The sequence below is a fragment of the Citrobacter sp. Ct235 genome (assembly GCF_030332305.1).
Lineage (GTDB): Bacteria > Pseudomonadota > Gammaproteobacteria > Enterobacterales > Enterobacteriaceae > Citrobacter_A > Citrobacter_A telavivensis.
This window is the reverse complement of sequence record NZ_JAOWIC010000034.1, coordinates 173,015-230,685: the sequence shown is the minus strand read 5'-3', so window position 1 is coordinate 230,685 and position 57,671 is coordinate 173,015. Positions and strand designations below refer to the sequence as shown.

Here is a 57,671-nt window from a genome sequence, read left to right as displayed (position 1 = left end):
GCCTGCTGCTGAATATTCTCAGTGATATCAGCTATACGCTGGTCGATCCGCGTATTGATTTTGAGGGACGTTAATGGCCCATTTAAGCCCCGTCAATCAGGCCCGCAGGGCGCGTTTTCGCCATAATCGTCGCGGCTTCTGGTCGCTGTGGATTTTTCTTGTCCTGTTTGGTCTGAGCCTGTGTTCTGAGCTGATTGCTAACGACAAACCGTTACTGGTGCGCTACGACGGAAGCTGGTATTTCCCGCTGGTCAAAAACTACAGTGAGAGCGATTTTGGCGGCCCTCTGGCAACGAGGGCGGATTACCAGGACCCGTGGTTAAAGCAACAACTGGAAAAGCGCGGTTGGGTTCTCTGGGCACCGGTGCGCTTTGGGGCGAACAGCATCAACTTTGCGACCGACACCCCCTTTCCCTCGCCCCCTTCGGCGCAAAACTGGCTGGGTACCGATGCCAACGGCGGCGACGTGCTGGCGCGCGTGCTTTACGGTACGCGTATTTCCATTCTTTTCGGCCTGATGCTTACCCTGTGTTCAAGCGTCATGGGCGTGCTGGCCGGGGCGTTGCAGGGCTATTACGGGGGTAAAGTGGATCTCTGGGGCCAGCGGTTCATTGAAGTCTGGTCGGGTATGCCGACGCTGTTCCTGATCATTTTGCTCTCCAGCGTCGTGCAACCCAACTTCTGGTGGCTGCTGGCGATTACGGTGCTGTTTGGCTGGATGAGTCTGGTGGGCGTGGTGCGCGCAGAGTTCTTACGCACGCGTAATTTTGACTATATCCGGGCCGCCCAGGCGCTCGGCGTTAGCGACCGCAGTATCATCTTTCGCCACATGCTACCCAACGCGATGGTTGCCACCCTGACCTTCTTACCGTTCATTTTATGCAGTTCCATTACGACCCTGACGTCGCTGGACTTCCTCGGCTTTGGTTTGCCGTTAGGCTCTCCTTCGCTGGGCGAGTTGCTCCTGCAAGGTAAAAATAACCTGCAAGCGCCGTGGCTGGGCATCACCGCCTTCCTGTCCGTGGCCATTTTACTCTCGCTGCTGATCTTTATCGGCGAGGCCGTCCGTGACGCATTCGATCCCAACAAGGCGGTGTAATATGACGCAACCTTTGCTCGCCATTGACAATCTGACGCTGGGATTTCGTAAGCACGAGACGGTCCGCACGGTGGTTAACGCGATTTCGTTGCGCGTGGAGGCTGGCGAAACGCTGGCGCTGGTGGGAGAATCCGGCTCCGGCAAGAGCGTTACCGCGCTGTCGATTCTGCGCCTGTTGCCTACCCCGCCCGCAGTGTATCTCGGCGGCGATATCCGTTTTCACGGTGAGTCCTTACTGCACGCCAGTGAGCAGACCCTGCGCGGCGTACGCGGCAACAAGATTGCCATGATTTTCCAGGAGCCGATGGTGTCGCTAAACCCGCTCCACAATCTCGAAAAACAGCTCTATGAAGTGCTTTCCCTGCACCGGGGAATGCGCCGGGAAGCGGCACGCGCGGAGATATTAAGCTGTCTCGACCGGGTCGGCATTCGTCAGGCGGCAACACGACTGGGTGATTACCCGCACCAGCTTTCCGGCGGCGAACGTCAGCGGGTGATGATTGCAATGGCGCTATTAACGCGACCCGAATTGCTCATCGCTGATGAGCCAACCACCGCGCTGGATGTCTCAGTACAGGCGCAGATCCTGCAACTGCTGCGCGAACTCCAGCGCGAGCTGAATATGGGGATGCTGTTCATCACCCATAACCTCAGCATTGTCAGGAAGCTCGCCGACAGCGTGGCGGTGATGCAAAACGGGCAATGCGTTGAGCAAAACCGGGCCGCTTCCCTTCTCCATGCGCCCACCCATCCCTACACGCAGAAGTTGCTCAACAGCGAACCGGCAGGCGATCCGGTACCGTTGCCGGCGGGACTGTCCCCTCTTCTCAGGGTTGAGGATTTGCGCGTCGCGTTCCCCATTCGCAAGGGTATCCTTAAGCGCGTGGTGGCGAACAATGAGGTGGTGAAAGGCATTAGTTTCAGTCTGCAGCCGGGTGAAACGCTGGGGCTGGTGGGGGAGTCAGGTTCGGGGAAAAGTACCACCGGGCTGGCGCTCCTGCGGCTTATTACCTCTCAGGGCAGCATAGAATTTGACGGCCAGCAGTTACAACATCTTAAGCGCCGACAGCTGTTGCCCGTTCGTCATCGCATCCAGGTGGTCTTCCAGGATCCCAACTCCTCGCTGAATCCGCGACTGAGCGTACTGCAAATCATTGAAGAAGGCCTGCGCGTTCACCAGCCAGCGCTCTCAGCCGAACAGCGTGAGCAGCAGGTCGTGGCTGTGATGGCGGAAGTGGGACTGGATGCCGACACCCGTCATCGCTATCCGGCGGAGTTTTCCGGCGGTCAGCGCCAGCGTATCGCAATTGCCAGAGCGCTGATCCTGAAACCGTCATTAATTATTCTTGATGAACCCACGTCGTCTCTCGATCGGACCGTGCAGGCGCAAATTCTCGCGCTGTTGAAATCGTTGCAGCAAAAGCATCGTCTGGCCTATATCTTCATAAGCCACGATCTGCACGTGGTACGCGCGTTATGCCATCAGGTGATTGTGCTAAGACAGGGAGAGGTAATCGAGCAGGGGCAATGCCAGCACGTCTTTAGCGCACCGCAGCAGGCGTATACGCGTCAGCTTCTCACGCTAAGCTGACGCTCAAAACGGATTGTTGTTAGAAAACGGTTCGGCAATGGCCACGCCAAAGTTCTTCAGACGACAGGTCGCGGCAAACTCGTCCTGGCGATTCACAAACAGGCACGGTTCACCTTCACACTCCAGTACTGAACATGGCACTTCAATATCGCTGAGCGCCTGGCTGAGTTTATGCATCACCGGCCAGGCGCTATCGCCATCCGGACTCAGCAGTTTAAGCGCCACCAGACTGTTTTCTACGCTTTGGCCATTTTGCGGAATCGGTTCAACTTTCGAACCTGCGAAACCCGCTGACCAACGATAGTTCTGTGGTAAGCGATGAACGATTGAGAGCTGTAATGTTGTCACTTTCTTTCCCCGGAAGCACAATAATTTCACAATTTATTTACATCCATATTAACACATCATTGACAATCCGTCCTTAAACGGTTGCATAACGTGACGATCCTTATCCCGCGTGGCCAGTATGGTCGGTATGGCCTTTATTAAAATAGATGTTTCCAGTCGGGATGGGAGCGCGGGCTATATGTACCCGTTTCTGCGATCTAACTCAACCTTTTTAACTACAATGATGTGACTTTTTACATAAATTGATTTTACATAAAATAAACATATATCGGGGAAATGATGGAATTGTCGTTGACATACATCAACAAAGGAAGCCGAACGGCTTCCATGTTGTGTATTTAATCACCGTTTTTTCGGGCGGCTCGCATAGAGATAGAACAAAATTGAACAACTTGCACAGAAAGCAATGGACCAAATCATCGGCCAGGCCGAGTTAAACGTCGCCAGAGAGAGCAATGCGCCGACGAGCGCGCCAATGCCAAAGCGGAAGGTACCCGCCAGCGACGAGGCCGTTCCCGCCATATGGGGGAACTCATCGAGGATCACCGCCATCGCGTTGGAGGAGATCATCGACACGCAGCCGACAAAGACCGCCACACCCAGCACCAGCGCCCAGAAACCGACGCCAAACAGCGCGCTGAGCACCATCCACACCGCCATCGCCAGTTGGATCCACAATCCGGTACGGAACATGTTCAGCGCACCGATCCGCCGCACAAAGCGACTGTTAAAAATCGTCATAATGAACAAAAAGACGATGTTCAGGGCGAAGTAGTAACCAAAATCCTGCGGCGATACATGGTTGATTTCGATATACACGAAAGGCCCGGCGCTAAGGAATGAGAACATCCCGGCAAAGCTAAAGCCACTGGCCAGCATATAGCTCAGCACCCGCTTATGGCGAAACAATGAGGCGAAGTTACCTATCGTCGTGCGAATATGGAACGGCTGGCGCTTTTCAACCGGTAGCGTCTCTTTAATGAGCGTCGCGATCATGACAGAGGCCAGCACCGCTGCGATCGCCAGGATCCAGAAGATGTAGTGCCAGCTCAGCCATACCAGCACCCAGCCGCCGATAATCGGCGCCATCAGCGGCGCAATTGTGGTCACCAGCATGACGAATGACATCATGCGGGAGAACTCTTCTTTCGGGTACATATCGCGCATCAGCGCATTGATCACCACGCTGGCAGCGGCTGCCGCCAGGCCGTGAAAGAATCGCATGACAATCAGTTGATCGATGGTTTGCGCCAGCGCGCAGGCCACAGCAGCCGCGGCGAACACCAGCGTGCCGCCGAGGATCACCGGTTTTCGCCCGAGGCTATCCGCCATTGGACCATACAGCAACTGCCCGACGGCGAAGCCCAGAATATAGGTGCTGAGCGTCATCTGCGCACTGCCCGCCGGCACGCCAAACTGCTCGGAGATCACCGGTAGCGCCGGAAGATACATATCGATCGACAGCGGCATCAGCATAGCCAGCAGACCGAGGATAAAAACAATGGCAAAAGACGAGTGCTGCCGGGTGGTCACAAAAAACTCCTGAATTTGTCAGAGGCAGGTTAAAAACCTGGCCTGTCTGGCTTAGACAACGCTGGCAATTTCCGCGTCAGTCAATGGACGATACTCACCCGGTTCAAGGTCAGCATCGAGGATAATGGCGCCGATCCGCTCGCGGTGCAGCCCGACAACGCGGTTGCCCACGGCGGCAAACATCCGTTTCACCTGATGATAGCGCCCTTCGCTAATGGTCAGACGCACCTGCGTGGGAGTAATAACCTCAAGCACAGCCGGCTTCGTGAGATCTTTCTCATTATGGAGTTGCACGCCCTTCGCAAACTGCTCTGCGGTATCATCGGTTACCGGCGACTCCAGCGTGACCAGATAGGTTTTCTCGCAGTGATGACGTGGCGAAGTGATACGATGCGACCACTGCCCATCGTCGGTCATCAGCACCAGACCGGTGGTGTCGATATCCAGGCGACCCGCAGCGTGTAATTTATGCGCGACCGGCTCATCCAGGAAGTAAAGGATCGTCGGATGATCCGGGTCATCGGTCGAGCACACGTAACCCTGGGGTTTATTAAGCATAAAGTAACGTGGGCCATTTTGCTGAACCAGCGTGTTGCCATCATATTCTACGTCGTGTTCTGGCAACAGTTTGAACGCGGTATTTCGGATGATTTCACCATCCACGGTAACACGGCTACCGCGGATCTCACGCCCGGCAATAGCGCGGCTGACGCCGAGTTGCTGAGCGATAAATTTATCAAGTCGCATGAGTGTGATTTTGCCTGTAACAATACGGGAATCGGGCGCGCTGCCCGAAAAGTGGAGCCGTTATCTGCCCAGTATAGCGGGCTAACAACATCCCTCAAGGGAAAACGATTCGTGGCATACTATACCCGAGTTCGTTACGTATTGTGAGACCATGATTTTTACACTTCGCCCCTACCAGCAAGAAGCCGTGGATGCCACGCTCAACCATTTCCGCCGCCATCAAACGCCAGCGGTGATTGTCCTCCCCACCGGCGCCGGTAAAAGCCTGGTGATTGCCGAACTGGCGCGCGTCGCCAGAGGGCGTGTGCTGGTGCTGGCACATGTGAAAGAGCTGGTGGCGCAAAACCATGCCAAATACTGCGCGCTGGGACTGGAGGCCGATATTTTTGCGGCCGGACTCAAACGCAAAGAGAGCCACGGCAAAGTGGTGTTCGGCAGCGTTCAGTCCGTGGCCCGTAACCTGGACGCCTTCCAGAGCGAATTTTCGCTGCTAATTGTTGATGAGTGCCATCGCATCGGCGATGACGAAGAGAGCCAGTATCAGCAGATCCTTACTCATCTGAGCAATGCTAATCCCCATATTCGCCTGCTGGGGCTGACCGCCACCCCTTTTCGTCTGGGTAAAGGCTGGATCTATCATTTCCACTACCACGGTATGGTGCGCGGCGACGACCAGGCGCTGTTTCGCGACTGCATTTATGAACTGCCGCTGCGTTATATGATTAAGCACGGCTATCTCACACCGCCGGAACGACTTGATATGCCGGTGGTACAGTACGATTTCAGCCGCCTGCAGGCGCAGAGCAATGGTCTGTTTAGCGACGTCGATCTGAACCGGGAGCTGAAAAAGCAGCAGCGCATCACGCCGCACATCATCAGCCAGATTGTTGAATTTGCCCAGACCCGCAAAGGGGTGATGATATTTGCCGCCACCGTCGAACACGCCAGAGAGATAGCCGGATTGCTGCCCAAAGAGGATTCTGCGCTGATTACAGGCGACACCCCCGGCCCTGAACGCGACGCACTGATCGATGCGTTCAAAGCCCAGGGTTTTCGCTATCTGGTCAATGTCTCCGTCTTAACCACCGGCTTTGATGCCCCGCACGTCGATCTTATCGCCATCCTGCGCCCCACCGAGTCGGTCAGTCTGTACCAACAAATTGTGGGTCGCGGTCTGCGCCTCGCGCCGGGAAAGACGGACTGTTTGATTCTCGATTACGCCGGTAATCCACACGACCTCTATTCCCCGGAAGTGGGCAGCCCGAAAGGCAAAAGTGACAACGTGCCGGTACAGGTCTTTTGTCCGGCCTGCGGCTTCGCCAACACCTTCTGGGGCAAAACCACCGCTGACGGTACCCTGATAGAACATTTCGGACGCCGCTGTCAGGGCTGGTTTGAAGATGATGAGGGACACCGTGAGCAGTGCGATTTTCGCTTTCGCTTTAAAAATTGCCCACAGTGTAATGCCGAAAACGACATTGCCGCCCGTCGCTGCCGGGAATGCGATACGATCCTCGTCGATCCGGACGACATGCTGAAAGCGGCGCTGAAGCTGAAAGACGCGCTGGTGCTCCGCTGTAGCGGCATGACGTTGCAGCACGGTCATGACGAGAAAGGCGAATGGCTGAAAATCACCTACTACGACGAAGACGGCGCGGATGTAAGCGAACGCTTTCGCTTACAAACTCCAGCCCAGCGTACAGCGTTTGAACAACTGTTTATCCGCCCGCATACCCGCACGCCAGGCGTGCCGCTACGCTGGATCACGGCGGCGGATATCCTCGCGCAGCAGACGTTGTTACGTCATCCCGACTTTGTGGTGGCGCGAATGAAAGGTCAATACTGGCAAGTACGGGAAAAAGTGTTCGATTACGAGGGACGTTTCCGTCGGGCACATGAATTACGCGGTTAATCGTACTTTTGATTGATGTAATGGGCGTTTGAGTATAGAATCTCGCCCGCTTTTGCATACGCAAAGCAGATCACTTACCTGTTGCTGGGTCGCCTGTAACAGGAATTATTAAAGAGAGATTTAAATGTTTACTATCAACGCTGAAGTACGTAAAGAGCAGGGTAAGGGTGCGAGCCGCCGCCTGCGTGCCGCTAACAAGTTCCCGGCAATCATCTACGGTGGCAAAGAAGCCCCGATTGCTATCGAACTGGACCACGATTCCATCATGAACATGCAAGCTAAAGAAGGTTTTTATAGCGACGTTCTGACTATCGTTGTTGACGGTAAAGAAGTTAAAGTTAAAGCTCAGGCTGTACAGCGTCACGCGTTCAAGCCGAAGCTGACTCACATCGACTTCGTTCGCGCGTAATCGCCAACAAGTTGAAGAAAAACCCCGCTCCGGCGGGGTTTTTTTATGGCGCTTAGTTACCGCCTGAAGTACGACGCTGAAGCTGATCGCGCAGGTTCGGCGGCGTGCCTTTAATGGTCAACGTATCGGTGGCCGGATCCCAGAAGATGCGTTCGCCCAACAGCATCGCGTCAAAGTTAATGGTTAACCCACCACCGCTACCGGCATATTTAGTCAGTTGACGCAGCGTGCTGCGATCGGCCGGGAAGCTCTCTTCCAGTTCATAGCCTTTCTCTGCCGTAAACTCGCTAAAGCTCACTTCACTGACGCCAGAAAGCTCTTTTGACAGCGACTCCAGTTCAATCTCTTCACCGGCCTGGAGTTGCTCGTTGCAGTAGCTGTAAACCTGCTGACGCACGTTCTGACGCTCAGCCTTATCCAGTTGCGCTTCGGCGGTGAAGTCATCAACCGCCTGCAGCAGTCCACGGTTTTGCGCTTTGGCATTGAGACCTTCGCTGGCCCCGAGGAAATCCATAAAGAAGTCCGCCACTTTGCGCCCTACCCGTCCTTTCAGGAAGGTCAGGTAGCGGGTGGATTCCGGATTGGTTTCCCACTCGGTCAGATCGATACGCGCGACAATATCGGCATGGTTGATATCCAGATAGTGCGTTGGGTTGATATCCAGATTCTCATTAACGCGCATGCTGCTTAAGTTGTTCAGCACCGCCACCAGTAAATACTCTACCGCCAGATAGCGATAATGACAGAACAGCACAATGCCGCCGTCAGCGAACGGGTATTTGGCGAGCTCGTCACGCAAGCGTCCGGTTGCCGCGCGGCTAAAGGCGAGAAAATCTTCCTCCCCCTGACGCTGCAAGCGCAGTGCCTGCGCCAGTTCGCTCTCTTCGCTGAACAGGCCATACGCTTTGTTTTTCGCGCTATAGACCCGATGCAGTTCAGCCATCATATCGACAACGGTGTTTGTCGGTTCCAGTAATGAATCGCGCAGGACCAGCTCAAGGTTTTGCTCATCACGCTTGATAAGCTGGTGCAGGGCAATCTGGTTGATATCCAGACTCATGATAAACTCTCCTTAAAGACCGGGCGGTATTCAACCACCACCGGCGAGGCGACGCAACAGAAGATGCAGCGCCATTTTGCCTGTCGCACGGTAACGCGAATTATTGAGGATAAAAAAGCGGAAAAAAAACTGTTGCTACGGTAATATGTTGCCCTTTCATGAATAAACTGATTTCGATTTATGCCACAAATCTCCCGCTATAGTGACGAACACGTTGAACAACTGCTCACCGAGATGCTCAACGTACTGGAAAAACATAAGGCACCGACTGACCTTTCCCTGATGGTGCTGGGAAACATGGTCACCAACCTTATAAATACCAGCATTGCCCCGGCTCAGCGCCAGGCGATTGCGAACTCTTTTGCCCGCGCGTTACAGTCCTCGGTAAACGACGACAAAGCGCACTAAAAGCCGACTTCGGGGAAACGAACGACAAGTTATGGTAACTCACCGTCAGCGCTACCGTGAAAAAGTCTCCCAGATGGTTAGCTGGGGGCACTGGTTTGCACTGTTCAACATTCTGCTGGCCATTGTGCTCGGCAGCCGTTACCTGTTTGTCGCCGACTGGCCGACAACGCTGGCGGGTCGTGTTTACTCGTATCTGAGTATCGTCGGTCATTTCAGCTTTCTGGTGTTTGCCACTTATCTGCTGATTCTGTTCCCGCTGACGTTTATTGTGATGTCCCAGAGGCTGATGCGTTTCCTGTCAGCCATTCTGGCGACGGCCGGAATGACGCTTCTGCTGATCGACAGCGAAGTGTTTACCCGTTTCCACCTGCATCTTAATCCCATCGTCTGGGAACTGGTGATTAACCCCGACCAGAATGAAATGGCGCGTGACTGGCAGCTGATGTTTATCAGCGTGCCGGTTATCCTGCTGATTGAAATGCTGTTTGCGACCTGGAGTTGGCAAAAACTGCGCAGCCTGACGCGTCGTCGCCACTTCGCCAAGCCGCTGGCCGCCTTCTTCTTTGTGTCATTTATTACCTCGCATGTGGTCTATATCTGGGCGGATGCCAATTTCTATCGCCCGATCACCATGCAGCGCGCCAATCTGCCGCTCTCCTATCCGATGACCGCGCGCCGGTTTCTGGAAAAACATGGCCTGCTGGATGCGCAGGAGTATCAGCGCCGTCTGGTTGAGCAGGGAAATCCTGAAGCCGTGTCCGTGCAGTATCCGCTGAGCGAGTTACGTTATCGCGATATGGGCACCGGGCAAAACGTCCTGCTGATCACCGTCGATGGCCTGAACTATTCGCGCTATGAAAAGCAGATGCCTGCCCTCGCCGGATTTGCCGAGCAGAACATTGCCTTCACGCGCCACATGAGTTCCGGCAATACCACCGACAACGGCATTTTTGGCCTGTTCTACGGCGTGTCACCGAGCTACATGGACGGTATTCTGTCCACCCGAACGCCCGCAGCACTGATTTCGGCGTTGAATCAACAAGGATATCAACTGGGGCTGTTCTCCTCAGACGGCTTTACCAGCCCGCTGTACCGCCAGGCATTGCTGTCTGACTTCTCAATGCCCAGCGTACAAACGCAGTCCGACGAGCAGACCGCCAGCCAGTGGATCAACTGGCTGGGCCGTTACGCACAGGAAGATAACCGCTGGTTCTCGTGGGTTTCGTTTAACGGCACTAACGTTGACGACAGCAACCAGGCGACTTTCATCCGCCGTTACGCCCGCGCGGCGGGAGATGTTGATAAACAGATCAACCGCGTGCTCGGCGCGCTGCGTGAATCCGGCAAACTGGATAACACCGTTGTGATTATCACTGCCGGTCGCGGCGTCGCGCTGAACGATGAAGAAAGAAACTTCGCCTGGTCACGCGGCCACCTGCAGGTTCCGCTTATCATTCACTGGCCGGGAACCCCCGCGCAGCGGATCAACAGCCTGACCGATCATACTGATGTCATGACCACGCTAATGCAGCGTCTGCTCCACGTCAGCACGCCTGCCAATGAGTATTCGCAGGGACAGGATCTGTTTAACGCCAATCGTCGCCACTATTGGGTGACGGCGGCCGATCTCAGTACGCTGGCGATCACTACGCCTGAAATGACGCTGGTGCTGAACAACAACGGCAAGTACCAGACTTACGATTTACGCGGCGAGAAGATTAAAGATCAGAAGCCACAGTTGAGTCTGCTGTTGCAGGTGTTGACGGACGAGAAGCGTTTTATCGCTAACTGATTTATTATTAATCAGTTAGCCGGATGTCCCCTTGCATTCGGTGCGGAAAGCGGTAGTATTACCTCCCACGAGTCGGCACGTAGCGCAGCCTGGTAGCGCACCGTCATGGGGTGTCGGGGGTCGGAGGTTCAAATCCTCTCGTGCCGACCAAATTACTCCTTAAGAACCAGCCTTTTATGGCTGGTTTTTTTATGCCTGAAATTTGTACGGGGAATAACTCCGACATAAGCTAACCTGCAACCACCTGAAATTCCGTCGCTATCCTATACCTTCAGTCAGACTGACTGGAGGTTTCCTCTGTGTGAACGATTTGCACAAGCACAGACCCGCAAAGAATACCTGGCCTGTCTGGCCGACGAAGCCGGTCCTTTATCTGGCAATCCCTTCTTAGATCAAAAATATCAATATTTCAGCATGTCAATAACCACTAAAAGATAATGGTTTATCATTCGATTTAACCTTACAATAACTGAACTTTTTCATGTCTTAAGTTTAAGCTGGAGAAAAAATGGAGCTCAGCCGGAGGCAGTTCTTTCGAATCTGCGCGGGTGGTATGGCAGGAACAACTGTTGCATCTCTCGGATTCTTATCATCTTTTTCCGTTCACGCGGAAACACGTCAGTACAAACTCTTAAAAGCCAAAGAGACGCGTAACAACTGTACTTATTGCTCAGTAGGCTGCGGCATGCTGATGTACAGTCTTGGCGATACCGCTAAAAACGTCAAAGAGAGCATCTACCACATTGAAGGTGATCCTGATCATCCGGTCAGTCGCGGCTCTTTGTGTCCGAAAGGTGCTGGCGTGTTGGATTATATTCACAGTGAAACACGCCTGCAGTATCCCGAATATCGCGCCCCAGGTTCTGATAAATGGGAACGTATCAGTTGGGATGATGCCATTAACCGCATCGCGCGGTTAATGAAGGACGATCGCGATGCTAATTTCATCGAGAAAAACGCGCAGGGTGTGACCGTCAATCGCTGGACGACCACCGGCATGCTGTGCTCTTCCGCAGCCAGCAATGAAACCGGTATCCTCGACGGCAAATTTACCCGTAGCCTGGGGATGGTTGCCATCGACTGCCAGGCTCGTCTGTGCCATGGTCCAACCGTTTCTGCGCTGGCACCAACGTTTGGTCGTGGCGCAATGACCAACAACTGGGTGGATATTAAAAACGCCAACGTCGTGCTGATTATGGGCGGCAATGCCGCAGAGGCTCACCCGGTTGGTTTTAAATGGGTGGTTGAAGCACAGACCAAAAATGACGCCACCGTTGTGGTGGTCGACCCACGTTTTAACCGAAGCGCCGCTGTTGCCGATCTCTATGCGCCGATCCGTGCGGGTTCAGACACCGCGTTCCTGCTGGGTGTCATTCGGTATCTGCTGAAACACGAGCGCGTACAGCACGAATACGTCCTCCATTACACCAACGCTGCGCTACTGATCCGCGAAGACTATCAGTTCAATGACGGATTATTCAGCGGCTATGACCCTAAAAAACGGCAATATGATAAATCGAGTTGGTTCTATCAGCTTGATGAACAGGGAAATGCCCTGCGTGATGAAACCCTGAGTCATCCTCGCTGTGTCTGGAATTTACTCAAAACTCACGTCGATCGTTACACCCCGGAAATGGTGAATCGCCTGTGCGGGACATCGCTGGAGGACTTCAACCGCATTTGCGACATTCTCGCCAGCACCTGCGTACCCGACCGCACCGCGACTATCCTGTATGCGCTGGGCTGGACACACCACTCCGCCGGGGCGCAGATCATTCGTGCAGCCGGAATGCTGCAACTGCTGTTGGGCAATATCGGTATGGCTGGCGGTGGCGTCAACGCCCTGCGTGGCCACTCAAATATTCAGGGCTATACTGACCTTGGTCTGCTGTCGACCAACCTCCCCGGATATATGCCGCTACCCTCCGAAAAACAGCCAGACTATCAGACCTATATCTCGCAAATTACTCCACCAGCGTTGGGCGTAAATGAAGTGAACTATTGGCAGAATACGCCGAAGTTCTTTGTCAGCATGATGAAAAGCTTCTGGGGCGATCATGCCACTGCGGAAAATAACTGGGGCTATGACTGGCTGCCTAAATGGGATCGTCTTTATGACGTGATGACGCAAGCCGAGCTGATGCTGGAAGGCAAAATAAACGGCTACATCGTCCAGGGATTCAATCCACTGGCTGCATTTCCCGATAAAAACAAATCGTCCCGCGCGCTTTCGAAGCTGAAGTATATGGTGGTTATCGATCCCCTGGTTACCGAATCCTCTAACTTCTGGCAGCACCACGGCGAAATGAACGAGGTTAAACCGGAAGAGATTCAGACAGAAGTGTTCCGCCTGCCGTCATCCTGTTTTGCAGAGGAGAACGGTTCAATTGCCAACTCTGGACGGTGGTTACAGTGGCACTGGGCAGCGGCTGAGCCGCCGGGTGAAGCGTTGCATGATGGCAAAATTCTCGGCCGTCTGTTTATGCGTTTGCGCGAATTATACCAACAGGAAGGCGGTGCGAATCCCGAACCGCTTATGAACATCAACTGGAACTATAAAGATCCGTATGACCCGCATCCGGAAGAAATTGCCCGCGAAGCCAACGGAATAGCGCTGGCAGACCTCTACGATGACAAAGGGCAATTGATCGCGAAGAAAGATCAGCAATTGAGCAGCTTTGCTCAGCTTCGTAATGACGGGTCGACCAGCAGCTTCTGTTGGGTCTACTGCGGAAGCTGGACCGAGCAAGGTAACCAAATGGCCAATCGCGATAACAGCGATCCGTATGGCCTGGGCTGTACGCCTGGTTGGGCATGGTCCTGGCCGGCAAATCGCCGAATTCTCTACAACCGCGCCTCTGCCGACCCTGCCGGAAAGCCATGGGATGCCGGACGTCCTCTTCTGCATTGGGACGGTAAAAAATGGACCGGAATGGATGTGGCAGACTACGGCCAGGCCGCTCCGGGCAGTAACGTCGGGCCCTTCATCATGAATCCGGAAGGTGTCGCACGTCTGTTCTCTCTCGACAAAATGAACGACGGGCCATTCCCCGAACATTACGAACCCATTGAATCACCTATTGGCACCAACCCGCTTCATCCGGATGTTGTGTCCAGCCCGGTTGCACGCATCTACCCTGGCGATATCGCTAATATGGGCAAAGCCGACATTTTCCCGTACGTCGCGACCACGTATTCGATTACCGAATTATTCCGCCACTGGACGAAGCACGCTCTTCTGAACGCCATCGCCCAACCCGACCAGTTCGTCGAGATTGGCGAAGCGCTGGCGAGCAAAAAGGGGATTACGGCAGGCGACACGGTGAAGGTCATGTCCAAACGTGGTTTTATCAAAGCGAAAGCCGTTGTAACCAAACGCCTGCAAACGCTGACAATTGACGGCAAGCAGGTGGACACAATTGGGATCCCATGCCACTGGGGATTTGAAGGGGCAACACGCAAAGGGTTCCTCGCTAACACGCTGACGCCATCCGTCGGCGACGCCAACTCACAAACACCAGAATACAAAGCATTCCTGGTTAACATCGAGCGAGCGTAGGAGAGGAACTTATGGCTATGCAATCACAAGATATTATCAAACGCTCCGCGACCAACACTCTTACTCCACCGCCGCATGCCCGGGATTTTCGTGCCGAAGTGGCAAAACTCATTGATGTCACGACCTGTATTGGCTGCAAAGGCTGTCAGGTAGCCTGCTCCGAATGGAACGACATCCGCGATGACGTCGGATATTGCAACGGTGTATATGACAACCCGACCGATCTCAGCGCTAAATCCTGGACTGTGATGCGTTTTAGCGAAACCACCCAGAATGACAAGCTGGAATGGTTGATCCGCAAAGATGGCTGTATGCACTGCGCGGATCCGGGCTGTCTTAAAGCCTGTCCGTCTGCAGGCGCAATCATCCAGTACGCCAACGGCATCGTCGATTTCCAGTCTGAGCACTGCATCGGTTGTGGTTACTGTATTGCCGGTTGCCCGTTTAATGTCCCGCGACTGAACCCTGAAGATAATCGTGTCTACAAATGTACGCTCTGTGTGGACAGGATCAGCGTCGGCCAGGAACCCGCCTGTGTGAAAACCTGCCCGACGGGCGCCATCCAGTTTGGCACCAAAAAAGAGATGCTGAACGTAGCGGAAACCCGTGTGGCACAACTTAAAAAACGCGGATACACCAACGCGGGTGTGTACAACCCGCAAGGGGTGGGCGGTACTCATGTGATGTATGTTTTGCACCATGCCGATCGGCCGGAGCTTTACCATAACCTACCGAACGATCCGCATATTGCTACCCCGGTGAATTTATGGAAAGGGATCCTCAAACCGCTCTCTGCTGCCGGATTTATCGCCACCTTTGCTGGGCTGATTTACCACTATGTAGGGATTGGGCCCAACAAAGAGACAGATGATGATGAGGAAAACACCCATGAGTAAAAGCAAAATGATCCTGAGAACGACGTTCATTGATCGTGCCTGTCACTGGACGGTCGTCATCAGCTTCTTTCTGGTCGCGCTTTCCGGTATCGCCCTGTTCTTCCCTACCCTGAAATGGTTGACCGAAACCTTTGGGACACCGCAGATGGGAAGGATATTGCATCCCTTCTTCGGCGTGCTGATCTTCGTCGTACTGATGTTTATGTTCGTCCGTTTTGTCCATCACAATATCCCTGATAAACAGGATCTTCCCTGGATTAAAGGCATTGTCGAGGTACTGAAAGGAAATGAACATAAAGTCGCGGATGTTGGGAAATATAATGCCGGACAGAAAATGATGTTCTGGAGCATCATGAGTCTGATCTTTGTACTACTGGTGACCGGTGTCATTATCTGGCGGCCTTACTTTACTCACTATTTCCCCATCGTCGTCGTTCGCTGGAGTTTATTGATTCATGCAACTGCAGCTATCGTGCTGATCCACGCCATTTTGATTCATATGTATATGGCGTTCTGGGTGAAAGGCTCCATCACCGGCATGATCGAAGGAAAAGTCAGTCGACGGTGGGCAAAGAAACATCATCCTCGCTGGTATCGTGAAGTTGAGGCTGCTGAAAGAGAAGTACAAGAAGAAAGCAAATGACATCCATGAATCTCAGGTTCTCATATCCGACAAAACGATAAAAGTAAGCCCAACCCTGAGCAGAAAAAATGTGATTAACACCGTAGCGTCAGTTATTACTCTGGCGCTATTTTTTTCTCATTTTTTCTCAACGGGATGTGTATCCCTGACAACAGGAAGAGTAATCGCTTGAACGAGCTATTCCGCAAGAGAGACAAGGTGGCGCATACAGCGCCCGAAGCGATCCAATTTTCAGGCTCCCCGCGTGCCACTGTCTGGTTGAAAGGTATTTAAAGGTGAGAGATATACCCTCACCTTTCGTTATTATCATCTCATCCAGTGGAATATCAGAAATGATATTGTTCTGCGCATCGTTGTACTGCTATCACAATTAAAAAATTGACGACCAGTCAAAATTCGAAGAAGCCTCTAATGATTCAGGCCAGTGAGAAAAATACGATGGCGTAACTGGATTTTCCACCCTGTCAAGACTCGGTGTATAAGGTTTAAGATCTATAACCGGACTTCCATTGTTCGCGTCAATCTACAGCGACTCATCTCTTTGATAACACTCTCATTGACAGCGTTCTCTCCCGGCACATATCCGACCCTCAATATGTGCTGCGCATCATCATGGGTGTCGCAGGACGGAGATCGGAGGTTCAAATCCTCTCGTGTTGACCAACATTCCCCTGGAAACCCGCCCTGGTGGGCTGGCTTCTGATTATTCGCACTCATAAGCATTGAATTCGATTCGAGTTAGGGGAAGGAATAATGTTACAATCCCGTTTTTTGCACAGCCGACCTTACTGCTTATGTGGCATCACTTCATTAAGTACACTTCCGTAGGCGTGATCAACACATTGATTCACTGGATAGTTTTTGCTATCTGCATCTACGCTTTTCATACCCATCAGGCACTGGCTAATTTCCTGGGGTTCAGTGTTGCTGTGAGTTTCTCTTTTTATGCCAATGCCCGGTTTACCTTCAAGCAATCGACTACAACACGTCGCTATCTGCTGTATGTCGGGTTTATGGGCCTGCTCAGTATCCTGACGGGCTGGGGGGCAGAAGAGTGCGGTTTCCCGCCGCTGGTGACGCTGGTCGCGTTCTCAGCCATTAGCCTTATCTGTGGATTTGTCTATTCCAGATTCATTGTATTCAAGGACGCACGATGAAAATTTCACTGGTCGTTCCTGTCTTCAACGAAGAAGAAACCATTGGTCTTTTTTACAAGACGGTGCGCGAATACGACGCGCTGAAAGCGCATGACATCGAAATTGTGTTCATCAATGATGGCAGTACCGATGCAACGGAATCCATCATTAACGCTCTCGCCGTTGCCGATCCCCTCGTTGTCGCGCTTTCGTTCACGCGAAATTTTGGCAAGGAGCCGGCGCTGCTTGCCGGGCTCGACAATGCCAGTGGCGACGCCGTTATTCCGATGGATGTCGATCTCCAGGACCCTGTCGAAGTCCTTCCTCACCTGATCAAAAAATGGCAGGAAGGGGCGGACATTGTGCTGGCTAAACGTTCCGATCGCTCTGTCGATAGTCGCCTGAAGCGTAAAAGCGCCGAGTGGTTCTACAAGCTGCACAATAAAATCAGTACACCGCATATTGAAGAAAACGTCGGCGATTTTCGGCTGATGAGTCGTGAAGTGGTGGACAACATTAAACAAATGCCCGAACGAAATCTGTTCATGAAAGGGATTTTATCCTGGGTTGGCGGCAAAACCGACATCGTCCTCTACGCGCGCGCCACTCGCTGTGCCGGGAAGAGCAAATTTAACGGCTGGAAGCTGTGGAACCTCGCACTGGAAGGGATCACCTCTTTTTCCACCTTTCCTCTGCGTATCTGGACCTACATTGGTCTCGCGGTCGCCCTGGTTTCTTTCACCTACGGCGCGGGAATGGTAATAGATACGCTTCTGTGGGGAAATCCCGTGCGTGGCTATTCTTCCCTGATTGTGTCAATCCTGTTTCTGGGAGGCGTTCAGCTTATTGGTATTGGCGTACTGGGTGAGTATATCGGGCGAATCTATGTCGAAACCAAGCAGCGGCCTCGATACATCCTGAAAAAACGTAAAACGATGGGTCATGATTCAGACAAGGATAACTGATGTTAAAGCATGTTAATAAAAGCATTCTTTTAATTGCCTTTTTTGCCGTATTTGTCCTGGAGTGGTTCACCCCTATTCACTCCGATGATTACCGTTATGCCCTGCTCGGCGTCTCATTTGACGCGCACCTGAATCACTACCTGACCTGGAGCGGGCGCGTAGTCGCTGATTATGTCAGCGCGCTGTTACTCGCCACCGAGTCTCGTTGGTTTGTCTCGACCATGACGGGCCTTGTCGTCGTCGCGTTCTGCTATTTCATTGTGAAAACCCCTACGGGCACGCTGAAATGGAAAAAACATGATGCATTGATTTTTACCCTTATTTTTCTGACCTTTTGGGTCGCTAACCCGAATATTGGACAAACGGTTTTCTGGATCGTTGGTAGCGCAAACTACCTGTGGACGAATCTGTTCGTCGCCGCATGGATATGGAACCTGTACCGCATACAACAACAGCGCGAAGCGCGGACGCACGTTGGAATGCTGTTGCTCGGACTGCTGGCAGGCTGCTCCAATGAAAGCGTCGCGCCTTTTGTCGTTGGCCTTGCACTGCTGGCTATTGTGTACGATTACTGGCAAGAGAAACGCATCATTGCGAATAAGATCGCTTACTTTTTATCCGCGCTGGTGGGTGCCAGTATTTTGATTTTCTCGCCAGGCAATTTTATTCGCGCCCAGGGTGCGCATACCGTCTGGTACAATAAATCGATCGTCGAAAGAATCACTATTCATCTGAGTGAGCGCTTCTTTAACCACCTGGCGCTGGTATGGATTTCTTATGTGGTGCTGGTTTTACTGGCGATACTTTTGTTCGCGGCGAAACGACAGGGACATCGCATTAAAAGTGCCAATCTCGGTATGGCCGGATTAATGCTGCTGGTGGGACTGGGGACCTCTTTTATCATGGTGGCCTCCCCGTCGTATCCCGACCGGGTCATGCTGTCGACATTTTTATTCTTCCTGCTGGCCCTCTCTTTCCTCGCGAGGGAAGTCGTTACGGTAGCCGGTCCCAGGGTCATGAATGGCGTCTATGCCGTTACGGGCCTGATGGCTGCGGTATTCATCTGGTCATACTCCTTAATGTATGCCGCTTATACGCGCGTTTATCAGCAAGATTTTGTCCGTGTGAGTATCGTTAAGAGCCAACTCAGTCAGGGGCACAAGGACTTTACCGTGCCTGATTTCCACTTTTTGAAGATGCAAAACAGCGGGGGTCATTTCGGTTTCTTTCACGATCCGCAGGTTTATGGCCGTTATTTTGGCGCAGAGAATGTGGAAAAGGAAAAGGTTAACTTCGATTACTCCGTGTTGGCAAACGGCAAGCAACAAGCGCTCAGCGGCGATACCACAGCCTGGTTCAATAACCGCAGCGATTTCATGCTGGTGAGCAAACGTCCGTTAACCGGCACTGTACAGGTGAAGACCGCATCGTCCGACATATCGCTCTCGCTTGCGCGTTTTAGCGTCGCAAAAATCAACGATGAATACTGGTATTTCAGCGCGATACCCGAGGAAGACGTGACTCACGTCGCGCTACTGCCCTAATCACATCGCCTCTCATGACGATGAGAGGCTCCCCTTCCCCCCTTTTCCCGGCAGGTTTTACTTCTTACCCATGCGTAATCTGGGGTAATATTTCACCCTCTTATCGATGCGGTGAATCTGGACGATTCCTGATCGAATAACAATAATGATTCTAATAAAATATCGGGAGCTAACTATGCCTGAAGCAACGCCTTTTCAGGTGCTGATAGTAGATGACCACCCTCTTATGCGTCGTGGTATCCGTCAGTTACTGGAACTGGATCCGACATTCGAGGTGGTTGCCGAAGCGGGCGATGGCGCAACGGCGATTGATCTGGCAAACCGTCTCGATCTGGATTTGATCCTGCTTGATCTGAATATGAAAGGGCTGAGCGGTCTGGATACGTTGAACGCCCTGCGCCGCGATGGGATCACGGCGCAGATTATCATTCTCACCGTCTCGGATGCGGCCAGTGACATCTACGCACTGATTGACGCTGGTGCAGACGGCTATCTGTTAAAAGACAGCGATCCGGAAGTCCTGCTGGACGCTATTCGCACGGGTGCCAACGGCGGTCAGGTTTTCAGTGAACGCGTCAGTGATTATCTGCGCGAGCGCGAAATGTTTGGTGAGGAGGACGATCCGTTCAGCATACTGACCGAGCGTGAGCTGGATGTCCTGCACGAACTGGCACAGGGACTGTCCAACAAGCAGATTGCCTCGGTCCTCAACATCTCCGAACAAACCCTGAAGGTGCATATCCGCAACCTGCTGCGCAAGCTCAACGTACGCTCGCGCGTTGCCGCCACCATTCTGTTTTTACAAACCCGCGGGCTACAGTAATTCAACAACACGCGGCCGGAGCGTTCAGTCCGGCCACGTGGTTACTCACTTTTTGGTGATAAGTGCTGCATTGCCTGCGCAATACTGCGCTCAATCACCGCACGACGCGTATCGTTCGCTGGCAGCATCTTCAGCATCATTTCCCAGGCCGCCACCGCGTCGCCAAAACGTTCCTGCTCGTAGGCATTGAAGGCGTACATGCTCAGGACCCGCACATTGGCGTGATCGCGACGGACCAGCTCTCGCAACAACTCCCCTCCCCGACGGTTATCATCAGGATCGGAAGAGCGGGTTAGCGCTTCAGCATAGCCCAGCGCCGCATCGCTGTTCTTCGGATCGAGTCGATAGGCGTTAGCATATGCCTCGGTAGCGGTACTGGCATTGCCGAGCACCATGCCGATCCGCCCCAGCATGATCCAGCCTTCCACGTTCGTCGCATCACTTTGCAGACGGGTACGCAGCCCCAGCGCCAGACGCGTCATCTCTTCCTCATCCAGCGGCTGCGCTTTTGGATCCAGCGCGCGCTCCAGCAGGGCCGGGCTTTGTGCCGTCGCCAGCTGCCAGATTGCCACCTGCTTATAGCTCCCGGTCTGGTAATAACTGACTGCACTTACGATGACGGCAATCACAATACCCGGCAGATAAACCGCCAGCCCGGCGCGTTTGCCCTGCGCTAACGTCATCTCGTCCGGGAACACCTCCTGTTTCAGGCGTACCCGTCGACGCGAGCGGGCAACGATAATCCAGCCACCGGCACCAATTGCCGCTACCGGGAGCACCCACAGCAGAATAGTCAGCGGTGTCAGCGGCGGATCATAGGTGACGAAGTTGCCATAGCGCGCCACCATGTAGTCGACTATCTCTTTCTGACTTTTCCCTTCCTGCATCAGTTCATACACTTTCTGCCGCAGGTCGGTCGCAATCATTGAATTGGAATCCGCGATGCTGTTGTTCTGGCATTTCGGACAGCGCAGCTGTTCGGTTAACTGGCGGAACTGTTGCTCCTGGGCTTCATCCTTAAACTGCATTACATCAATGGTGGCCAGCGCGTTGGCAGAAAGCAGCAGCATCAGCACACTCAGCAGAATTCTCATTGCGCGGCCTCCTTGCTGTATTTCTCCCACAGCGGCTTGATTTCACTCTCCCAGACGCGGGCGTTCAGATCCCCGGCATGGCGATAGCGAATAATGCCTTTACCGTCGATCAGAAACGTTTCCGGCGCGCCATAGACCCCCAGATCCAGGCCCAGCATGCCGTCGCCGTCAAACAGGCTCAGCGCGTAGGGATTACCCAGCTCTTTCAGCCAGACGATGGCTTTCTGGCGGTCGTCCTTATAGTTCAGTCCCACCACGCGAATCCCCTGTGCCGACAACTGGTTCAGATACTGATGCTCAGCGCGACAGGTCGGGCACCACGTCGCCCAGACGTTAAGTAAAACCGGTTTGCCCTGGGTCAGCACGTCCGCCTCATAATGCTTACCGGGGTTTTCCAGAGACTCGAGTCGAAAGGTCGGCACCGGTTTACCAATCAGTGCCGATTCCAGATTCGTCGGCGTGTCGCCTTCTGCGTTGCGCGCCAGTTGCCACAGCAACGCCGCAGCAATCACGAGGAAAATCACAAAGGGAATCAAAAGTACGTTGCGCTTCATACCGCCTCCGACGCCGATTTTTGCGGTTGTACGCGTTTGCGATAACGTGGGTCAAACAGACACAACAGCCCACCCAGCGCCATCAATATTCCACCCGCCCAGATCCAGCGAATAAACGGTTTGTAATACAGACGAACGGCCCACGCGCCGTTATCCAGTTCTTCGCCGAGCGCCGCGTACAGATCGCGGGTGATCCCGCCGTCAATCGCCGCTTCCGTCATCATCGAACTGGTGCTGTTATAGAACCGTTTTTCGGCGTGCAGCGTCGCTTCTGCTTTGCCATCACGGGTCACGCCGATAATTGCCACGCCACCGCGATAGTTGGGGCCAGTGACCTCTTTCACGTCGCGGAAGGTGAAGCGATATTCATGAATATCGACGCTATCGCCCGCTTTCATGCGAACATCGCGCTCAACGCTGTAGTTCTGGCTGAAGGCGATCCCGACAATGGTCACCGCCAGGCCGACGTGCCCGGCCACCATCCCCCAGTAGCTAAGCGTCATTTTCGTGCCACGCGATATACGCTGCGCAAGCTCCGCCATCGCCAGCACAAACACCCAGCAGGCCATTGCCAGCCCGACAACCGTCATGGCGACAATCTTGTTCTCAAACAGCCACGGCAGCAGCAGAGAGAGCCCAAAAGTGCTGACCAGCGCGATGACCAGCAACCGTTGCAATTTACGCGGTCGATCGCGTCCCCAGCGGACCAGCGGGCCAATGCCCAGCAGCAGGGCAAACGGCGCCATCAGCCAGGTAAACATGGTATTAAAGAACGGTTCGCCGATGGAAATACTCCCCAGCCCGAGCTGCTTATGCACCAGTGGGAGCAGTGTTCCCAGCAGCACCACCAGCATGGCGGCAATCAGCAGCACGTTGTTACCAAGCAGCAACGATTCGCGTGACCAGAGGGCGTTATTCACCCTGGAGCGGACCTTATGCCCTCGCGTGGCAAACAGCAGCAGCGAGCCGCCGATCACCAGCACCATGAAGGCCAAAATGAACATCCCGCGGGACGGGTCGGAAGCAAACGCATGCACCGATACCAGCACGCCCGAGCGTACAAGGAACGTCCCCAACAGACAGAGCGAAAACGCGCAGATGGAGAGCAGCAGCGTCCACGCTTTGAAACTACCGCGCTGTTCAGTGACCGCCAGCGAGTGCATCAGCGCGGTGCCCACCAGCCACGGCATAAACGAGGCGTTTTCCACCGGGTCCCAGAACCACCAGCCGCCCCAGCCGAGTTCGTAGTAAGCCCATGCCGAGCCCAGCACGATCCCTAGCGTCAGAAAAACCCACGCGGCCAGCGTCCACGGACGCGAAAAACGGGCAAAGGTGCTGTCCAGACGACCGCTCATCAGCGCCGCGATAGCGAACGCGAAGGCGACTGAGAAACCAACATAGCCCATATACAGCAGCGGCGGATGGAAGATCAGTCCCGGATCCTGCAACAATGGATTCAGATCGCGCCCTTCAATCGGGAAATCCGGCAGCGTGCGGGCAAAGGGGTTGGAGGTAAACAGAATGAATAACAGGAAACCGACGCTGACCATCCCCATCACCGCGAGCACGCGGGCGACGATATCCAGCGGCATCCGCTGAGAAAACAGCGCGACGGCAAACGTCCAGCCGCTCATCAGCAACACCCAGAGCAGCAGCGAGCCTTCATGCGCGCCCCAGGTGGCCGCGACGCGATACCAGACGGGCAGTTGCGTGTTGGAGTTACTGGCGACATAGAGCACGGTAAAATCATTCACCACAAAGGCGTTGATCAGCACCATAAAGGCCCCCATCACCAGGATGAACAGCAGCCAGGCGAAGGGTCTTGCCGATGCCATCATCCGCGCGTCGCCGCGTGCCACGCCCCATAGCGGATAGACTGAGAGTAACAACGCAACGCCGAGAGCCAGGCATAACAGCGCATTGCCAATTTCAGGCATCATGATGTCTTATCCTTATTGACGCTTGCCGGGCGACGATGGTTTTCCTGCATCGCTTTTTCGACTTCCGGCGGCGTGTAATTCTCATCATGCTTGGCGAGAACTTCTTTCGCGAGGATGTGATTTTTCTCGCCGAGTTCCCCCTGCACCACCACGCCCTGCCCTTCACGGAACAGGTCCGGCAGGATGCCTTCGTAGGTGACATCCACCACGCCTTCGGCGTCATAGATGCTGAAATTCACCTTCAGCGAGTTCGGATCGCGCTTCACGCTGCCGGGCATAACCATGCCGCCCACCCGCAGCCGCTGGCCCACTTCCGGCATCTGCTGCGTCTCGCGTTTACCGTAGATAATCTCACCTGGCGTATAGAACAGGTCGATGTTGGCGCGCAGCGCGTAAAGCACCAGCGTAATCGTCAGCGCTAATCCGACGAGTACGCCGCAGGCAATCCATAAACGGTTCTTACGTCGAATATTCACGCCGCCTCCCGTTCTGTCTGCGCCGCACGCAGGCGGGCTTCACGCGCCCGTTGTCGGGAAACATCACGCAAGATGGCGCGATGCTGCGTCACGGTATGAATAACCAGTACCGCCAGCGGGATGATGCTCAGCACCACGGCCAGCCAGACGTAAAAGGCGTAACCGCCCATCGCAAAAAATTCACTCCAGGATGCAAATGCAGTGGTCATTGGCGGCCCCTTTTTAAAATCAGTTCACTCACCCACGGGCGACGTTTTTCCATCATCAGAATCAGGTTACGCATGCGCATCAGCGACAGCGTGATGAACAGCAGCAGGTAGCCGATAATCGCCAACCGCAGCGGCGTACGCATAGCCGGGTCAATGCTTTGCTGCATGCGGGTCGAGCCCTGATGCAGCGTGTTCCACCACTCCACCGAATAGTGAATGATCGGCAGGTTCACCACGCCAATCAGCACCAGGATCCCTGCTGCGCGCCCTGCCATTTTACGGTCGTCAAAGGCATGCCACAGGGCAATAGCGCCAACGTAGAGAAACAGCAGCACCAGTTCCGAAGTCAGCCGCGCATCCCATACCCACCAGGTGCCCCACATCGGTTTGCCCCAGGCAGAGCCGGTAACCAGCGCAATAAACGTAAACACCGCACCAATCGGCGCCATCGCGGCCAGCGCCAGGTTCGCCATTTTCATCTGCCAGACCAGGCCGATAAACGCCGCCACCGCCATCGAGGCATAAATCCCCATTGACCAGATTGCTGCCGGGACATGCAGATAAATAATGCGGTAGCTCTGCCCCTGCTGGTAATCCGCGGGTGCAAAACCGAATCCCCAGATCCAACCCGTAGCCAGAACCAGTACGCTGGCGACGGCCAGCCACGGCACGAAATAGCCACAAAGCTGATACAGCCGTGGGGGCATAGCCAGTTGATGAAGTGTTTTCCACATAATTCCGTCACCAGACTCAAACGAATGAAGTTACCGTCATGCCGGATGGCGGCTAACGCCTTATCCGGCCTACATACTGCATACTCTGTCCCTGTAGGCCTGATAAGCGCTGTGCCATCAGGCAACAGGTGGAGAGCGGCTGACGCCTTATCCGGCCTACATACTGCACACTCTGTCCCTGTAGGCCTGATAAGCGCTGTGCCATCAGGCAACAGGTGGAGAGCGGCTGACGCCTTATCCGGCCTACATACTGCATACTCTGTCCCTGTAGGCCTGATAAGCGCAGCGCCATCAGGCAACGCATTACTGCAAACTAATGCGTAACGCTGCCGCCGTCGCAAAAGGACTCAACGTCGCGCTACCCGCCAGTAACGCGCCTAAAATCGCCATGTATCCATCCACAGGAAGATGCATGGATGCCGCATCCATCGCGGCGGTAGCAAAAATCAACAACGGGATAGTCAACGGCAGCACCAGTACGCTCAGCAACACGCCGCCGCGCTTTAGCCCAACCGTTAAGCCCACCCCGGGTGCGCCGAGAAAGCTCAGCGTCGGCGTCCCCAGCAGCAAGGTCAGCGCCATAATTTTCCAGCCGTAGATGTCCATCCCCAGCAGCAGCGCCACCAGCGGAGAGAGGATCAACAGCGGCAAACCGGTGACCATCCAGTGGGCCATAACTTTTGCCAGCACCACCATCGGTAACGGGATCGGCAGCAGCATCAGTTGCTCAAGACTGCCGTCCTGCAGGTCATCGCGAAACAGTCGCTCCAGCGCCAGCAGCGAAGCCAGCAGCGCAGCGACCCAGATAATGCCCGGCGCAATGCGCGCCAGCAGCTGCGGTTCCGGGCCAATACTCAGCGGGAACAGCGTAATGACAATCAGAAAGAACCACAGCGGATTGGCAATTTCCGCGCTATGGCGAAAAGCCACGCGCAGTTCGAGACGAAAGATACGCCACATCATTGCCCGCCCCTCTCGTGAGTCAGCGCAATCCGGCGAATGCGGTCCGTGGCGACGTTCAACGGCTGGTGGGTGGTGAGGATGACAATCCCCCCCTCTTCGGTATGCTGCGCCATCCGCTGCGTCAGGCGTTCTACGCCGTTCACATCAATGGCGGTAAAGGGTTCGTCGAGGATCCAGAGCGTGGCGCGAGTCAGCCAGAGACGCGCTAACGCCACCCGGCGCTGCTGTCCGGCAGAGAGCTGATTGACAGGGATATCTTCGTATCCGGCGAGGCCAGCCTGCGCCAGCGCCGCGAGACATTTTGCGCTGTCACCGTCCTGGTGGAAAAAACGCAGGTTCTCCAACGCCGTCAGCCGGGTTTTGATCCCCGGCTGATGTCCAATCCACAACAAATTTTGATGGTAGCTGTCCCGTACACGATGCAGCGGTTGTGCTTGCCAGCATACCTCCCCGGCATCAGGGCGAGAGAGTCCCGTCAGCAATCGCAACAGGGTGGTTTTCCCCGCGCCATTGCCGCCGGTAACTTGTATCCACTCCCCTGCGTTGACCTGGAACGACAAATCGCTAAACAGGACTCGTTCATCCCGCTCGCAGAGGAGCTTTCTGGCTTCAAGCATACTACCCACTCATTACCACCCCGTCAGAAGCCCGGTTTGACGTCGCGCATATCGGGAAGCTTATGCGCAATCCCTTTATGGCAATCAATACAGGTTTGCCCGTCTTTCACCGCCTGATCGTGCATTTTCGCGGCGACACTCTTCTGGGCCGTTAAGTCCATGAATTCAAAGTTGTGACAGTTACGACACTCCTGAGAATTGTTATCTTTCATTCTTCGCCATTCATTCTGCGCCATCGTCAGACGATGCGCTTCGAACTTCTGCGGTGTATCGATAAGCCCCAACGCTTTGGCATATAACTCTTTGCTGGCTTTGATCTTACGGATCATTTTCGGCACAAACTCGTGCGGTACGTGGCAGTCAGGACAGGTCGCGCGTACACCGCTACGGTTGTTGTAGTGCACGGTTTCCATGTATTCCTGATACACCGTGTTGCGCATTTCGTGGCAGCTAATGCAGAACTCTTCGGTGTTGGCTTTTTCCATCCCGGTGTTAAATCCCCCCCAGAAAATAATCCCGCCGACGAACCCGATTAACAGCAGCGTACCCAGCGCCAGGCGACTGGGGCGACGCCACCATTGCCAGAGGCGCTTAATCCGGCCTGGTTTACGGTTAGAATTTTCCATAATGACCTCTTATTTCCCGTAACCTTTCGAAGGGGTAAAGGTGTTACCCACAATCGGCGGGGCGTCAGTCTGCGGCACATGGCACTGCAAACAGAAATAACGACGCGGCGCCACTTCGGCCAGCACTTTGCCGTCGCTGTCCATAAAGTGAGTTGGACTAATACGCGGCGCGCCGGTGGTACGATAGCTTTCGACACCGTGGCATTGCAGACAGCGGTTGGTATTCGTGGTCACCTGGTAACCATCGACGCTATGGGGAATCATCGGCGGCTGATTCACGTAGTTCAGCGGCATACGCTCCTGCTCTTTGTGCATGCGAATCGCCCCTTCCTGTGTCCCTGACACTTCCGGAGACTGGCTAAGATCCACTCCGTTTGCCGCCCAAACCGCACCGCTCACCACCAGGGCCAGCAGGGCTGTCCATTGACACAGCGCTTTCTTCAGGTCATGGCTTTTCATGATTTCGCTCCCGAACTCCATCGTGTAGTTATTGTAAATACGTCCTCAGAACAGACATCCACGCAGCGACCGCAGGCCATGCAATCGCGACTGGTGACCTGCACCGGGCTTTGCTCATCCAGCACCGGGGCACGTAACACATGCGGTTCCGGGCAAACATGAAAACAGTCCATACAGCGGTTACATTTCTGTCGGTCTTTTGCCGCAACGGTTAACACGCCCTGGCTACCCAGCACGCCATACAGTGCGCCTAAAGGACAAAGATGCCCGCACCAGCCGTGTTCAACGACCAGCAAATCAAATAAAAACAGAGCGATAATCAGCAGTGCGCCGCTACCGAATCCCATCACCAGGCTACGCCCCAGCAGTGAAACAGGGTTAATCCATTCCCACAGTAGCGTCCCGGTCAGCGCTGAACCCACCAGCACAATAACCAGAAGTACGTACCGTATATGACGTGGAATGGTTGCGGACTGATTCAGGTCAAACCTTCTACGTAGCCAGGCCGCAAAATCGGTAATCGGGTTCAGCGGGCAGACCCAACTGCAAAACAATCGCTTTCCTGCCAGGGCATACAGCGCCGTAATAATCGCCGCGCCCGTGAGTCCCACCGCGGCGGGCAGATGACCACTCGCCAGGCTTTGCAGGGTAATCAACGGATCCGTCAGCGGGATCGTATCCAGCAGCAAGCTACTGGTGTAGTTCCCGTGCAGGATCCATACGCCAAACCACGGACCGCTCAGAAACATTCCCAGCACAATAAACTGACTGAGACGGCGGAAGATCAGCCAGCGGTGACTCCGCCACATGCCTTTTTTCGCCTGCGCTTCGCGCCCGGCGTCACGCTTACGATTTGCCATCGTTCCCCTCCAGCCAGCCGAAGCGGTAATGGTGACCCAACTCCCCTTTCGCCAGCGTCAGCGGCAACACTTTTATCGCCGGCTGTTCAAGCACGCAGACTTTTTCACATTTACCGCAACCCGTGCAGGCATCGCTGTGAACGGTGGGGATAAATCGCGCATGTTTGCCAGTTCGCATGTTGCGATCCAGTTCCAGCGTGATGGCCTCATCGATTTTTGGGCACTCGCGGTAGCAGACGTCACAGCGTAAGCCCTGGAAGTTCAGGCAGTTTTCCTGATCCAACAGAACCGCCAGCCCCATCCGCGAATCATCAATGGAGGCAATCTCCCGGTCCAGCGCCCCGCTGGGGCACACTTTGGCGCACGGAATGTCTTCGCACATTTCGCACGGGATATCGCGGGCAACAAAATACGGCGTACCGGCCGACAAGCCCGACGCGAGCGTCGCCAGTTTTAAGGTGTCATACGGACATGCCTGAACGCACTGCCCGCAGCGCACACAGGCGCTGGCAAAGGCGTTCTCGTTCACGGCACCAGGCGGGCGCAACCGCACGCCCGTAGCTCGTGCGGTTTGCTGCTGTAACCCCAGCACCACGCCAACGGCAGCCAGTCCACCCGCTGTGCGTACAACATCGCGCAGAAAGCGGCGGCGGCCGTTTTGGGGTTTCGCTGACCGGGACATGGCGTGTTACACCTTCGCCAGTTTCACAGCGCACTTCTTGAAATCCGTCTCTTTAGAGAGCGGATCTGTCGCATCCAGCGTCAGGTTATTCACCAGCTGTGCGGCATCGAAGAACGCCATGTATACCAGCCCCTGCGGCGGACGGTTACGTCCACGGGTTTCAACAATGGAAACCACCTCGCCACGACGTGAAACCACTTTGACTTTATCGCCACGGCGCAGGTCCCGTTTTTTCGCATCCAGCGGATGAATAAACAGAACCCCTTCCGGGAAGGCGCGGTGCAGTTCAGGTACGCGGCGCGTCATACTGCCGGTATGCCAGTGCTCCAGTACACGTCCCGTGGAAAGCCACAGGTCGTACTCTGCATCCGGGACTTCAGCGGCAGGTTCAAACGGCAGCGCGAAAATCACCGCTTTACCGTCTGGCTTACCGTAGAACTTGTAGCCTTCGCCCGCTTTGACGTACGGATCGTTACCTTCGCTGTAGCGCCACTGCGTCTCTTTCCCGTCAACGACTGGCCAGCGCAGACCGCGCGCCTTGTGGTAGTCATCGAACGGTGCGAGATCGTGACCGTGTCCGCGACCAAACCAGGCGTACTCTTCAAACAATCCTTTTTGCAGGTAGAAGCCCAGATCGCGGGATTCATCGTTCAACTGATCCTCTTTCAGTTCCGTCAGCGGGAACTTGCTCACCGCAGGCGTGGCAAACAGTACGTCATACAGCGTTTTACCGCGCAGTTCCGGTTTCTGTGCCAGCAGCTCTTCAGGCCAGACCTCTTCCGTTTTGAAACGACGTGAGAACTGAACCAGTTGCCACAGGTCAGATTTTGATTCACCCGGTGCTTTAATCTGCTGGCGCCAGAACTGGGTACGGCGCTCGGCGTTACCGTAAGCCCCTTCCTTCTCCACCCACATCGCGGTTGGCAGGATCAGATCCGCTGCCAGCGCGCTGACGGTCGGGTACGGATCGGAGACAATGATAAAGTTGCGCGGATCGCGCCAGCCCGGCAGACGATCTTCATTGATGTTCGGACCCGCCTGCATATTGTTGGTACACATCGTCCAGTAGACGTTCAGCTTGCCGTCTTTCAGTGCCCGGTCCTGGGCAACCGCGTGAAGACCGATTTTCGCCGGAATAGTCCCAGCCGGGATATTCCAGTGTTTTTCGCAGATCTCACGGTGTTTTTCGTTGGTGACCACCATGTCCGCTGGCAGACGGTGAGCAAAGGTGCCCACTTCACGCGCAGTACCACAGGCAGAAGGCTGTCCGGTCAAAGAGAACGGCCCACAGCCCGGTTGCGCAATTTTGCCGGTCAGCAGGTGGATGTTGTAGATCAGGTTGTTGGCCCACACGCCGCGCGTATGCTGGTTGAAGCCCATTGTCCAGTAGGAGATGACCTTCTTGTTCGGGTCGGCATACAGCTTCGCCAGTTGTTCCAGTTGATCTTTTGGCACGCTGGTCATTTCAGCGGTTTTTTCCAGCGTGTACTCGGCAACAAACGCTTTGTAATCTTCAAAGCTCATCGGCTCGGAGGCGTCAGAACCTGGGTTTTTCGCTGCTTTTTCCAGCGGATGGGTCGGACGCAGGCCATAGCCGATATCCGTTGCCCCTTTGCGGACGTTAACGTGCTTGCTGAAGAAGTCCTGGTTAATCGCGTTATTCTGAATGATGTAGTTGGCGATGTAGTTGAGGATCACCAGGTCAGACTGCGGCGTAAAGACCATCCCGTTGTCCGCCAGCTCAAAGCTACGGTGCTGGAAAGTGGACAGCACGGAAACGTTAACATTCGGATCGGAGAGACGACGGTTGGTGATGCGCGACCAGAGGATCGGGTGCATTTCCGCCATATTGGCACCCCACAGGACAAACGCATCGGTATGCTCGATATCGTCGTAGCAGCCCATCGGTTCGTCCATACCAAAGGTTCGCATGAAGCCGACTACCGCTGATGCCATGCAGTGACGTGCGTTTGGGTCGAGGTTGTTCGAGCGGAAACCGGCTTTAAACAGTTTGGAGGCGGCATAACCTTCCCAGATGGTCCACTGGCCGGAACCAAACATGCCGACAGACTCCGGGCCTTTCTCTTTCAGTGAGGTTTTGAATTTCTCTTCCATCACGTCGAAAGCCTGCTCCCAACCGATCGGCGTAAATTCGCCGTCTTTGCTGTACTTACCGTCTTTCATACGCAGCAGCGGCTGCGTTAAACGGTCCTCTCCGTACATAATTTTGGGCAGGAAATAGCCCTTGATGCAGTTCAGACCACGGTTAACCGGGGCTTCCGGGTCGCCCTGACAGGCGACAATACGCCCCTGTTGCGTCCCGACCAGTACGCCACAGCCTGTGCCACAAAAACGGCACGGGGCTTTATCCCACTTGATGGCTTCCTGTTGACCGACAACTGCACGGGCAACGCCCGGCACGCTTAGCCCGGCAGCCGCCGCAGCGGCCGCAACGGCGTTAGCTTTCATAAAGCTACGACGACTGAGTTTCATGGTGTTTCCTCACCTTGTTCTTCCTGCTGGTGATAAACCAGCGACACCGCCAGTACGCCCGCAACGTTGCGTACCGACTCAATTGTTTGCATCAGCGTTTCGCTGTGTTCTGCTTCAACCACGGCAATCATCTGACCGCTTTGCGGGTCGCTTACCGCCACTTCGCAGCCCGGCAATGCGTTTAACTGCGTGCTGATATCCTGTACATGTTCGCCTTTGGCCTGAACAATCAGGCTGCAGACCTGCCAGTTAATGTGCATGGTTATACTCCGCGGTAATGGCTGACACCGGGCAACTGGCGACACACGCGCCGCATCCGTTACAGTTCTGGTTATTGAGTTGTGGTTGATAAATGCCGGACAGCGTTGGGCGAAACATAATCGCCTGCGGCTCACAACTATCCTGACAGCGGCGGCACTCTACGGACTGATACGCCAGACACGCTTGCCCAATGGTAAAAATCAGATCCCATGCCCTGGTGTGGCGCGGAGAAAAGAGAGATTCGGGGCAAGCCTGCGCGCAGGCGTAGCAGAAGGTGCATTCGCTTTGTTGGAAATTAACGTTTGGATAGCCACCCGGCCCACGCTGCAAAACATCGTGTTCACAAGCCTGAATACAGGCGTCGCAACGGGTACACTGGGACAGAAACTGAGAGGCTTCCATGCTCCACGGCGGACGGATCCCACGGTTAGCATTACGCCAACTGCCAGTCAGTATGCCTCGACGGGATAAATCAACCATGGCATCGCCCTTCCATAAACGACGCTCCCCCGGCTGGGTGAACGACAATAAAAACCGCGTTACTACTAAGTCATTATTATGATCGGTAAGATAGTAAAGGATGTGTTCCAGGTGCATACCCCAATTGGGGTAAAACCAGTGGTTGGATCAAAAGAGTGTTAATGAAGCTTGTCAGAATGTGCTTCTCCGCACATATCAAAGGGTTATGTAATTATTTATATATCGAAATAACTATCAGGATAATTGCCCGATCTAAACGGTCATTAACAGAATAAATAACCAGACTAAAGACATGTACTCAGTTAATGCACTTAAAAAATACGTAAAGACAGATCAATAACTCTGGTGAATATGCTAACCTGCCGTGAAATCGTTCATAAGATAAAAAAGGAAAACCTGTGAACTCTAAAATGAAGACAATGGTCCCTGCCGTTTTGTTCGCTGCCTTCGCCAGCACCTCTGCATGGGCGGCATCCGCTGAGACTAACCCGCAACCGCTGGAAAAAATCGCCCCTTATCCGCAGGCGGAAAAAGGGATGAAGCGCCAGGTTATCCAGTTACCCCATCAGGAAGATGAATCTACTCTGAAAGTGGAACTGATGATCGGCCAGACGCTGGAGGTCGACTGCAACCAGCATCGTCTGGGCGGCGCACTGGAAAGCAAAACGCTGGAAGGTTGGGGTTATGACTACTACGTCTTCGACAAAGTCACCTCTCCGGTATCGACCATGATGGCCTGCCCGGACGGCAAAAAAGAGCAGAAGTTTGTCACCGCGTATCTGGGTGATAACGGGATGCTGCGTTACAACAGCAAGTTGCCGATCGTGGTGTATACCCCGGCAAATATCGATGTGAAATTCCGCATCTGGAAAGCGGAAGATAACGTGCAGAACGCGGTAACGCGATAAATAGCTAATGATGCCGGATAGCGACGTACCGCCTTATCCGGCCTACAGGAACGTGATGTAGGCCGGAAAAGCGCAGCGCCATCCGGCAATCGGGTTACAGTGCGATATCCGCGACGGCTTTACGCTCCGGCTGAGCCTGAGGTTTCAGTTGCGGTGTGGGCAGCGAGTCTGCCACCTGCTGCTTGTCATATTTCAGACCCAGCACCTCACTGGTATATTGCAGTTCCTGCTGCGTCGCCTCAACGTTGCCGTTCAGTTTTGTACCGTAAGACGGAATAATCGTTTTCAGCTTCGCCTGCCATTGCGGCGTGCTCACTTTATCTTTGAAGACCGTTTCCATCAGGTGGAGCATGATCGGTGCCGCAGTGGATGCGCCCGGTGACGCTCCCAGCAGCGCGGCAACGGTTCCTTCTTTGTCGCTCACCACTTCCGTTCCCAGACGCAGTACGCCCCCTTTGTCTTCATCACGCTTGATGATCTGTACGCGCTGACCCGCCTGCCACAAACGCCAGTCCGCTTTCTTCGCCTGCGGATAGTACGCTTTCAGCGCGTCAAAGCGGTCGTCATCACTCAGCATCACCTGGCTAATCAGGTATTTCACCAGATCGAAGTTATCCAGTCCCACATTGACCATCGGCATGAAGTTCGAAGGCGTGGTTGAACTCAGCAGATCCCACAGTGAACCGTTTTTCAGGAATTTAGTGGAGAAGGTAGCGAACGGCCCAAACAGCACCACGCGTTTACCGTCCAGAATACGGGTATCGATATGCGGAACCGACATCGGCGGCGCGCCCACGGAAGCCTGACCGTACACTTTCGCCAGATGACGATTCACAACGTCCGGGTTTTCCGCGACCAGGAACTGACCGCCGACCGGGAAGCCAGCATACTCTTTGGCTTCAGGAATACCGGTCTCCTGCAGCAGTTTCAGCGCTGCGCCGCCTGCGCCGATAAAGACGAATTTGGCTTTGATGTTATGTTCCGCTTCGCCGTTTTTCAGATCGGCGACGGTCACCGTCCAGCTGTTATCGTCGTTACGTTTAAAACCGCGGACTTCGGTGCTTAACTCCAGCGTAAAGTTGGGCTTTTTCTGTAACGAGGCTATCAACTGGCGCGTGATTTCGCCGTAGTTCACATCCGTTCCCATTTCAGTTCGCGTGGCGGCGACCTTCTGTTTCGGATCGCGCCCTTCCATCACCAGCGGCGCCCACTCTTTGATTTGCGCGTGGTCTTCAGAGTAGCGCATGCCGCGGAACAGCGTGCTCTGTTGCAGCGCCGCATAACGGGCGCGCAGGAAGTTAACGTTCTCATCCCCCCAGACGAAGCTCATGTGCGGAACGGTGGTGATGAAGGCGCGAGGGTCGTGCAACACGCCGCTGTTGACCTGATGCGCCCAGAACTGGCGGGAAATCTGGAAGGCTTCGTTAATTTCAACTGCCTTTTCGGTGCTGATACTCCCGTCGGCTTTCTTTGGTGTGTAGTTCAACTCCATCAGCGCGGAGTGCCCTGTACCGGCGTTGTTCCAGCCGTTTGAACTCTCTTGCGCGACACCGTCCAGGCGCTCCACCATGGTCATCGACCAGCCGGGTTCCAGTTCCTGTAAATACGTTCCCAATGTAGCGCTCATGATGCCGCCGCCGATCAACAGTACGTCCGTCTCCTGCTCTTCCGTCGCTTTCGCTTTTGCCGCCATCGAGACAGCATTCAGCCCTACGGCCATCGAGAAGAGCATGGCAGTCACTTTTTTCATATTGTTAATGCCTTACTTTTAGTATCGTTTTTTTGCTTTTTGCAGGTGAAAATCGAGCGGCATCAACGTTAACATTTCAGTAAAAATATTTAAATATTGTTTATAAATTATATTTAAATTTTATAAAAGTTAAAAATACGTTGAATCTTTATAGGGTTATTCGCAATATTTTCTGGAAACAGACGCTCCAGAAAGGTACTATGCGGCGCTTTATTATTCACCGCACGGACGCCTGCTGGTCTGCTGTTATCAGGCCCCTTCCGACCTGAGAGTAAATATGTCTGTAACCCCTTCGTCTCCTGCTCTGGCTGAGGAACACACCGTCAGTGGCGTCCTTCGCGCCCCACGTCTGCTGATACGCGAAACGCTGGCGGGAGTCATTACCGCGCTGGCGCTGATCCCTGAAGTGATTTCCTTTTCGGTGATTGCTGGCGTTGACCCGAAAGTCAGTCTGATCGCCTCGGTGGTCCTCTGTCTTGCCATGTCTTTCATGGGCGGTCGTCCCGCGATGGTCTCAGCGGCCGCCGGTTCCGTTGCGCTGGTGATTGGTCCGATGGTGCATCAGCATGGCGTACAGTACATCCTGCCGGCGGTGGTGCTGGCCGGACTCATTCAGATTCTGTTTGGCGTCACCGGGATGGCGCGGCTGATGCGTTTTATTCCCACCGCCGTCATGACCGGTTTTGTGAACGCCCTCGGTATTCTGATTTTCTTCGCCCAGGTTCCCCATTTCTGGAGCACAAGCCCACTCATCTGGGGGCTATTTACCTTAACGCTGCTGATTGTGCTGTGGGTGCCGCGGGTGATTAAAAGCATTCCTGCGCCACTGATTGCCATTGTCTTGCTGACGCTGTTTACCGCAACCACCGGGCAATTGCTGCCAACCGTCGGCGATGAAGGTTCAATGCGTGGTGGCCTACCGGCACTGACGCAACTGTTGGTACCGCTGAATCTGCACACGCTGGCGATTATCTGGCCCTGCGCACTGAGTATCGCCTTCGTAGGCCTGATGGAGTCGCTGTTGACGGCGAAACTGGTTGATGACCTGACGGTCACGCCGTCAAATAAAAATCGTGAAAGCGCGGGTCTGGGATTGGCCAACATTCTGGCGGGTTTTTACGGCGGCATTGCCGGCTGCGCGATGATCGGGCAGACCATCGTTAACGTGGAGATGGGGAAAGGCCGCAGCCGCGTGTCGACAATCGCCGCCGGGCTGGTTTTACTGCTGCTGGTGACCGCGCTGAGCGACGTGATGGCCAAAATCCCGATGTCGGTTCTGGCCGGGATCATGGTGATTGTGGCGGTGAAAACGTTCAGTTGGCACAGCATCCAGCCCACTACCCTGACGACACTGCCCGTGGTGGAAACGCTGGTGATGGTCATTACCGTTGGCGCAACGGTCTCCACCGGCAACCTGGCGATTGGCGTGGTTGCCGGAGTGGTGGCTATGGGATTACTGCCCCGCGTCGTAACGCGTAAACGACGCGCTACATCAGAAACAGCGTCGCCAGCCCAAGAAAAATAAAGAACCCGCCGGTATCGGTAATCGCGGTGATCATTACGCTCGAACCGACCGCCGGGTCGCGCCCGAGCTTCACCATCGTCATCGGGATGATCACCCCCATTAGCGCCGCCATTAACAGGTTCAGCATCATTGCCAGGGTCATCACCCCGCCGAGCGCCATGTCGTCGTACAGCCACCAGGTGATCCCACCCATGATCCCGCCCCAGACAAGGCCATTCACCAACGCCACGCCCATCTCGCGCAGAATAAGAAACGTCAGGTTACCCGGCTGAATGTTTTGTAACGCCAGCGCCCGGACAATCATGGTGATGGTCTGATTACCGGTATTCCCGCCGATCCCGGCGACAATGGGCATCAGCGACGCCAGCGCCACCAGCTGCGAAATGGTGTGCTCAAAGCCATCAATCACGCGCGAGGCGATGAACGCGGTACACAAGTTGATAGCCAGCCACGCCCAGCGCGTTTTCACCGCTTTAGGCACGGGCGCAAAAACGTCCTCTTCCGCGCTCAACCCGCCCATCCGACGCAGATCGGTGTCCGTTTCTTCATACACCACGTCGACTATCTCGTCGATCGTCAGGCGCCCCATCAGTTTGCCGGAAGGATCAACCACCGCGGCGCTGACCAGGTTGTCACGTTCGAAGGTACGCGCCGCGTTTTCCGCTTTGTCTTCCGGGGCGAAGGTCAGCGGATCGTCATCCATCACCTCGCTGACTTTGCGCTGCACGTCGTTGAGCAAAATACAGGTCAGGGTAAGCTCCCCGACCAGCGTTTTGTCGCGGCGGGTGACAAACAGTTTATCGGTGTTTTCCGGCATCTTGCCCAGACGACGCAGATAGCGCTGTACGACTTCCAGCGTCACGTCCGGGCGAACGGTAATGACCTCGAACTCCATAATCGCACCGACGCGATTCTTTTCGTAATGCATGACCTGGCGCACGCGGGCCCGTTCTTCGGGTGGCAGCGTCGCCAGTAACCGGCCAGTGAGGTTACGCGGCAGGTGTTGAACCAGGTAAATCTGTTCGTCGATGTCGAGGTATTGCAGCGCCTCGAGCAACTCCCGGTCGGTCATTTCGTCGATCAGGTCGTCCCAGACGTTTTCTGAGGCTTCGAGCAGCACGTAGCCGCGCTTTTCGCTTGCGATCAGCCGCCAGAGGGCGTGACGCTCTTCCGACGGGAGCGCTTCCAGAGTATCCGCGAGATCGGGCGGCGGAAGATGGTCGACCAGCGCGCCTACCTCAGCAATATCGTCGGATAACGTTCCGACATCATATTGCTCAGCCAGGGTGAGCTTGCCTAACAGGGTGGAAACGATGGCTTTGTCGGTGGTGAGCAGCCAGATCAGCCGCGCACGCTCTTCATCGCGCAGCCTTGCGCTGTTTTTGTGTTTTGCGAACATTAATCATAAATCCATGATATGAGATGCCATTAAGCATGGCGCGAGGTTATGTAAATAACAATAAACGGGGGCGTCAGATGGATAAAAAAAGAACCGATGTCCCGAAAAGCGTTGCGCCATCGGGACAATGGTCAGATAGCTCAGGCCGTGCGCGCGACCGCATCGCGTGATGCAGCGTCACGCTCATCACCCACCAGTTCACTCACCTGTCCGTTGCGCATTTCCAGCAGACGGTCGGCGTGAATAAAATAGTGGTCGTCGTGGCTGATGGCAAAAATGGTTTTCCCCATCTCCTGCATCAACGGCAGCAGCACCTGGTAAAACTCGCGGCGGAAGTGCGGATCCTGATCGGCCGCCCACTCGTCGAGCAGAATAATGTCGCGATCTTCCGCCAGCGCCAGCAGCAGCGCCACGCGCTTTTTCTGCCCCTTCGACAGTTTCAGATTCAGGATCCGGCCATCGCTCAGTTCCAGCTTGTGCGCCATTTTCAGGTGCTCAAGCCACTTTTCAACCAGTGCAGGATCGGCCGGTTTACCTTCCGGTCCCAGCAGTTGGTCAAACAGCCAGACGTCGGTAAACACCGCCGAAAAGAGCTTACGATAATCTTCCGGCTTTTCGGCACTGACAGGCTTACCGTCCAGCAGAATCTCCCCGGACTGTGGCTGATATAGCCCCGTCAGCAGCATCGCCAGCGTCGATTTACCGCTGCCGTTGCCGCCGATTAAAAACAGCAATTCACCGCGGTTAATCGTCAGATTCACCGGACCTACGGAGAACGCGTTGTCCTGATAGTGGAACATGACGTTACGCAGTTCGAGGGTTTTCCATCCCGGGAAGGCCTGCGGGCGCGGGAACTCAGCCTTAAATGGCGCCAGCGCGAATTTGTTCAGCTTGTTGAAAGCGACCTGCGCCGTCAGCAGCGTGGGTAATGCCCCCACCGCCGACAGCAGCGGTGTACGCAGGAACAGCAGCGTCAACGAGTAGGTTGCCGCGACGTTGGTATCCGCCCAGCCGAGGCTATTTGCCATCCAGAACACCAGGCCAATCGCGCCGAGCATCATGATATTCGACCAGTTTACGGCACTGAGGTGGAAGGTATCGGCGCGAATAATATGGTGGCGATACGCTTTGGCATCCGGAATATAGAGGTGGGTGAAGATATGCTCCGCGCGCTCACGGTTGAGCGTCAGCTCTTTGCGCCCTTCCAGCACCGTCTGATAATCGTTATACAGCTTATCCTCGGTTTCGCGCAGCGTCGCCATATGCCGATAAACCCGCGATACCAGCATAAAACCGCCCCAGATGGTAATGATCATCCAGATAGCCGTGACCAGCAGCATTTTGGTCGACAGCATCGCCAGATACGCCGCCGAGCCGACGGTCAGGATGATCCCCTGAACCAGTTCAGGCAGACGGACAAAGGCAATGGTGATGTTGCGCACGTCGCTGGTCAACCCGGCCAGCAGAGAGGCGCTGCCCAGTTGCTCAATACGTTCAACGTGCGTATCGAGAATACGTTTGATGAATTCACTGCGCAGACGGAAGACAAAGTGGTGTCCCAGCGTGGTGAGCGCCAGCTGTGAGCCCAGCGTCACCGCCATCAACAGCAACAGCAATCCCAGAAATTCCGGTAAAACCAGCAGAGAGGGATCCGCGGTCTCAATAAGACGCTGGTTGATAAAGGCGATAAGACCAATCCCCAGCGCCGCGCTGACGAGGCTGAGCGCCATCACGCTAATAAATGGCCAGCGATACTGCCGCCAGACAAGAAGAAGTAGTTCCATTCATACAACCCGGACAAGGAATAACAGCCCGCAGTTTAAACATCTCAACGCGTTCAGCAATAATAATTCTTATTTTTATTCTTTTTTACCCGCCTGGCGAAAAGTCAGATTGTAACGACAATCGGCGGTCATCGGATGGAACCCGGCCTTCAACGGCTGAATCCCGTGGTAAAACAGACGTGATTCCCCTCCCCAGACCACCACGTCACCGTGTTCCAGCAGAATGCGCGTCAGCGGATCGCTACGTTTCAGACCGCCAAACTGAAAGACAGCCGGTAAGCCCAGCGAGACAGAGACGATTGGCGCGCGCAGATCCGGCTCGTCTTTATCCTGATGCAAGGAAAGCTTTGCGCCAGGCACATAGCGGTTGATCAGGCAGGCGTCCGGCTGATAATCCGCATAGCCCGCCGCCGTTGCCGCCTGCTGACTCAGACGCAGGAAGGACGGTGGGAAGTCGGGCCAGGCGAGTCCCGTCAACGGATCGACAGGCGAATAGAGGTAGCCGTGGCTGTCGGTCGTCCAGCCCAGCCGTCCACAGTTAGTCATCGCCACCGACATCGTGTAGCCGCCGGGGGTGATCATCTGGCGAAACGGCGAGCAGTGGGCGACCGTCTCAATCTCCTGTACCAGTTGCGGCGCCGCGCGGAAGGCAAAGCGGCGCAAAATGACAGCGCCGGGTGCCAGCGGTTCCTGCCAGGGCTGCGAATCGGCAAACAGATCGAGCATTATGTTCCCTCATCAGGCGATTCACGCCGCAGGATCTGCGCCTTGCGCGACACGCCCCAACGATAACCGGAAAGCGAACCATCACCCCGGACAACGCGGTGACAGGGGATCACGATCGCCAGTTTGTTCGCGCCGCAGGCGCTGGCGACCGCACGAACCGCTTTCGGCTTGCCGATCGCTTTTGCCAGTTGCTGATAGCTGACGGTCGCCCCGTAAGGAATCGTGCGCAGCGCCTGCCAGACCTGCTGTTGAAACGCGGTGCCCTGAATATCCAGCGGCAACGTCAGCGCCGCGTCGCGCCCGTCAATACTGGCAATAACGCGGTGGATGCGCTGCTGAAAATGGGCGTCGGCAGGGTGACCCTGAGCGGCCGGGAACAAGGTCTGCAGTTCAGCAATCAGCGCCGCATCGTCATCCCCTAACAAGATGGCGCAAATCCCCCGCTCGCTTTCCGCTACCAGGCAGCGTCCGAGTGAGCAATCGGCCAGCGCATAGTGCACGGCCAGTTTGTCACCGCCGCGGCGGAACTGTTTTGCCGTCATCCCAAGCGCTGCATCGGCGTTGCGATAGTAGCTGCTGCTGTCAGGAAAACCGGCATTCAGAATCGCCTGGGTCACGCTTTCGCCGTGACTCAGGGCGTCGCGCAGGCGGCGGGCGCGATACGATTGCTGCCAGGCTTTTGGCGTCATCCCGGTTGTGGCTTTGAACAAACGATGCAGATGATACGGGCTCATCGCCACCTTCTCAGCCAGAACATTGAGCGTTATTGAGCTCTCCTGCTCCAGAAGCTGACAGGCATGCGTGATTTTATCCAGCCGGTGCTGCTGGGCGTTGGCTTTATCCGGCTGACAGCGTTTACACGGGCGAAACCCAGCCATCAGCGCGGCCTGCGCATCGGGAAAGAAGCGGACATTTTTACGCAGCGCATGTTTTGCCGTACACGATGGTCGACAAAAGATCCCGGTCGTTTGCACGGCAAAAACAAACTGACCGTCAGCGTCAGAATCGCGTTCTAACACCGACTGCCAGCGCTGATCGTCATTTACGCGTTGATAATTTTTCATTCTGGACTCCTTCGTTAAGCATAGTGCCTGCTTAGCTGCAGTGTGTCCGAAACCCGTCACTCGAAAACCCGCAATCTTGCTTTTTAATTTTGTTCACGGATGAGGAAGCTTTCAAATTGTGGCGACATCCAGGTTTTGAATCCCTCCCCCTCTTTGATGATCATATACACCGCCAGTCCTTCCTGGCGTACGACCTCTTTGGCTTTCTCCGTGCCGAGCACCATCAGCCCGGTATCCCAGCCATCCGCCTCCAGCGCCGTTGGCGCAATCACCGTCACCGACACCAGATTGTGCTCAATGGGACGACCCGTTTGCGGATCGATAACATGGGTGAGGCGTTTGCCGTTCAGCTCGTAATAGTTGCGGTAACTGCCGGAGGTACTGATGCCGTGTCCGTTAATATCCACCACCGCCTGAACCGCATTCTCGCGATCGGTGGGTTTCTGGATCGCCACCCGCCACGGATGCCCTTCGGCGTTCATCCCACGACTGTTCAGCGCCCCGCCGACCGAAACCAGATAGCGGGCGATACCTTCCCGCTCCATCAACTGTGCCAGGTGATCGGCAGCGTAACCTTCACCGACGGTGGAGAGATCGACAAACAAATCCGGCAGATCTTTTTGCAGATACTGCTGTTTCGCCTGGTTGATCACCGTCAGGTGCTGCAACCCGCTGTTGGCTTTTGCCGCATCAATTTGCGCCTGCGTCGGGATCTGGACCGGCTGCTTGTCGGGACCAAATCCCCACAAATTCACCAATGGCCCGACGGTGATGTCCATCGCGCCCTGCGTTTTTTGCCCAATACGCAGCGCTGAGGTCACAATATCCGCCATCGCTTCGCTGACAGGCCAGGGAGAAAGGCTTTTCGACAGGTTGAAGCGCATCAGCGCCGAATCATTTTTATAGGTTGAGAGCAGTTGGTCGTCGGCATCCAGTTGCGTCTGAATTTTCGTTTGTAGCGCCGCTGACGCGTTAGCATCAATACCGACCACACTCACGCGCCAGAAGGTGCCCATCGTTTTCCCTTCCAGCACTACCGGAGCCGTCGCTGGCGTTTGCGCCGCGTCCGGCGCGTTATCGCACCCGGTAAAAAAGAGTGTCATCGCCAGTAAGGCCACGCGAGCAATGTTCATTTCCATACGTGATTGTTCTCCTGCAAAAGAGGCGCAAGAGTACACCAAAAACCGCCGGTTGTGCGTCGTAGAACCGCACAAAAAAAGGCCCCGCAGGGCCTTTTATCGACATTAAGCAAACTTAGAACTGGTAAACCAGGCCCAGTGCAACGATGTCGTCGGTGCTGATACCGGCATCACGAGTGAAGCTGTTGTCATCCAGCAGGTTGATTTTGTAATCAACGTAGGTGGACATGTTTTTGTTGAAGTAGTAGGTTGCGCCAACATCAACATATTTCAGCAGATCTTCATCGTCGTAGTTACGACCGTTGAGAGTCCCCAGGTTTTTACCTTTGGACTGCAGGTAAGCAACGGACGGACGCAGACCGAAGTCGAACTGGTACTGAGCAACCACTTCGAAGTTCTGCGCTTTGTTTGCCCACCCTTCACCGCCTACGCGCGTTGCGTTGTAGGTCTGGGTGTACTGTGCTGCCAGATAAACGTTGTTAGCGTCGTATTTCAGGCCGCCGGTGTAGGTTTCAGCGCGATCGCCGTTACCAAGATAAATCGCTTTGTTCTGCTCATCAGTACGTTTGGAGCTGCTCACTGCCGCACCCAGACCGAAACCTTCACCGATGTCATAAGTCACGGAACCGCCGACACCGTCGCCGTTCTGACGCAGCGCTCCACGACCGTTGTTAGTCACGCCAGTGTAAGCTAAGCCATCAGCACCTTCGCCTGACGGGCTGCCGTTTTTACCCTGATACTGCAGGGCAAAGTTCAGGCCATCAACCAGACCGAAGAAATCAGCGTTACGGTAAGTTGCAAAGCCGTTACCACGCTGCTGCATGAAGTTGTCAGAACCGTAGGTGTCGCCACCGAATTCTGGCAGGACGTCGGTCCAGGACGTTACGTCATAAACTACGCCGTAGTTACGACCGTAGTCGAAAGAACCTGCATCGCCGAATTTCAGACCCGCGAATGCAACACGAGTCCAGGAGTTGTTTTCGGATTCAGGTGCGTTACCCTGGATCTGATACTCCCACTGGCCGTAACCGGTGATCTGATCGTTAACCTGAGTTTCGCCTTTGAAGCCGATACGCATATAGGTCTGATCGCCATCAAGACTCTTGTCATCGGAGAAATAATGCAGACCGTCGACTTTACCGAACAGGTCTAATTTGTTGCCGTCTTTGTTGTAAATTTCAGCCGCATTTGCTGCGCCTGCTACCAGCAGTGCTGGTACCAGGAGGGACAGTACTTTAACTTTCATGTTATTAACCCTCTGTTATATGCCTTTATTTGCTTTTTTATGCCACTGCATACTGATTAACCCTCATTAACCAGTCGGCAAGTTCATTCTCCTCAAAATTGCAGAATAATCCAACACGAATATGATACTAAAACTTTTAAGATGTTTCATTTATCCACATAGGTGTTTCAAAATGTAAATATGAGGGAACTTTTTTTTTGCTTCAAAAAGACAAAAAATAAGCACAATCACTCAAGAAATATAAAAATAACAATAAAAACAATAAATTAATTAAATAAATTTCATAGCACTGAATGACAAAACAAAATCGTCGCGCATCACTAAAATATCTCTCGCTATCATCATTAACTTTATTTATTACCGTCATTCATTTCTGAATGTCTGTTTACCCCTATTTCAACCGGATGCGATGCGTCCGGTTTTTTTTTACCCTTCTTTACACTTATTTTCTCTTTATGTGCTACCGCACAAAAATAATAACAACTATTAACTATTTACCTTCATTCAGTCACTGACTGATATCAGAAACCGATTTCTTGTTATTTCGTGCTATTTGTCATCACGCGTCGGGTCATATTTGTACGTAGCAGGCGGGGCTGTACACTTTTACGTCATCTAACCGATGAATTCTTTTTAGCAAAAAATGCAGAACATCAATGAGTAGAGAATGTGGAAATTCACACCGTACCCTTTATACTGCCCTTTCACCTTCGGCGTTGTTTTACAGGTCATAACCACGAATGAGTCAGTCTGATACAACGGCTACGTCCCGATTCTCCCTTCTGCCGGGAAGCATTACCCGTTTCTTTTTATTGCTGATCATTGTGTTGCTGGTAACGATGGGCGTGATGGTGCAAAGCGCGGTTAACGCATGGCTAAAAGATAAGAGCTATCAAATCGTCGATATCACACATGCTATCCATAAGCGTGTCGATACCTGGCGTTACGCGACCTGGCAAATCTATGACAACATCGCGGCGACCACGAATCCATCGAGCAGCGAAGGATTGCAGGAAACGCGCCTGAAACAGGACGTTTACTATCTCGAAAAACCGCGTCGTAAAACCGAAGCGCTGATCTTTGGCTCGCATGACAGTTCAACGCTGGAAATGACACAGCGCATCTCGACCTACCTCGACACGCTGTGGGGTGCCGAAACGGTGCCGTGGTCCATGTATTATCTCAACGGGCAGGACAACAGTCTGACCCTCATCTCGACGCTGCCGTTGAAAGACCTCTCTTCGGGATTTAAAGAGTCAACCATTGGCAGCATTGTCGACTCACGCCGGGCCGAGATGCTTCAGCAGGCCAATGCGCTGGACGAGCGGGAAAGCTTTTCATCGCTGCGTCGTCTGGCCTGGCAAAACGGCCACTACTTTACCCTGCGGACCACCTTTAACCAGCCGGGGCATCTGGCGACCGTTGTCGCATTTGATCTGCCCATCAATGACTTAATTCCCCCCGGCATGCCGCTGGACAGCTTCCGCCTAGAGCCTGACACCACGCCAGTCAGCACACGCAACGCGGATAAAGAATCACCAGACAGCGTAAGCATCAGCTTTAACAGTTCGAAAATTGAAATCTCTTCGGCGCTGAACTCGACGGGAATGCGGCTGGTCTGGCAGGTGCCGTTCGGTACGCTGTTGCTCGATACGCTGCAAAACATCCTGTTACCGCTGTTGCTGAATATTGGCCTGCTGGCCCTCGCGCTGTTTGGCTATACCACCTTTCGTAACCAGCCGGGGCGCACAACCGAAGTCGCGCCGAATACCGCAGCCAATAATGAGCTACGTATTCTGCGTGCGATTAATGAAGAAATTGTCTCCCTGCTGCCGCTGGGTCTGCTGGTGCATGACCAGGAGGCGAACCGCACGGTGATGAGTAACAAAATTGCCGACCATCTGTTGCCGCATCTGAATCTGCAAAACATCACCAGTATGGCGGAACAGCATCAGGGTGTGATCCAGGCAACCGTCAATAATGAGCTGTATGAAATACGCCTGTTCCGCAGCCAGGTCGCTCCGCGCACCCAGATCTTTATTATCCGTGACCAGGATCGTGAAGTGCTGGTGAACAAAAAGCTCAAACAGGCGCAGCGGTTGTACGAAAAAAATCAGCAGGGCCGCACCGCCTTTATGCAAAACATCAGCGAGGCGTTAAAAGACCCGGTCAAAAAGCTGGCGGCGGAGGTTGCGCAGGTGCAAACGTCTGATGCACAGCAACTGGCGAATCATGCCGATGTATTGATCCGCATGATCGATGAAATTCAACTGGCGAACATGCTGGAAAGCGACGCCTGGAAGAGCGAGCCGACCCTCTTCTCGGTTCAGGCGCTGATTGACGAAGTCGTACCGGAAGTGCTGCCGGCCATGAAGCGCAAAGGGCTGCAACTGCTCATCAACAACCATCTGAAGGCCAACGACGAGCGGCGTGGCGATCGCGATGCGCTGCGACGGATCTTACTGTTGTTGATGCAGTACGCGGTGACGACCACCCAGATTGGTAAAATCACGCTTGAGGTGAGTCAGGATGAGTCGGTGGCGGAGCGCCTGACTTTCCGCATTCTGGATACCGGTGAAGGCGTGACGTTAAGCGAAATCGACAACCTGCATTTCCCGTTCATCAGCGAGACGCAGAAAGATCGTTACGGCAAAGCCAATCCGCTGGCCTTCTGGCTATGCGATCAGTTGGCACGTAAACTCGGTGGGCATTTGAACATAAAAGCGCGAGATGCGCTGGGTACACGCTATACAGTCCATGTTAAAATGACTCCGCTCGACCAGCATAGAGAAGACGAAGAGCGTCTGCTGGATGATGTCAGCGTCATGATCGACGTGACCTCTAACGAGGTTCGCAACATTGTGCTTCGTCAGTTGGAAAACTGGGGGGCGACCTGCATCACCCCGGATGAGAGACTCATAAGTCAAGAATATGATCTCTTTTTAACTGATAATCCGTCTAATCTTACTGCCTCCGGCTTGCTTTTAAGCGATGATGAGTCAGGCGTGCGGAAAATAGGCCCAGGCCAGCTTCGCGTCAACTTTAATATGAGCAACGCTATGCAGGAAGCTGTACTACAACTAATTGAAGAGCAACTGGCGCAGGAAGCGATCCCGGAATCCCCTCTGGGAGGTGATGAAAACGCCGAACTTCATGCCAGCGGTTATTACGCACTATTTGTAGACACAGTACCGGATGATGTTAAGAGGTTGTATACTGAGGCAGCAATCAGCGATTTTGCTGCGCTAGCCCAAACGGCTCACCGCCTGAAAGGCGTGTTTGCCATGCTAAATCTGGTACCCGGCAAGCAGTTATGTGAAACGCTGGAACATCTGATTCGCGAGAAAGATGCTCCAGGAATAGAAAAATACATCAGCGACATTGACGCCTACGTCAAGAGCTTGCTGTAGCAAGGTAGCCTTTACATGAACAATATGAACGTAATTATTGCCGATGACCATCCGATTGTACTGTTCGGTATTCGCAAATCACTTGAGCAAATCGAGTGGGTGAATGTTGTTGGCGAATTTGAAGACTCCACAGCACTGATCAACAACCTGCCAAAATTAGATGCGCACGTGTTGATTACCGATCTCTCCATGCCGGGCGACAAGTACGGCGATGGGATCACTCTGATCAAATATATCAAGCGCCATTTTCCGAGCCTGTCGATCATTGTTCTGACCATGAACAATAACCCGGCAATCCTGAGCGCGGTTCTTGATCTCGACATCGAAGGGATTGTCCTGAAACAGGGCGCGCCGACCGATCTGCCGAAAGCGCTCGCGGCGCTGCAAAAAGGCAAAAAGTTCACCCCGGAAAGCGTCTCTCGCCTGCTGGAAAAAATCAGTGCGGGCGGCTACGGCGACAAACGTCTCTCTCCGAAAGAGAGTGAAGTCCTGCGTCTGTTTGCCGAGGGTTTCCTGGTCACTGAAATCGCCAAGAAACTGAACCGCAGTATCAAAACCATCAGCAGCCAGAAGAAATCAGCCATGATGAAACTGGGCGTTGAGAACGATATCGCACTGCTGAACTATCTTTCTTCCGTGACCCTGAGCCCGGCAGACAAAGACTAATTTCTCTTTCCGTTGCAAAATGCCTGATGGCGCTCCGCTTATCAGGCCTACTCATTACGGAAAACATCCCCGTTCTGTAGGCCGGATAAGGCAAAGCCGCCATCCGGTATTTTTAACCCCGTGTTTTCCTGACCCGCTCCGCATACACCGCCAGCGTCTGCTTGAGAATGTCCAGCGTGACCGGCTTCGACAGACAGCTGTCCATTCCCGACTCCAGACAGCGCTGCTTCTCTTCGGCTAAAGCGTTTGCCGTCACCCCGACCACCGGTAGCGTCAGCCCCAACTGACGAATACGCTGCGTCAGACGATAGCCGTCCATATTCGGCATGTTGACGTCGCTCAGCACGATATCGATGTGGTTTTTGCTCAGCACGTTCAGGGCATCCACGCCGTCATTCGCGGTCTTGCACTGATACCCCAGCGAACCCAACTGATCGGCCAACAGGCGACGGTTGATGGGATGATCGTCAACCACCAGGATCATCATGTCATCATTGGTGGCCGCCGCTTTTTCCGGGGCCGGTAACGCGGAAGAGAGCTCGTCATCGTCGAGTTCAATACTGTAGATCCGGGCCAGCAGCGCCGGCAGTTCATGCGGCGACGCGACGCTGTGAACCCATTCCCCCGGCACCCTTTCCAGCGGAATGCCAATGTGACGGCGACAGAAAATAACCGCCGCACGCCCCTGCCAGGGCTGTTCCAGCTCATCGTCAGCGATCAATACATCGTCACTCGCCGGAGGTTGGCCTTCATAACGCATCACTTCGACGCCGTTGCGCGTCAGGCTGTTTTCAATAAATTGACACAGCGAGGCATTACGCACCGCCAGCCAACAGCGTGTTCTGGCGAGTCCATCGAGACCTTTTTTCGCCGGATACTGCGCGCCATACAGCGGAATACGCACCGTAAACTGGCTACCCATCCCCGGTTCAGAATCGACCGAAATGTCGCCGTCCATCATGCTGATCAGCTTTTCGCAAATCGCCAGTCCCAGCCCCGTCCCCTGGAAATTGCGCTGCACGCCGGTACCGACCTGGAAAAACGGGTCGAACAGGCGCACCACCTCTTTCGCCGGGATCCCTACGCCGGTATCCCGCACCCGAATACTGAGGTAATCATCGTCACGGCTAACATGCAGTACGATGCAGCCAATGTCGGTGAATTTAATCGCATTACTGAGCAGGTTAGAAATCACCTGTTGCAGGCGCATCGGATCGCCATTGAGGGCAACCGGCACATTCGGTTCGATAAAGCAGTACAACCCTATCTGCTTGCGCACCACCAGCGGCAAATAGTTCGCCGTAATGTGGCTCATCACCTCGCGCGGTGAGAATTCACGCGGCTCAATTTTCAACTGCTCAGATTCAATTTTCGAGAAGTCGAGAATGTCGCTGATGATTTTCAGCAGCAGACTGGAAGAGTTATTCATCGCCGTCACCAGACGATCGACCCCTTTGGGTAACGCTTTGGTTTGCAGCAGATCGAGGTTACCGATGATGCCATACAGCGGGGTACGCAGCTCGTGGCTGACGGTCGCCAGGAACATCGATTTCGACTGACTCGCCTGCTCAGCTGCCTGAGCCATCTCCTGCAACGACTCCTCCATTTTGACGCGGGCGGAGACATCCACCAGCACACAGATCGCCACGTTCTCATTGCGATAGCGGGAATGGACGAAGCTAATCTGCAGGTTGGTGTTATTACTGGTCAGCACATCGACAAAGTTCACCTGCTGTCCGCAGATGATTTGCGTCAGCCTCTGTCGGTCCTCATGGGTGAGCATGTTCAGATACGTGTGCGCCAGCTCATTACTGAGAATGTTAATACCGTCAACGGTGCGCAGAATGCAGATCCCGACCGGCGCGGAAGCGACAATCTTACGGTTAAACTGCTCATGCTCTTCCAGACGCTGGGCGTCGCTTTCCGCCGGAATAAAGATCCGCCGTTCGTACATCCGCGCGAGAGTAAACAGCGCCGCGCCCACCAGCACGTTCAGCAGAATAGCATTCAGAATCAGCATCCGGATCCGTTCCAGCACCAGATCAACCGGGACGGAATAGACAATGCTCAGCGAGGACGGCGGCAGGTTTTTCTTCAGCACCAGTTCACGAAAGCCCGGCGTATAGCCAAACCAGGAACGCTCCTGCATCCAGCGAGGCTCCGCCTTAATGGTGCCTTCCGGTCCGGTCAGTGAAATCAGCGCATGACCATTTTCATCCAGAATGGTCACCCCCATCGGCAGGCTGCCCGGCGTAAAGAAATTTTCCATCCGAATGGACTGCTCAACGCCTAACAGCGCCTGCAGACGGTTTGCCAGATAGACCGGCGTCAGCGCGTAGAAATACCCGATCCCCGGACGCGGCCCCTGCCCTACCCAGTAAAGATTGCTTCCGGACTCATCCTGCGGCGCATTGCGGTACTTCATAATCCGCTCGTGCAGCGTTTTCAGCGCGTTATCGCGCTCGACGGGCATATCGCGCAGGCCGAAATTCGCCATGCAGAGATTATCGCTACCAATGAGAAATACGCGATTCAGGTCGTAGGCGGCAGAGAAGTTGTCGCGCCAGTAGCGCATGAACCACGCCAGCGACTCCAGCGATCCGCGCCATGCATTGCCCATTGCCGCACAGTCTGAATCAGCAAACAGCGGCTGAAAGGTCGGAACCACGGTTTTATCGTCACGCGCCCGCGAAGTCAGCACGCCGTTCTCCGCCGTCAGGCGATTCTCAGCGATATACTTGAGCTCTTTCATCACATCCGCCGTGCGCTGAATATAGCGCTGGGCCTGATCGGAACTGAGATTAAACTCCTGGCGAATCTCTGATTCCCGCTGATGCAGGGCGTTCACGATGTAGAACACCGAGGCAAAGGCAATGAGCAGCCAAATCAACAGCGCCAACGCTCTGAACAGGTAGCGCGAGATTTTCAGTGTCGTGCGAAAGGAAGCAAGGTATTTCAAAAGGGCGAAGCTCCGCCTCAGGCGATAAATGGAGTGTGGTTAAGGTAGCGGTAAATGCGCGGCGTCGCAATGCCCGCGCCTCCGTTTGCGGGAATATGATACACCGCTGAGAAACCATTGCCGCAACCATCGATAATCATCATTTGCCGTACAGAGCCACAGGGATGCCAGCATGCGCTTTTTGAGAGGGTTATACCCGCGACGCTTACGCAATCAAATGATACTGATGGCGATCCTGATGGTCATCGTGCCGACGCTGTCGATCGGTTATATCGTAGAAACCGAAGGCCGGTCAGCAGTCTTATCCGAAAAAGAGAAAAAATTATCTGCCGTCGTACACCTGCTCGATCAGGCGCTCGGCGAACGCTTTGACGATTTTACGACGCTGCCACGGGAGGAGCGGATCCGGGCGCTGAATGCCGAACTCGGCCCCATCACCGAACAGATAACCCTGGCGTTTCCGGGCATTGGCGCGGGCTACTATAACAAAGCGCTGGATGCGATTGTGACCTACGCCCCTTCCGCGCTGTATCAAAATAACGTCGGCGTGACGATTGCCGCCGATCACCCCGGACGTGAAGTGATGCGCAGCAATGCCCCGGTGGTCTTTTCCGGTCGCCAGGTGCGTGGCGATATTCTCAACTCGATGATCCCCATCACCCGGGACGGTAACGTGATGGGTTACATCTGGGCAAATGAGCTGACGGAAGATATTCAGCGTCAGGCCTGGAGGATGGACGTGCGCATCATTGCGGTACTGGCGGCGGGCCTGCTCTGTAGCCTGTTACTGATTGTGCTGTTTTCCCGACGTCTTGGCGCGAATATCGACATTATCACGGACGGTCTGTCGACGCTGGCGCAGAAAACGCCGGCACAACTTCCCAATCTCCCCGGCGAACTGGGGCAAATCAGCCGCAGCGTCAACGCCCTGGCGCAAACGCTGCGTGAAACCAAAACCCTGAACGACCTGATCATTGAAAACGCCGCCGACGGCGTGATTGCTATCGACAGACAGGGCGATGTCACCACCATGAACCCCGCAGCGGAAATGATTACCGGCTACACGCTGAATGAACTGGTCGGTCAGCCTTATGCCACTCTGTTTTCCGACCCTCATTTTGCCAGCCCGGTTCTCGATACCCTGGCACACGGTACAGAACATCTGGCACAAGAAGTCAGTTTTCCGGCGCGCGATCGCACCATCGAACTCAGCGTCACCACCAGCCGCATTCATAACCCCAATGGTGGATTGATCGGCGCACTGGTGATTTTTTCCGACCTGACCGCTCGCAAAGAAACACAGCGTCGCCTGGCCCAGACGGAGAGACTTGCCACGCTGGGTGAACTGATGGCCGGGGTGGCGCATGAGGTACGTAATCCGCTTACCGCCATCCGCGGCTATGTGCAGATCATCCGTCAGCAAACCAGCCTGCCGGTACATCAGGAATATCTGTCCGTGGTACTGAAAGAAATTGATTCCATCAACAGAGTCATTCAGCAGTTGCTGGATTTCTCCCGCCCACGACAAAGCCAGTGGCAGCAAGTGCTGCTTAATTCGTTGATCGAAGAGACGCTGATTCTGGTGCAAACCTCTGGTGTACAGGCGCGGATCGCGTTCAACGTCGAACAGGATAAAGGATTACCTGCCATCGTTGCCGATCGCGAACTGTTGAAACAGGTGATCCTCAATATTCTGATTAATGCCGTACAGGCCATCAACGCGCGCGGCGAAATTCGCATTCGCACCTGGCAATATTCAGCCACGCAACAAGCCGTGACGATTGAAGACAACGGCTGTGGGATCGATATCGCGCTACAGAAAAAGATCTTTGACCCCTTTTTCACCACCAAAGCCTCAGGAACGGGGCTTGGACTCGCGCTCAGCCAGCGCATCATCAATGCCCATCAGGGCGATATTCGCGTCACCAGCATGCCCGGATGCGGCGCGACATTTACCCTCATTTTGCCCATTAACCCGCAGGGAAATTTGTCAGTATGAAAACCCGCTATCGTATCCTCATCGTGGATGACGAAGACAACGTTCGTCGCATGCTCACTACCGCATTCTCGCTACAGGGGCATGAAACGCACTGCGCCAGTAACGGTGAGGAAGCCTTGCAGCGCTTTGTCGACACACCGCCGGATGTGGTGCTGATGGATATCCGTATGCCGGAAATGAACGGGATTGATGCACTGAAAGTCATGCGCACCCGGCAGCCGCGCATCCCCGTGATCCTGATGACCGCTTACGCCGAAGTCGAAACCGCCGTCGAAGCGTTGCGCAGCGGCGCGTTTGACTACGTGATCAAACCCTTCGATCTCGATGAACTCAATTTACTGATCCAACGCGCACTGCAATTGCAGGCGATGAAACAGGAGATCCGCAGCCTGCATCAGGCGCTGAGCACCAGTTGGCAGTGGGGGCATATTCTGACCAACAGTCCACGGATGATGGATATCTGCAAAGACACGGCAAAAATTGCCCTGTCGCAGGCCAACGTCTTGATCAGTGGCGAAAGCGGCACCGGTAAAGAGCTGATTGCACGCGCCATTCACTACAACTCGCGCCGGGCAAACGGGCCGTTTATCAAAATCAACTGTGCCGCGCTGCCGGAGTCACTGCTGGAAAGCGAGCTGTTTGGTCATGAAAAAGGCGCCTTCACCGGGGCACAGACTCAGCGTCAGGGACTGTTTGAACGCGCCCATCAGGGAACGCTGCTGCTCGATGAAATTGGCGAAATGCCGCTGGTACTGCAGGCGAAGCTACTGCGCATCCTGCAGGAAAGAGAGTTCGAACGCGTGGGCGGACACCAGACCATTCAGGTAGATATCCGTATCGTTGCCGCCACCAACCGGGATCTCCCTGCAATGGTAAAAGAAGGCGCCTTCCGTGAAGACCTGTTTTACCGTCTGAACGTCATTCATCTGCAACTTCCCCCGCTGCGTGAACGACGGGAAGATATTGCGCTACTCGCTAACCACTTCTTACAGAAATTCAGTTCGGAAAATCAGCGCGATATTATTGAAATCGATCCTGCGGCCATGTCGATGCTTACCACCTGGCCCTGGCCCGGCAACATTCGGGAGTTGTCTAACGTCATTGAGCGGGCGGTCGTGATGAATACCGGGGCGGTTATTTTTGCTGAAGATCTGCCCGCCCCGCTCCGCCAGCCGGTGAGTGGTAGCAGCGAGATAAAAGCCACGCAGCCCGGTGAACGCAATCTGAAAGAAGAGATAAAACGTGAAGAGAAGCGAATTATTATCGAGGTGCTCGAGCAGCATGAAGGCAACCGCACCCGCGCCGCGCTGATGTTAGGTATCAGTCGACGCGCTCTGATGTACAAACTGCAGGAATACGGTATCGATACGGCCGGGTTGTAGCACCAGAATCTGCTATGCAGAATTTTGCACAGTGCGCAAAATTCTGCATAGCCTCCGCGCGGTAAGTCCACTGCACACAAACAAATAACTTTCTTAATTCAATCAGTTAATTAATTTCCTCATCCGTTAGCCATTCTGGCATCCCGCTTGCTATTCCCTTTACGTACCCAAAATGGAGTATGCAAAAGGGAAACATAATGAAAACAAAACTGATTACCTTACAAAACGCTGCCGGGTTCTTTCGTGACGGCATGACCATCATGGTTGGCGGTTTTATGGGGGTAGGGACCCCGCCCCGTCTTGTCGAAGCCTTACTTGAATCCGGCGTCAGAGACCTGACGCTGATCGCCAACGATACCGCCTTTGTCGATACCGGTATTGGCCCACTGATCGTCAATGGCCGGGTAAACAAAGTCATTGCGTCTCATATCGGCACCAACCCGGAAACGGGGCGTCGGATGATTGCCAAAGAGATGGAGGTTCAACTGGTGCCGCAAGGTACGCTGATTGAGCAGATCCGCTGCGGCGGCGCAGGACTTGGCGGGTTCCTGACCCCCACCGGCGTCGGCACCATCGTGGAAGATGGCAAACAAACCCTGACGCTCGACGGAAAAACCTGGCTGCTGGAGCGCCCGTTGCGCGCCGATCTGGCGCTCATCCGCGCGCACCGTGCCGACCCTCTCGGCAACCTGACCTACCAACTCAGCGCCCGCAACTTTAACCCACTTATTGCCCTCGCCGCCGATATCACCCTGGTGGAACCTGACGAACTCGTTGAGACAGGCGATCTGCTGCCTGACCAGATAGTCACCCCCGGTGCGGTTATCGACCATATCGTCATTCCACAGGAGAGCAAATAATGGATGCGAAACAACGTATTGCGCGCCGCGTGGCGCAAGAACTTCATGATGGTGACGTCGTGAACTTAGGTATTGGCCTGCCGACGATGGTCGCCAACTACCTGCCGGATGACATTCATATCACTCTGCAATCAGAAAACGGATTTCTTGGACTGGGGCCGGTCACCACCGCGCATCCCGATCTGGTGAACGCTGGCGGACAACCCTGCGGGATTTTGCCGGGTGCGGCGATGTTCGATAGCGCGATGTCATTCGCCCTGATCCGTGGCGGTCATGTGGATGCCTGCGTTCTGGGCGGGTTGCAGGTTGATGAACAGGCCAACCTCGCGAACTGGGTGGTGCCCGGCAAAATGGTTCCCGGTATGGGGGGGGCAATGGATCTGGTGACCGGCGCGCGCAACGTCATTATCGCGATGGAGCACTGCGCGAAAGACGGCTCGGCGAAAATCCTCCGCCACTGCACCATGCCGCTGACTGCCCAGCATGCAGTGCATGTGCTGGTCACTGAACTCGCGGTGTTCCGCTTTATCGACGGTAAAATGTGGCTGACGGAAATCGTCGACGGGTGTGACCTTGATACCCTGCGCGCAAAAACCGAAGCACACTTTGACGTTGCCGCCGATCTGGTCGTTCAGCGAGGTGACGCATGATTGGCCGTATCTCGCGTTTCATGACGCGCTTCGTCAGCCGCTGGCTGCCCGATCCCCTGATTTTCGCCATGCTGCTGACGCTGCTGACGTTCGGCATCGCGCTGTGGTTAACACCGCAAACGCCCGTCGCGATGGTGCGTTTCTGGGGGGACGGCTTCTGGAACCTGCTGGCCTTCGGGATGCAGATGGCGTTGATCATCGTGACAGGCCACGCGCTGGCCAGTTCTGGTCCGGTGAAAAACCTGCTGCGCACCGCCGCGTCTGCCGCTAAAACGCCCGCCCAGGGCGTAATGCTGGTGACCTTCTTTGGCTCCGTCGCCTGCGTCATCAACTGGGGCTTCGGCCTGGTGGTTGGGGCGATGTTTGCCCGTGAAGTTGCCCGTCGCGTGCCGGGTTCCGATTATCCGCTGCTGATTGCCTGCGCCTATATCGGTTTTCTGACCTAGGGCGGTGGCTTCTCCGGTTCGATGCCCCTGCTGGCGGCAACGCCGGGTAACCCGGTTGAACACATCGCGGGCTTAATTCCGGTCAGCGATACCCTGTTCACCGGTTTCAACATCTTCATCACTCTCGGGTTGATTGTGGTCATGCCGTTTATCACTCGCATGATGACGCCAAAACCGTCAGATGTGGTCAGCGTCGATCCGAAACTGTTGATGGAAGAGCCTGATTTCCAGAAGACCTTGCCAGCAGATGCGCCTCCGTCAGAAAAACTGGAAGAGAGCCGTATCCTGGCGCTGATCATTGGGGCATTAGGCATCGCCTATCTCGGGATCTACTTCGCCGAGAAAGGATTCAACATCACCATCAACACCGTCAACCTGATGTTCATGATTGCCGGTCTACTGCTGCACAAAACGCCAATGGCCTATATGCGCGCCATTAGCGCCGCCGCGCGCAGCACCGCCGGTATCCTGGTGCAGTTCCCGTTCTATGCTGGGATCCAGTTAATGATGGAACATTCCGGCCTCGGGGGACTTATCACCGAATTCTTCATCAACGTCGCCAATAAAGACACCTTCCCGGTCATGACCTTCTTCAGCTCCGCACTGATCAACTTTGCCGTGCCGTCAGGCGGCGGTCACTGGGTTATTCAGGGACCGTTCGTCATGCCAGCCGCGCAGGCGTTAGGAGCCGATCTCGGTAAGTCCGTCATGGCGATCGCCTACGGCGAGCAGTGGATGAACATGGCGCAACCCTTCTGGGCGCTTCCCGCACTGGCCATCGCCGGGCTGGGGGTTCGCGACATCATGGGTTACTGCATCACCGCCCTGCTTTTCTCCGGCGTCAT

Annotated in this window: 49 protein-coding genes, 1 tRNA gene and 1 pseudogene (2 of these 51 running past the window's edge); 24 read left to right on the top strand and 27 right to left on the bottom strand. The window is 54.6% G+C overall.

What is annotated here, in order from left to right:
• The 3 genes in view from OGY35_RS03025 to yejF are tightly spaced (at most 1 nt apart) and all read left to right on the top strand, a layout consistent with a single transcriptional unit that may run on beyond the window.
• Positions 1-74, top strand: partial view of a microcin C ABC transporter permease YejB gene (locus OGY35_RS03025; RefSeq protein WP_286631374.1) — the 3' portion only. The gene continues 1,021 nt to the left of window position 1, outside the view; the window shows 74 of its 1,095 coding nt (coding positions 1,022-1,095); its start codon lies beyond the left edge, outside the window; it ends in the stop codon at positions 72-74.
• On the top strand, positions 74-1,099 hold the full coding sequence (locus OGY35_RS03020; protein ID WP_286631373.1) for an ABC transporter permease: 1,026 nt from the start codon (positions 74-76) through the stop codon (positions 1,097-1,099). Before OGY35_RS03025 ends, OGY35_RS03020 begins: the two co-directional genes overlap by 1 nt.
• Before the next feature lies 1 nt (position 1,100).
• Positions 1,101-2,690 (top strand): microcin C ABC transporter ATP-binding protein YejF, encoded by a 1,590-nt coding sequence (gene yejF, locus OGY35_RS03015; RefSeq protein ID WP_286631372.1) that lies wholly within the window; start codon positions 1,101-1,103, stop codon positions 2,688-2,690.
• A gap of 3 nt (positions 2,691-2,693) precedes the next feature.
• On the opposite strand, the gene OGY35_RS03010 is transcribed toward yejF, so the two are convergent.
• From OGY35_RS03010 to rsuA, 3 genes are all read right to left on the bottom strand, one after another.
• A complete protein-coding gene (locus OGY35_RS03010) occupies positions 2,694-3,038 on the bottom strand; it encodes a YejG family protein (RefSeq protein WP_043000099.1) in 345 nt (114 codons plus the stop codon).
• Between the two features lie 342 nt (positions 3,039-3,380).
• On the bottom strand, positions 3,381-4,571 hold the full coding sequence (locus tag OGY35_RS03005; RefSeq protein ID WP_152403517.1) for a Bcr/CflA family multidrug efflux MFS transporter: 1,191 nt from the start codon (positions 4,569-4,571) through the stop codon (positions 3,381-3,383).
• A 51-nt stretch (positions 4,572-4,622) separates the two neighbouring features.
• A complete protein-coding gene (rsuA, locus tag OGY35_RS03000) occupies positions 4,623-5,318 on the bottom strand; it encodes a 16S rRNA pseudouridine(516) synthase RsuA (RefSeq protein WP_286631371.1) in 696 nt (231 codons plus the stop codon).
• 151 nt (positions 5,319-5,469) lie between these two features.
• On the opposite strand from rsuA, the gene radD reads away from it, so the two are divergent.
• Both radD and rplY read left to right on the top strand, forming a co-directional pair.
• Complete coding sequence (radD, locus tag OGY35_RS02995; protein WP_152403513.1) at positions 5,470-7,230, top strand: DNA repair helicase RadD; 1,761 nt, start codon at positions 5,470-5,472, stop codon at positions 7,228-7,230.
• 124 nt (positions 7,231-7,354) lie between these two features.
• Positions 7,355-7,639, top strand: coding sequence for a 50S ribosomal protein L25 (rplY, locus tag OGY35_RS02990; protein ID WP_043000095.1), 285 nt, complete (start codon positions 7,355-7,357; stop codon positions 7,637-7,639).
• A gap of 52 nt (positions 7,640-7,691) precedes the next feature.
• Here rplY and yejK read toward each other — a convergent pair whose 3' ends face one another.
• Positions 7,692-8,699: a nucleoid-associated protein YejK gene (yejK, locus tag OGY35_RS02985; RefSeq protein WP_044268661.1), complete on the bottom strand. Its 1,008-nt coding sequence runs from the start codon at positions 8,697-8,699 to the stop codon at positions 7,692-7,694.
• A gap of 180 nt (positions 8,700-8,879) precedes the next feature.
• Between yejK and OGY35_RS02980 the strand changes: the two genes are divergently transcribed.
• The 10 genes from OGY35_RS02980 (at position 8,880) to narP (ending at position 20,465) form a co-directional block, all read left to right on the top strand.
• On the top strand, positions 8,880-9,107 hold the full coding sequence (locus tag OGY35_RS02980; RefSeq protein ID WP_042317936.1) for a YejL family protein: 228 nt from the start codon (positions 8,880-8,882) through the stop codon (positions 9,105-9,107).
• 31 nt (positions 9,108-9,138) lie between these two features.
• Positions 9,139-10,899: an LPS biosynthesis-modulating metalloenzyme YejM gene (yejM, locus tag OGY35_RS02975; RefSeq protein WP_152403509.1), complete on the top strand. Its 1,761-nt coding sequence runs from the start codon at positions 9,139-9,141 to the stop codon at positions 10,897-10,899.
• 73 nt (positions 10,900-10,972) lie between these two features.
• Positions 10,973-11,049, top strand: a tRNA-Pro gene (locus OGY35_RS02970).
• A 358-nt stretch (positions 11,050-11,407) separates the two neighbouring features.
• Positions 11,408-14,458, top strand: a complete 3,051-nt coding sequence (gene fdnG, locus OGY35_RS02965) for a formate dehydrogenase-N subunit alpha (RefSeq protein ID WP_286631370.1) — start codon at positions 11,408-11,410, stop codon at positions 14,456-14,458.
• An 11-nt stretch (positions 14,459-14,469) separates the two neighbouring features.
• Positions 14,470-15,354 carry a formate dehydrogenase subunit beta gene (gene fdxH / locus OGY35_RS02960; protein ID WP_152403506.1) on the top strand — a complete coding sequence of 295 codons (885 nt, stop codon included), beginning with the start codon at positions 14,470-14,472 and terminating at the stop codon, positions 15,352-15,354.
• Positions 15,347-15,997 carry a formate dehydrogenase-N subunit gamma gene (fdnI, locus tag OGY35_RS02955; RefSeq protein ID WP_178823693.1) on the top strand — a complete coding sequence of 217 codons (651 nt, stop codon included), beginning with the start codon at positions 15,347-15,349 and terminating at the stop codon, positions 15,995-15,997. Before fdxH ends, fdnI begins: the two co-directional genes overlap by 8 nt.
• Before the next feature lie 794 nt (positions 15,998-16,791).
• Complete coding sequence (locus OGY35_RS02950; protein ID WP_286631369.1) at positions 16,792-17,154, top strand: GtrA family protein; 363 nt, start codon at positions 16,792-16,794, stop codon at positions 17,152-17,154.
• The gene (locus OGY35_RS02945; protein ID WP_178823699.1) at positions 17,151-18,098 is read left to right on the top strand and encodes a glycosyltransferase family 2 protein; all 948 of its coding nucleotides are present in this window, start codon (positions 17,151-17,153) and stop codon (positions 18,096-18,098) included. The genes OGY35_RS02950 and OGY35_RS02945 overlap by 4 nt, the downstream gene beginning before the upstream one ends.
• Positions 18,098-19,642: a DUF6056 family protein gene (locus OGY35_RS02940; protein ID WP_286631368.1), complete on the top strand. Its 1,545-nt coding sequence runs from the start codon at positions 18,098-18,100 to the stop codon at positions 19,640-19,642. Before OGY35_RS02945 ends, OGY35_RS02940 begins: the two co-directional genes overlap by 1 nt.
• 175 nt (positions 19,643-19,817) lie before the next feature.
• Positions 19,818-20,465 carry a nitrate/nitrite response regulator protein NarP gene (gene narP / locus OGY35_RS02935; RefSeq protein WP_286631367.1) on the top strand — a complete coding sequence of 216 codons (648 nt, stop codon included), beginning with the start codon at positions 19,818-19,820 and terminating at the stop codon, positions 20,463-20,465.
• A gap of 41 nt (positions 20,466-20,506) precedes the next feature.
• Here the strand turns inward: narP and OGY35_RS02930 are convergent, their stop codons facing one another.
• The 15 genes from OGY35_RS02930 to napF all read right to left on the bottom strand — a co-directional run bounded on the left by OGY35_RS02930 (position 20,507) and on the right by napF (position 32,913).
• The gene (locus tag OGY35_RS02930) at positions 20,507-21,559 is read right to left on the bottom strand and encodes a cytochrome c-type biogenesis protein CcmH (protein WP_286631366.1); all 1,053 of its coding nucleotides are present in this window, start codon (positions 21,557-21,559) and stop codon (positions 20,507-20,509) included.
• Positions 21,556-22,113: a thiol:disulfide interchange protein DsbE gene (dsbE, locus tag OGY35_RS02925; protein WP_152403490.1), complete on the bottom strand. Its 558-nt coding sequence runs from the start codon at positions 22,111-22,113 to the stop codon at positions 21,556-21,558. Before dsbE ends, OGY35_RS02930 begins: the two co-directional genes overlap by 4 nt.
• On the bottom strand, positions 22,110-24,053 hold the full coding sequence (locus OGY35_RS02920) for a heme lyase CcmF/NrfE family subunit (protein WP_286631365.1): 1,944 nt from the start codon (positions 24,051-24,053) through the stop codon (positions 22,110-22,112). The genes dsbE and OGY35_RS02920 overlap by 4 nt, the downstream gene beginning before the upstream one ends.
• Positions 24,050-24,529 carry a cytochrome c maturation protein CcmE gene (gene ccmE, locus OGY35_RS02915; protein WP_152403485.1) on the bottom strand — a complete coding sequence of 160 codons (480 nt, stop codon included), beginning with the start codon at positions 24,527-24,529 and terminating at the stop codon, positions 24,050-24,052. Before ccmE ends, OGY35_RS02920 begins: the two co-directional genes overlap by 4 nt.
• On the bottom strand, positions 24,526-24,738 hold the full coding sequence (ccmD, locus tag OGY35_RS02910) for a heme exporter protein CcmD (RefSeq protein ID WP_286631364.1): 213 nt from the start codon (positions 24,736-24,738) through the stop codon (positions 24,526-24,528). The genes ccmE and ccmD overlap by 4 nt, the downstream gene beginning before the upstream one ends.
• Entirely contained in the window at positions 24,735-25,472 is a 738-nt protein-coding gene (locus OGY35_RS02905; RefSeq protein WP_152403481.1) for a heme ABC transporter permease, read from the bottom strand. The genes ccmD and OGY35_RS02905 overlap by 4 nt, the downstream gene beginning before the upstream one ends.
• A 303-nt stretch (positions 25,473-25,775) precedes the next feature.
• Positions 25,776-26,435: a heme exporter protein CcmB gene (gene ccmB / locus OGY35_RS02900; RefSeq protein WP_042317911.1), complete on the bottom strand. Its 660-nt coding sequence runs from the start codon at positions 26,433-26,435 to the stop codon at positions 25,776-25,778.
• Entirely contained in the window at positions 26,432-27,052 is a 621-nt protein-coding gene (gene ccmA / locus OGY35_RS02895) for a cytochrome c biogenesis heme-transporting ATPase CcmA (protein WP_286631363.1), read from the bottom strand. Before ccmA ends, ccmB begins: the two co-directional genes overlap by 4 nt.
• 23 nt (positions 27,053-27,075) lie before the next feature.
• On the bottom strand, positions 27,076-27,678 hold the full coding sequence (gene napC / locus OGY35_RS02890) for a cytochrome c-type protein NapC (RefSeq protein ID WP_178824476.1): 603 nt from the start codon (positions 27,676-27,678) through the stop codon (positions 27,076-27,078).
• A gap of 9 nt (positions 27,679-27,687) precedes the next feature.
• The gene (gene napB / locus OGY35_RS02885) at positions 27,688-28,137 is read right to left on the bottom strand and encodes a nitrate reductase cytochrome c-type subunit (RefSeq protein ID WP_042317908.1); all 450 of its coding nucleotides are present in this window, start codon (positions 28,135-28,137) and stop codon (positions 27,688-27,690) included.
• On the bottom strand, positions 28,134-28,997 hold the full coding sequence (gene napH, locus OGY35_RS02880; protein WP_152403476.1) for a quinol dehydrogenase ferredoxin subunit NapH: 864 nt from the start codon (positions 28,995-28,997) through the stop codon (positions 28,134-28,136). Before napH ends, napB begins: the two co-directional genes overlap by 4 nt.
• The gene (gene napG / locus OGY35_RS02875) at positions 28,984-29,679 is read right to left on the bottom strand and encodes a ferredoxin-type protein NapG (protein ID WP_286631362.1); all 696 of its coding nucleotides are present in this window, start codon (positions 29,677-29,679) and stop codon (positions 28,984-28,986) included. Before napG ends, napH begins: the two co-directional genes overlap by 14 nt.
• Positions 29,680-29,685: 6 nt before the next feature.
• A complete protein-coding gene (gene napA / locus OGY35_RS02870) occupies positions 29,686-32,172 on the bottom strand; it encodes a nitrate reductase catalytic subunit NapA (RefSeq protein WP_152403471.1) in 2,487 nt (828 codons plus the stop codon).
• Positions 32,169-32,432 carry a chaperone NapD gene (gene napD, locus OGY35_RS02865; protein ID WP_042317904.1) on the bottom strand — a complete coding sequence of 88 codons (264 nt, stop codon included), beginning with the start codon at positions 32,430-32,432 and terminating at the stop codon, positions 32,169-32,171. Before napD ends, napA begins: the two co-directional genes overlap by 4 nt.
• Positions 32,422-32,913 (bottom strand): ferredoxin-type protein NapF, encoded by a 492-nt coding sequence (napF, locus tag OGY35_RS02860; protein WP_152403469.1) that lies wholly within the window; start codon positions 32,911-32,913, stop codon positions 32,422-32,424. The genes napD and napF overlap by 11 nt, the downstream gene beginning before the upstream one ends.
• A 410-nt stretch (positions 32,914-33,323) precedes the next feature.
• On the opposite strand from napF, the gene eco reads away from it, so the two are divergent.
• Positions 33,324-33,821, top strand: a complete 498-nt coding sequence (gene eco / locus OGY35_RS02855; protein ID WP_286631386.1) for a serine protease inhibitor ecotin — start codon at positions 33,324-33,326, stop codon at positions 33,819-33,821.
• Positions 33,822-33,915: 94 nt separating this feature from the next.
• Here the strand turns inward: eco and mqo are convergent, their stop codons facing one another.
• The gene (gene mqo, locus OGY35_RS02850) at positions 33,916-35,571 is read right to left on the bottom strand and encodes a malate dehydrogenase (quinone) (RefSeq protein WP_152403467.1); all 1,656 of its coding nucleotides are present in this window, start codon (positions 35,569-35,571) and stop codon (positions 33,916-33,918) included.
• Positions 35,572-35,848: 277 nt separating this feature from the next.
• On the opposite strand from mqo, the gene OGY35_RS02845 reads away from it, so the two are divergent.
• Entirely contained in the window at positions 35,849-37,096 is a 1,248-nt protein-coding gene (locus OGY35_RS02845; RefSeq protein ID WP_286631361.1) for a SulP family inorganic anion transporter, read from the top strand.
• Here the strand turns inward: OGY35_RS02845 and mgtE are convergent.
• The 6 genes from mgtE to OGY35_RS02815 form a co-directional block, all read right to left on the bottom strand.
• Positions 37,059-38,495 carry a magnesium transporter gene (gene mgtE, locus OGY35_RS02840; protein WP_152403464.1) on the bottom strand — a complete coding sequence of 479 codons (1,437 nt, stop codon included), beginning with the start codon at positions 38,493-38,495 and terminating at the stop codon, positions 37,059-37,061. The two genes, OGY35_RS02845 and mgtE, sit on opposite strands and share 38 nt — an antisense overlap.
• A 140-nt stretch (positions 38,496-38,635) precedes the next feature.
• Positions 38,636-40,279, bottom strand: a complete 1,644-nt coding sequence (locus tag OGY35_RS02835) for a multidrug ABC transporter permease/ATP-binding protein (protein ID WP_152403462.1) — start codon at positions 40,277-40,279, stop codon at positions 38,636-38,638.
• 75 nt (positions 40,280-40,354) lie between these two features.
• Positions 40,355-41,005, bottom strand: a complete 651-nt coding sequence (gene alkB / locus OGY35_RS02830; protein ID WP_502872690.1) for a DNA oxidative demethylase AlkB — start codon at positions 41,003-41,005, stop codon at positions 40,355-40,357.
• Entirely contained in the window at positions 41,005-42,069 is a 1,065-nt protein-coding gene (gene ada / locus OGY35_RS02825) for a bifunctional DNA-binding transcriptional regulator/O6-methylguanine-DNA methyltransferase Ada (protein ID WP_286631360.1), read from the bottom strand. Before ada ends, alkB begins: the two co-directional genes overlap by 1 nt.
• Positions 42,070-42,152: 83 nt before the next feature.
• Complete coding sequence (apbE, locus tag OGY35_RS02820; RefSeq protein WP_286631359.1) at positions 42,153-43,208, bottom strand: FAD:protein FMN transferase ApbE; 1,056 nt, start codon at positions 43,206-43,208, stop codon at positions 42,153-42,155.
• A 115-nt stretch (positions 43,209-43,323) separates the two neighbouring features.
• On the bottom strand, positions 43,324-44,454 hold the full coding sequence (locus tag OGY35_RS02815) for a porin OmpC (RefSeq protein WP_284554185.1): 1,131 nt from the start codon (positions 44,452-44,454) through the stop codon (positions 43,324-43,326).
• Positions 44,455-45,194: 740 nt separating this feature from the next.
• Between OGY35_RS02815 and rcsD the strand changes: the two genes are divergently transcribed.
• Positions 45,195-47,864, top strand: coding sequence for a phosphotransferase RcsD (rcsD, locus tag OGY35_RS02810; protein WP_152403452.1), 2,670 nt, complete (start codon positions 45,195-45,197; stop codon positions 47,862-47,864).
• Positions 47,865-47,879: 15 nt separating this feature from the next.
• On the top strand, positions 47,880-48,530 hold the full coding sequence (rcsB, locus tag OGY35_RS02805) for a response regulator transcription factor RcsB (RefSeq protein WP_001061917.1): 651 nt from the start codon (positions 47,880-47,882) through the stop codon (positions 48,528-48,530).
• A gap of 112 nt (positions 48,531-48,642) precedes the next feature.
• Here rcsB and rcsC read toward each other — a convergent pair whose 3' ends face one another.
• Complete coding sequence (gene rcsC, locus OGY35_RS02800; RefSeq protein WP_286631358.1) at positions 48,643-51,489, bottom strand: two-component system sensor histidine kinase RcsC; 2,847 nt, start codon at positions 51,487-51,489, stop codon at positions 48,643-48,645.
• A 172-nt stretch (positions 51,490-51,661) separates the two neighbouring features.
• On the opposite strand from rcsC, the gene atoS reads away from it, so the two are divergent.
• From atoS to OGY35_RS02775, 5 genes and pseudogenes are all read left to right on the top strand, one after another.
• Positions 51,662-53,488, top strand: a complete 1,827-nt coding sequence (atoS, locus tag OGY35_RS02795) for a two-component system sensor histidine kinase AtoS (RefSeq protein WP_286631357.1) — start codon at positions 51,662-51,664, stop codon at positions 53,486-53,488.
• Positions 53,485-54,870, top strand: a complete 1,386-nt coding sequence (gene atoC / locus OGY35_RS02790) for an acetoacetate metabolism transcriptional regulator AtoC (protein WP_286631356.1) — start codon at positions 53,485-53,487, stop codon at positions 54,868-54,870. Before atoS ends, atoC begins: the two co-directional genes overlap by 4 nt.
• Positions 54,871-55,067: 197 nt before the next feature.
• Complete coding sequence (atoD, locus tag OGY35_RS02785; RefSeq protein WP_046482674.1) at positions 55,068-55,730, top strand: acetate CoA-transferase subunit alpha; 663 nt, start codon at positions 55,068-55,070, stop codon at positions 55,728-55,730.
• Entirely contained in the window at positions 55,730-56,380 is a 651-nt protein-coding gene (locus tag OGY35_RS02780) for a 3-oxoacid CoA-transferase subunit B (RefSeq protein WP_152403443.1), read from the top strand. The genes atoD and OGY35_RS02780 overlap by 1 nt, the downstream gene beginning before the upstream one ends.
• Positions 56,377-57,671: pseudogene (locus OGY35_RS02775) on the top strand (TIGR00366 family protein) (it continues 28 nt past the right edge of the window). The gene OGY35_RS02780 and the pseudogene OGY35_RS02775 overlap by 4 nt, the downstream one beginning before the upstream one ends.

Excerpts from the sequence above, each read along its gene's own strand:
- OGY35_RS02920 (WP_286631365.1), bottom strand. The coding sequence starts at position 24,053 with ATGATGCCTGAAATTGGCAATGCGCTGTTATGCCTGGCTCTCGGCGTT.
- yejM (WP_152403509.1), top strand. The coding sequence starts at position 9,139 with ATGGTAACTCACCGTCAGCGCTACCGTGAAAAAGTCTCCCAGATGGTT.
- ada (WP_286631360.1), bottom strand. The coding sequence starts at position 42,069 with ATGAAAAATTATCAACGCGTAAATGACGATCAGCGCTGGCAGTCGGTG.
- napC (WP_178824476.1), bottom strand. The coding sequence starts at position 27,678 with ATGGAAAATTCTAACCGTAAACCAGGCCGGATTAAGCGCCTCTGGCAA.
- napD (WP_042317904.1), bottom strand. The coding sequence starts at position 32,432 with ATGCACATTAACTGGCAGGTCTGCAGCCTGATTGTTCAGGCCAAAGGC.
- OGY35_RS02950 (WP_286631369.1), top strand. The coding sequence starts at position 16,792 with ATGTGGCATCACTTCATTAAGTACACTTCCGTAGGCGTGATCAACACA.
- napG (WP_286631362.1), bottom strand. The coding sequence starts at position 29,679 with ATGTCCCGGTCAGCGAAACCCCAAAACGGCCGCCGCCGCTTTCTGCGC.
- napF (WP_152403469.1), bottom strand. The coding sequence starts at position 32,913 with ATGGTTGATTTATCCCGTCGAGGCATACTGACTGGCAGTTGGCGTAAT.
- OGY35_RS02845 (WP_286631361.1), top strand. The coding sequence starts at position 35,849 with ATGTCTGTAACCCCTTCGTCTCCTGCTCTGGCTGAGGAACACACCGTC.
- rsuA (WP_286631371.1), bottom strand. The coding sequence starts at position 5,318 with ATGCGACTTGATAAATTTATCGCTCAGCAACTCGGCGTCAGCCGCGCT.
- radD (WP_152403513.1), top strand. The coding sequence starts at position 5,470 with ATGATTTTTACACTTCGCCCCTACCAGCAAGAAGCCGTGGATGCCACG.
- OGY35_RS02835 (WP_152403462.1), bottom strand. The coding sequence starts at position 40,279 with ATGGAACTACTTCTTCTTGTCTGGCGGCAGTATCGCTGGCCATTTATT.
- OGY35_RS02945 (WP_178823699.1), top strand. The coding sequence starts at position 17,151 with ATGAAAATTTCACTGGTCGTTCCTGTCTTCAACGAAGAAGAAACCATT.
- ccmD (WP_286631364.1), bottom strand. The coding sequence starts at position 24,738 with ATGACCACTGCATTTGCATCCTGGAGTGAATTTTTTGCGATGGGCGGT.
- OGY35_RS02815 (WP_284554185.1), bottom strand. The coding sequence starts at position 44,454 with ATGAAAGTTAAAGTACTGTCCCTCCTGGTACCAGCACTGCTGGTAGCA.
- rcsB (WP_001061917.1), top strand. The coding sequence starts at position 47,880 with ATGAACAATATGAACGTAATTATTGCCGATGACCATCCGATTGTACTG.
- napA (WP_152403471.1), bottom strand. The coding sequence starts at position 32,172 with ATGAAACTCAGTCGTCGTAGCTTTATGAAAGCTAACGCCGTTGCGGCC.
- atoC (WP_286631356.1), top strand. The coding sequence starts at position 53,485 with ATGAAAACCCGCTATCGTATCCTCATCGTGGATGACGAAGACAACGTT.
- rcsD (WP_152403452.1), top strand. The coding sequence starts at position 45,195 with ATGAGTCAGTCTGATACAACGGCTACGTCCCGATTCTCCCTTCTGCCG.
- OGY35_RS02905 (WP_152403481.1), bottom strand. The coding sequence starts at position 25,472 with ATGTGGAAAACACTTCATCAACTGGCTATGCCCCCACGGCTGTATCAG.
- alkB (WP_502872690.1), bottom strand. The coding sequence starts at position 41,005 with ATGCTCGATCTGTTTGCCGATTCGCAGCCCTGGCAGGAACCGCTGGCA.
- fdnI (WP_178823693.1), top strand. The coding sequence starts at position 15,347 with ATGAGTAAAAGCAAAATGATCCTGAGAACGACGTTCATTGATCGTGCC.
- ccmA (WP_286631363.1), bottom strand. The coding sequence starts at position 27,052 with ATGCTTGAAGCCAGAAAGCTCCTCTGCGAGCGGGATGAACGAGTCCTG.
- napB (WP_042317908.1), bottom strand. The coding sequence starts at position 28,137 with ATGAAAAGCCATGACCTGAAGAAAGCGCTGTGTCAATGGACAGCCCTG.
- narP (WP_286631367.1), top strand. The coding sequence starts at position 19,818 with ATGCCTGAAGCAACGCCTTTTCAGGTGCTGATAGTAGATGACCACCCT.
- eco (WP_286631386.1), top strand. The coding sequence starts at position 33,324 with ATGAAGACAATGGTCCCTGCCGTTTTGTTCGCTGCCTTCGCCAGCACC.
- fdnG (WP_286631370.1), top strand. The coding sequence starts at position 11,408 with ATGGAGCTCAGCCGGAGGCAGTTCTTTCGAATCTGCGCGGGTGGTATG.
- atoS (WP_286631357.1), top strand. The coding sequence starts at position 51,662 with ATGCGCTTTTTGAGAGGGTTATACCCGCGACGCTTACGCAATCAAATG.
- napH (WP_152403476.1), bottom strand. The coding sequence starts at position 28,997 with ATGGCAAATCGTAAGCGTGACGCCGGGCGCGAAGCGCAGGCGAAAAAA.
- fdxH (WP_152403506.1), top strand. The coding sequence starts at position 14,470 with ATGGCTATGCAATCACAAGATATTATCAAACGCTCCGCGACCAACACT.
- yejK (WP_044268661.1), bottom strand. The coding sequence starts at position 8,699 with ATGAGTCTGGATATCAACCAGATTGCCCTGCACCAGCTTATCAAGCGT.
- OGY35_RS02980 (WP_042317936.1), top strand. The coding sequence starts at position 8,880 with ATGCCACAAATCTCCCGCTATAGTGACGAACACGTTGAACAACTGCTC.
- mgtE (WP_152403464.1), bottom strand. The coding sequence starts at position 38,495 with ATGTTCGCAAAACACAAAAACAGCGCAAGGCTGCGCGATGAAGAGCGT.
- mqo (WP_152403467.1), bottom strand. The coding sequence starts at position 35,571 with ATGAAAAAAGTGACTGCCATGCTCTTCTCGATGGCCGTAGGGCTGAAT.
- OGY35_RS02930 (WP_286631366.1), bottom strand. The coding sequence starts at position 21,559 with ATGAGAATTCTGCTGAGTGTGCTGATGCTGCTGCTTTCTGCCAACGCG.
- rplY (WP_043000095.1), top strand. The coding sequence starts at position 7,355 with ATGTTTACTATCAACGCTGAAGTACGTAAAGAGCAGGGTAAGGGTGCG.
- apbE (WP_286631359.1), bottom strand. The coding sequence starts at position 43,208 with ATGGAAATGAACATTGCTCGCGTGGCCTTACTGGCGATGACACTCTTT.
- atoD (WP_046482674.1), top strand. The coding sequence starts at position 55,068 with ATGAAAACAAAACTGATTACCTTACAAAACGCTGCCGGGTTCTTTCGT.
- ccmB (WP_042317911.1), bottom strand. The coding sequence starts at position 26,435 with ATGATGTGGCGTATCTTTCGTCTCGAACTGCGCGTGGCTTTTCGCCAT.
- yejF (WP_286631372.1), top strand. The coding sequence starts at position 1,101 with ATGACGCAACCTTTGCTCGCCATTGACAATCTGACGCTGGGATTTCGT.
- OGY35_RS03020 (WP_286631373.1), top strand. The coding sequence starts at position 74 with ATGGCCCATTTAAGCCCCGTCAATCAGGCCCGCAGGGCGCGTTTTCGC.
- OGY35_RS02780 (WP_152403443.1), top strand. The coding sequence starts at position 55,730 with ATGGATGCGAAACAACGTATTGCGCGCCGCGTGGCGCAAGAACTTCAT.
- OGY35_RS02940 (WP_286631368.1), top strand. The coding sequence starts at position 18,098 with ATGTTAAAGCATGTTAATAAAAGCATTCTTTTAATTGCCTTTTTTGCC.
- dsbE (WP_152403490.1), bottom strand. The coding sequence starts at position 22,113 with ATGAAGCGCAACGTACTTTTGATTCCCTTTGTGATTTTCCTCGTGATT.